Genomic DNA, 56,783 nt, shown 5'->3' with positions numbered 1-56,783 from the left:
GCCTTCGTCGCCGGGGCCGGGGAACATCGAGAACTCCTCGGCGGTGAAGCCGAGCAGGAGCGGCACGTCGGCTCCGGCGTCGCCGGTGGTGAGGGCCTCCGCGGGCGGTACGGGGACGAGGTCGCCGTCCGCGAAGGGGGCGAGGGCCAGCATCGGGGGCAGCCCCGCGCGGTCGGGGCCGTCCTCGGCGAGGCGGTCCTGGAGGGCGAGGAGTTCGTCGTCGCTCAGGTCGCGCAGGGCCTCGGCGGTGGCGGGGAGGCCGGTGCGGGTGGTGAAGAGCCGGGCGGCGGCGCGGGCGGTCTCGGGGCCGTCGGGGCGCAGCACGGCGCCGGAGACGGCGAGGGCTCCGCGGAAGAGGCCGCGGGCGGAGGGGACGCAGAGCAGGGTGAGGACGGCGCCGCCGCCGGCGGACTGGCCGGCGACGGTCACCTTGGCGGGGTCGCCGCCGAAGGCGGCGATGTTGTCGCGGACCCAGGTGAGGGCGGCGATCCAGTCGCGGACGCCGCGGTTGTCCGGGGCGTCCTCCAGGTGCAGGAAGCCCTCGATGCCGAGGCGGTAGCCGACGGAGACGAGGACGACACCGTCGCGGTTGAAGGCGGCGCCGTCGTACCAGGGGCTGGCGGCGGAGCCGGCGACGTAGCCGCCGCCGTGGATCCAGACGAGGACGGGCAGGCCCTCGGCGGGGGCGGTGTCGGGGGTGAAGACGTTGAGGTTGAGGACGCCGGCGCCCGGGACGCTGGGCTCGGGGATGGTGGTGACCTCGGCGAACGGGCGGCGCTGGGCGGTCGGCCCGTAGGCGGTCGCGTCCAGGGGCTCGGTCCACGGCTCGGGCGGCTCGGGGGCGGCGAACCGCAGCGCTCCGACGGGCGGCTCGGCGTAGGGGATGCCGAGGAAGCGGTAGGTGCCGTCTTCGCGGCGCTCGCCGCGGACGGGGCCGCGGGTGGTGGTGACGAGGGGACCGGGAGGGGTCATCGGTCGGCTCCTGGGGGTGCGTGGGCCGGTGCTCGCGGCGGCCGCTGGGCGTGACGGGTACAGCGTCGGGCGCCGACATATTTACGTCAAGGGTTGAAATAAAACTGGTGACACGGTTCACTGACACGAGTCAACGCCGACCGTCGTGGTCCGTCCTGGGGCAGAATCCAGGGGTGCGCCCCCTCCCCGCCCCCGAGTCCCCCGCCGACGTGCGGCGGCACAACCTCGCCCGCGTCCTGCGCCACCTCGCCGACCACGGTCCGGCCTCGCGCGGCGAGGCCGCCGCCGCGACCGGCCTGGCACACGGCTCGCTCACCGCCCTCGCCGCGGACCTCGTCGGCCGCGGCCTCGTCCGCGAGGCCGGGACCGTGGTCGGCGGCGGACGCGGGCGGCCCCGGCAGCACCTGGAGACCGTGCCCGACCGGGTCGTGTCCGTGGCGGTCCGGGTCACCCGCGAACGCCTCCACCTGACCGTCGCCGACCTCGCGGGGCGCCTCGGCCACCGCGCCGACCTGGCCCACACCACGCCCGACGGCGACCCGGGCGCCCTCGCCGACGCCCTCGCCGACGCCGTGCGCGGGACGGCGTCGACCGCCCGCGCCGCACACCCCGGGGCACACCTCGCCGGCACCTTCCTCGCCGTGCCCGGCCCCGTCACCGCCGACGGCCGGATGTTCTCCACCGACTTCGGCTGGCCGGGCCCGGTGGACCTCGGCGCCCTGCTCCGGGAACGGCTCGGCGACGCCGCGGGGCCCGTGGTCCTCGCCAACGACGCCAACCTCGCCGCGCTCGCCGAGTACCGCGCGCTGACGGTCCGGCGCGGCGCCGCACCCCGCTCCCTCGCGTACCTCAAGGCCGACGTGGGCGTCGGCGGCGGTCTCGTCGTCGACGGCCGGATCGAGGCCGGCGGTCACGGCGTCGCCGGCGAGCCCGGACACATGCCGGTCGCCTTCGACGGGCCGCCCTGCGCCTGCGGCGGACGCGGCTGCCTCGCGCTCCACCTCGGCCCCGAGGCCCTGACCGACGCGGCCGGACTCGGCGGGCTGCGTGCCGAGCGGGGCACCGAGGCCGCCGTCGCCGCGCTCGGCCTGGCCCTGGCCGGCGGCGAACCGGCCGCCGTCGCGGCCCTCGACGCCGCCGGAGAGGTGCTGGGCGCGGCGGTCCTCGCGGTGACGAGCCTCCTCGACGTGGACGACGTGGTGCTGGGCGGCTACCTCGCCGACTGGTACCCCTGGCTGGAGCGCGGCCTCGAAGCCCGGCTCGCCGGCCGCAGGATCCTGTCGGCCGGGGCGGCGCCGGTCCCGGTGCCGGTGCCGGGCGTGCTCGGCGCCGACGCCTCCCTGGCCGGGGCGGTGGCACTGGCCCGCGAGACGGTGCTGGCCGACCCGGCCTCCGTACCCCCGCGCTGACTGACGGCCGACCCCACCTCCGCCCCCTCCTCCGGCACACCCCGCGTCGACGGCCGCCACCGGAGGAGGTCCAGCGGGTGCGGGGCGCGGCGGCGCGGGCGCATCATGAAGGCATGACCGACCGGGAATCCTTCCTGACCTGGGTCAGGACCGATCTCCAGACCGCCCAGGAGGCGCTGTACGACGGGGACCCGGCACCCTGCCGGGCGCTGTGGTCGCGGCGCGAGCCCGTGAGCCTGCTGGGTGCCTGGTACAACGCGCTCGGGCGGGAGGACGTCGACTCGGTGCTCACGGCCCTGGCCGGACGCTTCTCCGCCTGTACCTCCTACCGGGTCGAGGTGCTCAGCCACGACGTCGTCGGCGACGCGGCCCACACCGCGTGCTTCGAGCACATCTCCGCCTCGGTGGACGGCGAGGCGCGCGTCTACACCCTGCGGGCCACCCAGACCTACCGCCGCGAGGACGGCGCCTGGAGGGTGACGCACCGGCACGGCGACCTCGTCCAGGCCTGACCCGGCCCGCCGACCGTAGAATCGGCGGTCGGCCGACGGGGAGGCGAGGAAACATGGGGTGGACCGCCAAGGAGGTCGCCGGCGGGGTGCTGCTGATCGGCCCCGGTATCGCTCTCGTCCTGGCCGGGATCGTGTGGAAGGGACGGGCCGTGCGCCCGTTCGCGGCCCGCCGCGCCTGGCGGATGGCCCGGGAGGCCTACCTCCGGGACCTGGAGCGCGCCACGGAGCAGGCGATCGTCGCGGCCCGGCTCGCGGCCGGCGACGGCGAGCCGGGGATCGTCACCGTCGCGGCCGTGGAGCGGCTGCTGCGGGAGCGGTACGGGCACGAGGACGTCGAGCGGGAGCACGCCGCCGCCGCGCTGCGCCGGGGCTTCGAGCGGTACGGCTGCGCGGCGGACTGCGTGACGGACGCCTACGTCTGAGCGTCCGGCACCGGCGTGCCCTGGTGGTGGAAGAGCCGGAGCGTGCCGGCGGCGTCGCGGCGCCAGACCGACGAACGGCGGGCGTGCCGGCCGTCGATGACGGTCTCGTAGGTGAGGTGGACGACTCCGGGGGCGAGGACCGTGCCCGCGAAGGCCGTGGCGACGATGGGCGGGCCGTCCTCGCCGCCGTGCAGCGCGGGCAGGGCGGCGAGCATCTCCTCGTACGTCCAGCGCCGTCCGGAGGCGCCGACCTCGATGAAATCGGGGTCGAACAGGTCCTCGGCGAGGGACCGGGAGAGACGGACGGCGGGGTCGTGCAGGGCGCGCTCGCGCGCGACGGCCTCGGCGATGTCGGGGTGCTGGTCGTGCGTCACGGGCGTGCGGCGGTCGTCCTGGATCATGGCCGCATTCTGCCTGGTCAGGGCCGGCCGGGGCCGCCGGATTTCAGGGTGCGGGCGGTGCGGGCGGCGTGGTGGCGGTCTCGTCGCGTCTGACGGCCTCCTCGCCCTCGGTGTCGAGGTGGGGCAGGATCCGGTCGAGCCACCGCGGGGTCCACCAGGCGTGCTTGCCGAGGAGGGTCAGCACCGCGGGCACCAGCAGGAGCCGTACCACGGTCGCGTCGATGAGGACGCTCGCGGCCAGGCCCAGACCCAGCATCTTCACGACGATGTTGTCGGAGACGATGAAGGCGGCGAAGACGCTGACCATGATCAGGGCGGCGCAGGTGATCACCCTGGCCGTGATCTCCAGGGCGTGGGCGACGCTCGCCTTGGAGTCGCCGGTGCGCAGCCACGCCTCCCGCACGCGGGAGAGCAGGAAGATCTCGTAGTCCATGCTCAGGCCGAAGACGATCGCGAACATCATCATCGGCACATAGCTCTCGATGGGCACTTTCCCGGAGACCCCGAGCGCGGGTCCGCCCCAGCCCCACTGGAAGACGGCGACGACCACGCCGTAGGAGGCGGCGATGGAGAGCACGTTGAGGACGGCGGCCTTGAGGGCGACGAGGAGCCCTCTGAAGACGATGAGGATCACCAGGAAGGCCAGCGCGACGACGACGGCGATGATCAGCGGCAGGCGGCTGGAGACGAGGTCGAGGAAGTCGACCTGGGCGGCGGTGGTGCCGGTGACGTAGGTCTGCGCCTCCGTGCCGGCCACGGCCTGCGGGAGGACGTCCTCGACGAGGTGGTTGGTGAGTTCGGTGGTGCGCTCGTCCTGCGGGGAGGCGACCGAGTAGGCGGTGCCGAAGAGGACGTCGCCGTCGGAGGTCGCCTTGAGCGCCGTGACGGAGGCCGCGTCGGGGACGCCGGTGAGGGCCTTCTGGAGGCTGTCGGCGAGGGCGGCGCGGTCGCCGGAGGGCACGGCGGACTGGTCGACGACGACGGTCAGGGGGCCGTTGGCGCCGGGGCCGAAGGCGGTCGAGATCAGGTCGTAGGCGCGGCGGTCGGTGAAGGACTTCGGGTCGGCGCCGTCGCCGATGTGGCCGAGCTGGATGAAGAGCAGCGGGAAGGCGAGGACGAGCAGCGCGACCACGCCGCCGACGAGGAAGTACCAGGGTCGCCGTTCGACGCGCCGGGCGTAGTTGTGCCAGGTGCCGTGGGCGGTGGCGCCGGGCTCCGCGTCGGTCTCGGCGACCGGCTTGCGCACGTGGTAGCGGTCGATGCGGCGGCCGACGAGCCCGAGCAGGGCCGGGACGAGCGTGAGGGCGGCGAGGACGGCGGTGACGACCGTGAAGGCCGCCGCGAGGCCGAGTTTGCCGATGAAGGTCACGCCGGAGACCCACAGGCCGGAGAGGGCGATGATGACCGTGCAGCCGGAGACGAGGACCGCCCGGCCGCTGGTGGTGGTCGCCAGGCCGGCGGAGTCGGCGGGATCGTGGCCGTCCATGAGGTTCTGCCGGTGGCGCGTGATGAGGAACAGCGCGTAGTCGATGCCGACGCCCAGGCCGATCATGGTGGCGAGGGTCGGGGAGACCGTGCCGAAGGTGAAGGCGGCGGCCGTCAGTCCCAGCAGGGCGAGCCCGCAGATGGCGCCGAGCAGGGCGGTGACCAGCGGCATCACGGCGCCGATGATGCTGCCGAAGCCGATCAGGAGCACCACGATCGCGACGGCGAAGCCGATCGCCTCGCTGGTGCGGTCGTCGGCGGCGGGGCGGGCGAGTTCGCCGAGCGAGCCGCCGTACTCGACGGTCACGCCCGCGTCCCTGAGCGGCTGCACGGCCTCGTCGACACCCGTCAGGTAGTCGTCGCCGAGCGTGGAGGGGGGCACGCTGAAGCGGACCGTGATGTAGGCGGTCTTGCCGTCGGTGGAGAGCGGGCCGGTGTTCGGGGTGGTGGAGGAGGCCGGGGGCGGTGTGGTGCCGGGCGGCGGCAGCGGGTTCTGGGCGCCGATGACGTCGGGCAGCTTCGCGAGCGCGGTGACGGCCGAGTTCACGGCGGACGCCTCGTCGGTGAGCGGCTTCGACGGGTCGTTGAGGACGATCTGGGCGCCGTAGCCGCCGGCCGCCGGGTCGTGGGCCTCCAGGACGCTCAGGCCGCGGGCGGACTGCGAGTCGGGAAGGTCGAAGTCGTCGGAGTACTGGCCTCCGACCGCTCGGTCGGTGATCTGGAGCCCCACCAGAGCGGCCAGCCAGACGGCGACCACGATGACGAAGTGGCGGGCGCACCAGTGCCCGAGCCGGTAGAGGCTGCTCTGCTTGGCGGGGCGGCCCTTCTGGGCCGCGGGCGTTGCTCTCATGGCCTCGCCGTGTCCGGATAGGCGCTTCCCCGAGCCGGCTGCGCTTTCCTCGCTCCCCGTCGGTGTCCTGTTCTCCGTCGGTGTCTTGTTCCCCGTCGGTGTCCTGTTCCCCGTCGGGTGTCCCGTTCTCCGTCGGGTGTCCCGTTCTCCGTCCATGGTGCTCCCGCCGGGCGGGGTCGGCATCTCGTCCCCGGGGCGCATCGGTGCCGGTTCGCGGATAGTGGGGGGATGAAGCGCTATCCGCTCATCGCCGACCACGGTCTGGTCGGGGACCTGCAGACCGTCGCGCTCATCTCGGACGAGGGCGTCGTCGACTGGTTCGCGGCCCCCCGCTTCGACTCGCCGGGGGTGTTCTCCGCGCTCCTCGACCACGACCGGGGCGGCTGGTTCCGGCTCTCCGTCGACGGGCCGGACGTGACGGTCAAGCAGCTGTACTACCCGGACACGGCGATGCTGGTGACCCGGTTCATGTCGCCGGACGGGGTGGGCGAGCTGATGGACTGGATGCCGCCGGACCGGACCGGGCGGCCCACGGACCGGCACACCCTGATGCGGGTGATGCGGTGCACGCGGGGCAGCGTCACGTTCACGCTGGAGTGCCGGCCCAGGTTCGGCTTCGGGCGGACCCCGCACGACACCCGGGTGGACGGGCGGACGGCGTCCTTCCGCTCTGCGGCGATGGCGGGCTTCCTCCAGTCGAACGTGCCGCTGGAGCGGGACGGGCCGAAGGACGTGCGGGGCCGGCTCCAGTTGTCCGAGGGGCAGATGGCCGGGGCCTCGTTCACCGTCGACGGCCCGGAGGCCGAGCCGCCGCCGCTGCCGGACGTGCGGGAGGTGGAGGCGGCGCTGTGGGACGCGGTGGACTTCTGGCAGCGGTGGGTGCGGACCGCGCGGTACCGGGGCCGCTGGCCGGACATGGTGCACCGGTCGGCGATCACGCTGAAGCTGCTGACCTATCTGCCGTCGGGGGCGCCGATCGCCGCGGCGACCCTGGGCCTGCCGGAGCAGGTGGGCGGCGAGCGCAACTGGGACTACCGCTACACCTGGGTGCGGGACGGTTCGCTGGCCGTCCGGGCCCTGCTCGACCTCGGGTTCGTGGAGGAGGCGGCGGCGTTCACGGACTGGCTGACGGCGCGGGTCGCCGAGCGTTCGAGGGGTCCCGGCGGCGGCCGGCCGCTGCAGATCATGTACCGGGTGGACGGGGACCCGTGGCTGCCGGAGGAGGTGTTGTCGGAGTTCGAGGGGTACCGGGGTTCGGCTCCGGTACGGGTGGGGAACGCGGCGGCGGACCAGCTCCAGCTCGACATCTTCGGCGAGGCCCTGTACGCGCTGGCGCAGGGCGGCGGCCTGGACACCCAGCCGACGTACGAGGGCTGGCGGGCGGTGTCGGGGATGCTCGACTGGCTCGCGACGTCGTGGGACGCGCCCGACGAGGGGGTGTGGGAGACCCGTGGCGGGCGGAAGGACTTCACCTTCAGCCGGGTGATGTCCTGGGTGGCCTTCGACCGGGGGCTGCGGCTGGCCGAGGAGTTCGGCCGGCCGGCCGCCCTGGACACCTGGCGGACCGCGCGGGACGAGATCTTCGCTCAGGTGATGCGACGCGGGTGGAGCGAGCGCCAGAAGGCGCTGACGCAGTACTTCGGCGGGGACGTGCTGGACGCGTCGCTGCTGCTCGTCCCCCGGACGGGGCTGCTCAGCCCGACCGACCCGGTGTGGCTGAGCACCCTCGACGCGATCGAGCGCCGCCTGGTCCGCGACAACCTGGTGCACCGCTACGACCCGGCCGCCGCGCCCGACGGACTGCGGGGCGCCGAGGGCACGTTCAGCCTCTGCACCTTCCTCTACGTGGACGCGCTCGCGCGGGCCGGGCGGGTGCGGCAGGCGCGGTTCGCGTTCGAGAAGATGCTCACGTACGCCAACCATGTCGGCCTGTTCGCCGAGGAGATCGGGCCGAGCGGCGAGCAACTGGGCAACTTCCCGCAGGCGTTCACCCATCTCTCGCTGATCATGGCGGCGACGACGCTCGACGAGGCCCTGGACGCGGCCGCCGCCCGGCCGGGGTAGGACGCGGCCTGTTCCCGCCCGGCCGGAGCGGGCACGGGGCTACTCGAAGGCGGCCGCGGCCTCCTCCAGGGCGGCGGCGACGGTCTCGGGCGCGTCGGGTCCCGGGGCGCCGGGCCGGTAGGTGACGGAGCGGATGCCGCCGGTGTGCCGGAAGGAGCGGCGGCGCTCGTACAGCGGCCAGGACACCGGGGACTTGCGGTCGACGCCGACGCTGACGCCCTGGAAGGGGGCCATGCCGATCAGCTGGTGGACGCTGTCGGGCGCGGCCCGTTCCTCGCCGTCGACGGTGACGGTGAAGCGCCAGCGCAGGCCCTCCTCCGCGGTGGCGGCCAGGTGGATGGTGTGGGGGCCGGGTCCGAGGGGGCCGGCGTCGGTCTCGTGGAGGTGTCCGTACTCGTTGTAGGCGAAGGTCAGCCGGCCCTCCTCGACGTAGAGGCTGTAGCCGCCGCCCTGGTCGCCGTGGGAGACGAGGACGCCCTCGCCGGTCTCGTCGAGGAGGACCTCGATCTCGAAGGAGCGCTGGGCGACGAGCCGGGAGGAGCGGTAGCGCTCCAGTTCGGGGGTGCCGGGCAGCAGGGTGAGGGGGCGGGCGAGGCGCTGCTCGGCGGGGTGGCGGCGGGCGAGGGCGCCGCTGTGGTCGGGGAGCGGGAAGACGCCGTTGCGCCAGGCGGCCTCCTCCCAGGCGGCGGCCAGTTCCTTGACGAGGTCGGGGCGTTCGGCGGCGAGGTCGTGGATCTCGGTGGGGTCGGCGCGGATGTCGTACAGCGCCCATTCGGAGTCGTCGTACGGGGTGCCGGGGCGGTGGTGGGTGACGAGTTTGTGGCCGTCGCGGTAGTGGCTGCGGTTGCCGCTCATCTCGCAGTACTGCTCGGGGTGGGTGGAGGCGTGGGCGGGATCGGCGAGGACGGGGCCGAAGCTGGTGCCGTCGGCTTCCTGGACGGGGACGCGGCGGCGGGTGTCCGGGCGGGCGATCCCGGCGAGGTCGAGGAGGGTGGGGGTGATGTCGGTGACGTACTGGTACTGGGTGCGGACGCCGGGGGCGAGCCGTCCCGCGCGGACCCCGTCGGGCCAGGAGAGGACGAAGGGGACGCGGACGCCGCCCGCGTACGTCTGGCCCTTGTAGAGGCGGAAGGGCGTGTTGGAGGCCATGCCCCAGCCGCGCGGGTAGTGGACGAGGCTGCGCGGCCCGCCGATGAGCTCGGGGTCGCGGTCGACGTCCGGGTCCCAGTCGCCGGGGAGGCGCGGGTGGTGGACGAAGCGGCTGAAGTAGGAGCGGGTGCCCTCCCGGCCGCCTTCGCCGGTTCCGCCGTTGTCGGAGGTGAAGACGATGACGGTGTTGTCGAGCTCGCCGAGGGCCGCGAGGGTGTCGGTGAGCCGGCCGAGGTTGTGGTCGATGTTGTCGACGAGGGCGGCGTACACCTCCATGTAGCGGGCGTAGAGCCGCCGCTGCTCCTCGGTGAGCGAGTCCCAGGCGGGGACGTCGTGGCCGGACTCGCTGTTGCGGGCGGGGAGTTCGGTGCCGGGCGGGAAGAGTCCGCGGGCGATCTGCGCGGCGAAGCGGCGCTCGCGCAGGGCGTCCCAGCCGTCGTCGTAGCGGCCCCGGTGGCGGGCGATGTCCTCGGGCTTGGCCTGGAGCGGGCCGTGGACGGCGTTGTGGGCGAGGTAGAGGAGGAAGGGCTTGTCGGGGTCATGGGCGCGCAGCGACTTCACCATGGAGATGGCCTGGTCGGTGATGTCGTCGGTGTAGTAGTAGCCGTCGGGGAACTCGTCGATGTCGAGGGGGCTGTTGTCCCGGACGAGCTGGTGCGGGTGGAAGAGGCTGGTGAGCCCTTCGAGGACGCCGTAGTACTGGTCGAAGCCCTTCTGGAGCGGCCAGTTCGCGCGGTCGTCGGCGGCGTTGGAGGCGGAGTCGCGGACGAGGTGCCACTTGCCGACGGCGTAGGTGGCGTAGCCGGCGTCGTGGAGGAGTTCGGCGAGGGTGGGCACGGAGTCGGCGATCGCCATGCCGTAGCCGGGGAAGCCGGGGTCGAAGTTGGCGACCGTGCCGTAGCCGACGCGGTGCGGGTTGAGGCCGGTGAGGAGGGCGGCGCGGGCGGGCGAGCAGAGCGGCATGGTGTGGTAATTGCCGAGCCGTACGCCGTCCTCGGCGAGCCGGTCAAGGACCGGGGTGGGGATCTCGGAGCCGAAGGGGCCGATGTCGCTGTAGCCCATGTCGTCGACGAGGACGACGACGATGTTGGGCGCCCCGGCGGGCGGGGTCGTGCGGTCCGGCCAGGCGGGCTCGGAGTCGGCGAAGGTGCGGCCGGCCCGGCCGGCGAAGCCCGCGTAGGGGTCGGGGCGGGAAGCGGTGCTCATGCGGGGGCGGGGCCTTCCGTGGTCAGGGAGCGGGCGCAGCGGAAGCCGCCGTGACCGGTCGAGGAGTCGGGGGTGTTGTGGGAGCGGGCGGCGACGCGGTACCGGTTGCAGTACGAGGCGTGGCAGAGGTACGAGCCGCCGCGGATGACGCGCTCGCGGCCGGTGCGGTCCCAGGCGTCGGCGCACCACTCCCAGACGTTGCCGGAGGTGTCGTGGAGGCCGTACCCGTTGGGCGGGTAGGAGGCGACCGGGACGGTGCCGGTACGGCCTCCGGGCCGGTCGGAGCGGTACGGGAAGTCGCCGCGCCAGGTGTTGCAGCGTTCCTCGCCGCCGGGGGCCAGTTCGTCGCCCCAGGGGTAGCGGGCGCCTTCGAGCCCTCCTCTGGCGGCGTACTCCCACTCGGCCTCGGTGGGCAGCCGGAGGCCGGCCCAGGCGCAGTAGGCGAGGGCGTCGCCGTGGCTGATGTGGACGGCGGGGTGGTCGGCGCGCCCTTCGAGGTCGGAGCCGGGGCCTTCGGGGGCGTGCCAGGAGGCGCCCTCGACGCCGAGCCACCACGGGGCGCCGGCGACCTGGCCGAGGACGTGGGTGTCCGCGGCCGGGTGGAGCAGGAGGTGGAAGACGAAGGAGGAGCCGTGCCGTTCGGCGTCGGTGCGGTGGCCGGTGGCGGCGACGAAGGCGGCGAAGCGGGCGTTGGTGACGGCGGTGGTGTCGATGGCGAAGGGCGCGACGGTGACCTCGCGGACCGGGCCCTCGTGGTCGGTCGGGTAGCCCTCGCCGAAGGAGTCGCCCATCCGGAAGGTGCCGCCGGGCAGTTCCGCCATGGGGTGGGGCGGCGGCGCGGTCCGCACGGTCGGTCGCGGGAGCGGTACGACGGCGGGCGGCCGCTCCCCCGAGCAGCCGCGTCCCGGGGTGCAGCAGGTGCTCATACGGCCACCTTCGCGTCGGCCGCGGACGGGGCCGCGGACAGGGACGGGGGCCCGGTCGCGGGGACCGGGACGGGCTCGGGCACCGCGGCCAGCAGGGCGCGGGTGTAGGGGTCGCGGGGGTGCTCGCACAGCACGTCGGCGTCGCCCTCCTCGACGATCCGGCCGTCGTGCATGACGGCGATGCGGTGGCTGACCTGGCGGACGACGGCGAGGTCGTGGGCGATGAAGACCAGGGCGAGGCCGAGGTCGTGCTGGAGGTCGGCGAGGAGTCCGGTGATCTGCGCCTGCACGGACACGTCGAGCGCGGAGACGGGTTCGTCGCAGATGAGGACGGCGGGCTCGGGGGCGAGGGCGCGGGCGATGCCGACCCGCTGGCGCTGGCCGCCGGAGAAGGAGCGGGGCAGCCGGCCGGCGGCGGCGGGGTCGAGCCCGACGCGGCGCAGCAGTTCGGCGACGCGGGCGGGCCGGTCGGCGCCGGTGCCGATGCCGAAGGCGCGCAGTGGCTCGGCGACGATGTCGCCGACGGTCATCCGGGGGTCGAGTGAGGCGTACGGGTCCTGGAAGACCATCTGGACGCGCCGCCGGACCGCCCGCAGTCCCTCCCGGCCGGGGCGGGTGACGTCCTGGCCGTCGAGGAGGACCCGGCCGGCGTCCGCGGGGTGGGCGTGGGCGAGGATCCGGGCGAGGGTCGACTTGCCGGAGCCGGACTCGCCGACGATGCCGAGCGTCTCGCCCGCCCGCAGGGTGAGCGAGACGTCGTCGAGTGCGGTGAGGCGGCGCCGCCGTCCGCCGTACGTCTTGCGCAGGCCCTCGGCGGCGAGGACGACGGGCCCGGGTGCCCGACGGTGGACGGGGGCCGGCGGTGGGGGCGGCGGCAGCGGCACGGTGCGCTCGGCGGCAGGGTGGCAGGCGGCGCGGACGCCGTCGGTGAGCGCGGTGAACTCGGGCGCGGTGGTGCGGCAGCGGTCCTCGGCGAGCGGGCAGCGGGCGGCGAAGGCGCAGCCGGCGACGGGGAGCCTCAGGTCGGGCGGGCTGCCGGGGATGCCGGTGAGGCGGGTACCGGAGGGGGTGGAGAGGCGGGGGACGGCGGCGAGCAGGCCGGCGGTGTACGGGTGGCGGGGGCGGGCCAGGACCTCGGCGGTGGGGCCGTCCTCGACGACGGTCCCGCCGTACATGACGAGGACGCGGGCGCAGGTGCGGGCGACGACGCCGAGGTTGTGGGTGATGAGGACGAGGGCGGTGCCGGTGGTGCGGGTCAGCTCGCCGAGGAGGGTGAGGATCTGGTCCTGGACGGTGGCGTCGAGGGCGGTGGTGGGTTCGTCGGCGAGCAGGACGTCGGGCTCGCCGGCGAGCGCCATGGCGATGAGGACGCGCTGCCGCTGGCCGCCGGAGAACTGGTGCGGGTGGTCGTCGAGGCGCCGTTCCGGGTCGGGGATGCCGACGAGGCGGAGGAGTTCGAGGGTGCGGGCCCGGCGGGCGGCCCTGTCCCGGCCGCCGTGGGCGCGCAGGACCTCGTCGAGGTGGCGGCCGACGGTGAGGACGGGGTTGAGGGCCGTCATCGGGTCCTGGAAGACCATGCCGACGCGGGTGCCGCGGACGGCCCGCAGCTCTTCCTCGCCCGCGGTGGTCAGGTCGGTGCCGTCGAGGCGGACGGAGCCGCCGGTGATCCGGCCGGTGCCGGGGAGCATGCGGAGCAGGGCGAGGGCGGTGGTGGACTTGCCGGAGCCGGACTCGCCGACGACGGCGACGGTCTCGCCGCGGCGGAGGGTGAGGGAGACGCCCCGGACGGCGTGCAGGCCGGCGCCGTCGGGGGTGGTGAAGGTGACCCGCAGGTCGCGGACGTCGAGGAGGGGGGCGGTGGTCATCGGCGGATCTCCCGGTTCAGCGCCTCCGCGACGAGGGAGAGCCCGAGGACGAGCGCGGTCACGGTGACGAGGGGTCCCGCGGCGAAGTGCGGGGCCTGGGCGAGGTGGGGCATGGACTGGCTGAGGACGGCCCCGAGGGTGGGTTCGGGGGGCCGGACGCCGACGCCGAGGAAGCTCATGGCGCCTTCGAGGAAGACGGCGACGGTGAGGGAGACGGCGCACTGCACGACGAGCGGGTCGGCGGCGTTGGGCAGGATGTGGCGGGTGAGGATCCGGCGGCCGGAGGTGCCGCCGACCCGGGCGGCGGTGACGTACTCGCGGCCGCGCTGGGCGAGGATGCCGGTGCGCAGGAGGCGTCCGAAGACGGGGATCTCGGCGAGGGCGATGACGAGGATCACGGGGAGCCGGCCGGGGCCGAGGACGGCGGTGACGGCGAGCGCCAGAATCAGGCCCGGGAAGGCCAGGATCAGGTCGAAGGCGCGCTGGACGACGGTGTCGACGGCCGGGTGCGCGGCGGCGGCGAGGGCGGCCAGGCAGCCGAGGACCGCGCCGAGCGGAACGGCCACGGCGATGATGCCGAGATCGGCGCGGATGCCGTACAGGAGCCGGGAGAGCAGGTCGCGCCCCAGGTCGTCGGTGCCGAGGAGGTGTCCGGAGGTGCCGGCCGGGGCGAGGGTGAGGCCGCTCTGGTCGGTGGGCGAGTGGCCCGCGAGCAGCGGGGCGAGGAGCCCGGCGAGGACGACCAGGCCGACGAGGGCGAGACCGGTGCCGCCGCGGGCGGTGGCGAGGGCGGTGAGGTACGGGTGGCGGGGGCGGCGCGCGGCGGCCGGCGCCGGCGCCGGCGGGGCGAGGGTGGTCATGGCGGCTACTCCCACCTGATCCGGGGGTCGAGCCAGGCATGGACGAGGTCGGACAGGAGCTGGACGAGGACGAAGACGGCGACGAGGAGGAGCAGGAGGTCCTGGACGACGGGGTAGTCGCGGCGGACGAGGGCCTGTTCGGCGAGCTGGCCCAGGCCGGGCCAGGCGAAGATCGCCTCGACCAGGACCGCGCCGCCCAGAAGGTGTCCGGTCTGGATGCCCAGGAGGGTGACGACGGGCGGGAGGGCGTGCGGCAGGGCGTGGCGCCAGAGGATGCGGCGGGGCGCGATGCCGGCGGCGGTCGCGGTCCGGACGTGGTCCTCGGCGAGGGAGCGGAGGAGGCTGTCCTCCAGGTAGCGGCCGAGGACGGCGGCGCTGGGCAGGGCGAGGCAGAGGGCGGGCAGCAGCAGGTACTGGACGCCGAGGTCGGGGGCGGTGAGCAGGGGGATCCGGCCGCCCGGGGGCAGGACGCCGAGGAGGACGGCGAAGAGCAGCACGAGGAGGACGCCGCTGACGTACGGCGGGACGGCGAGGGCCGCGGTGGTGACGGAGCGGACCGTGCCGCGGACCCAGGGACGGCGGGCGGTGGCGCCCGCGATGCCGAGGGTGCCGCCGATGAGGACGGCGAGGAGCAGGGCGCCCAGGGTGAGTTCGACGGTGGCGCCGAGGCCGTCGGTGATGAGGTCGGCGGTCTCGCCGCCGATGACGTAGGAGGGGCCGAGGTCGCCGGTGACCAGTCCGCCGATCCAGTGGAGGTACTGGGCGGGCAGCGGGTCGTCGAGGCCGAGCCGGTCGCGGATGGCGGCCTGGACCTCGGGGCCGGCGTCGGGGCCGGCGAGGACGGCGGCGGGGTCGCCGGGGACGAGCCTCAGGATCCCGAAGGCGAGGACGGAGGCGGCGGCGAGCACGAGGAGGGCGGAGGGGAGTCTCCGCAGCAGGTATCCGCGCACGTCAGCCCGCCAGATAGGCGTGGTCGAGGTTGAGGTAGGAGAACTTGTTGAGGGTGACGCCGTGCAGCTTCTTCGAGGCGACCTGGACGCTGCCGCGGATGGCGAGGTCGATGATGAACGCCTCGTCGAGGAGGACGTCGGTGACGCGCTGCCGCAGGGCGTTGGCCTCGGCGCCCGTGGCGCGGCTTGTCCATGCCTCGCGTACGACCCGGGTGTACTTCTCCGAGCGGAAGCGGGAGGTGTTCTTGGCCGTGTTGAAGGGATAGGCGCTGACGGCGAGCGTGGACGGCTGGACCTGGGCGAAGCTGTGCCCCATGGCCCAGAGGGCGGGCATGGACTGGGAGATGAGCTTCTTCTGGGCGGTGGCCGGGTCGGTGGGTTCCAGGGTGACGTGGACGCCGATCTGCTTGAGGTCATACTGGACGGCCTCGGCGAGCGCGGTCTCGCCGGGCAGGTTGACGTGGAGGAGCGGGAGGTCGAGGCGGCGGTGTCCGGCCGACCTCAGCAGCTCGCGGGCCTTGCCGGGGTCGTGGCGGTAGTGCGTGCGCCCGGCCTCGCTGTAGGCGGGCGAGGACTTGGGCCAGGGCGTGGCGGAGGCGAGGCCGTAGCCGCCGAGGACCTGTTCCAGGATGCGTTCGCGGTCGACGGCCCAGGCGAGGGCCTGGCGGACGGTCTTGTCGTCGAGGGGGGCGACGGTGGTGTTGACGCCGAGGTAGGAGGCGCCGCCGCCGGTGGAGTACTCGCTGACGACGAGGTCGGGGACGCCGGCGACGGTGGCGAGGTTCCGGCCGGGGACGGAGTACGAGAGCTGGGACTGGCCGGTGCGGAGGGAGGAGATGAGGGCGTCGGCCTGCGGGACGACGCGTATCTCGACGCCGTCGAGGTAGGGGCGGTCGGGCAGCCAGTACCGCTCGTGGCGCTTGAGGCTGAGGCCCGAGCCGGGGCGCCAGGCGGTGAGCGCGAAGGGTCCGGTGCCGTTGAGCCTCTTGCCGGTGAAGGCGTCCTCGACGCTGTTCCGATCGGTGATGATCATGAACTCGAAGAGGTCGAAGAGATTGTCGACGGGGTGTGCGAGGGTGAGGACCAGTTCGTGGTCGCCGCGCTTCTCGAAGCCGGTGACGGCTGCGGCGGTGGCCCTCAACTGGGCTGCTCTGACGGGGTTCTGAAGGTTCTTCACCGCGAAGATCACATCGTCGGCGGTGAAGGGGCGGCCGTCGTGGAAGACGACGCCGGTGCGGAGCTTGAGGGTGAGGGCGCGGCCGTCCGGGGCGTACTCCCAGGAGGTGGCCAGCTCGGGCCGGGGTTCGAGCTTGTCGTCGTAGCGGGTGAGGGTGTTGTAGATCAGCCGCTGCTGGAGCGACTGGTTGCTCTGGGCGAAGAGCAGGCTCGGGGTGAAGTCGGAGTTGACGGCCACGGTGAGGGTGCCGCCGCGCCGCGGTCCGGCGGCGTCCCCGGCCGCCGGGGCGGCGGACTCCGAGACGGCCGAGCGGCAGCCGGTCAGCCCCAGGCCCAGGAGCAGGGCGCCGCCGCCGGCGGCACGCAGCGTGGTGCGCCGGGAGGGGGCGGAGGGCGCGGAGGGGTACAGCTCGGTCATCGGTGCCTGCCTGGAGGAGGTCGGACCCGCTCGGCGGAGGATGTTTCTTCCGCTGCGGGAGGAATGAAGGCGGGAGTGCGTGCCGGGACGCGGAGGCGCGGGGTTTCCGGCCGGGGACGCCGGCGGGAGGGAGGCGGTACGGGCCCGGGGCGGCCGGCCGGTCGCGGAGCGGCGGCGGCCGGGGGCGCGAGGCCCGGCTCAGGGGCCGGGCGGTGAGGGGGGCGGCGTCGCGGGCCGCGCCGGAGGGTCAGACGCGGACGGCACAGACCGCGCTGGCGAGTCGACAGAGGTCGACGTGCCTGCGGGAGATGAGGCGCATGTCCGGATTCACGGGAGCAATATGGCAGCGGCTTCGAGACCCGGTCAACCAGTCATTCCCGCATTCTGAGACGACCTCACCCGAGGGCTCCCTCGACCATCAGCTCCTCAAGGGTCTCAAGAGGCCTCCTGAACAGGGGATTCAGCAGAACCGTGCCTGCCGCGACCGGCAGCGTGGCCGGTCCGGCATGTGGACTGACGATCCGTTCGGTGTCGTCGCAGACGTGCGAGAGGTCGATCGCGGCCCCCCGGATCTCCTCCAGGTACTCCGGTTCGAGGACGCTCGCCTGCTCGGTGACGACGACGAGGTCCGGGTTGAGGACGTCCAGGAGCAGGGCGAGCGCGCGGCCCACCGCCCGGGCCCGTTCGCGCAGCAGCCGGTCGGCCCGCCGGTCCCCGGCCGCCGCGGCGTCGACCACGAGCGAGGTGTCGGCCTCGGGCACGATGCCCCGCTGGACGGCGGTCCGCGCGAGGGCCGTGTTGGAGGCGGTCGCCTCCAGGCAGCCCGAACGGCCGCACGGGCAGGGAGCGGTGGAGTCCGGTACGGGCAGGTGGGCGACGTCCCCGGCGGCCCCGCCCGGCCCCTGGTGGACGACCCCGGCCAGACCGACGGCGGCGTCCACGACGTTGCCGACGAAGAGGTGCAGGAGGCTGCGGCGGGCGGCGGGCCGGCCGAAGAGGATCTCCGACTGCGCGATGGCACGGGCGTGGTTGTCCAGCCGGACGGCCGGGCCGCCCAGGGCGTGCGAGAGCTCGGCGGCGAAGGGGCGCCGGCACCAGCCCAGTGCGTCGTGCCGGACGACGACACCGGCGGCCGGATCGACCCGGCCGCCGATCGCGGCCCCCACCCCGAGCAGTGGCCGGCCCGCCGCGTGCCGGTCGAGGAAGGCGCGCAGCTCGGCGCCGACCGCCCCCGGAAGCCCGTCGGGCTCGAAGGGCGCGTGGGGGTGGTGGTGCCGGGCGAGGACCCGGCCGCGCAGGTCCACCAGCGCGAACGTGGAGCCGGGCACACCGAGATGGACCCCGGCGGCGACCGGCCCGCCAGTGGCGCCGATGTGCAGGTCGACGGGGATCCGGGGCCGGCCCACTCCCCCGCTCCCGGCGGGCTCCGGCAGTTCGCGCAGGAGCCCGAGCCGGGTGAGGTCGGTGGCCTGGCGGGAGACGGCGGCCGGGCTCAGACCGGAGAGCCGGGCGACGGCGCTGCGGGAGACCGGGCCGTGGTCGAGGACGGTCCGCAGCACGGTCGCCGCGTTCGCCTCGCGCCGTCCGTCGCCCGCCATCCGGGAGCCCTGGAGCGTACGGGTCATCTCTGCCTCTCTGTTGCGGGGACGTGAATTCCCCCGTGGGCCGCGGAGGAGGGTCGGCCCACCCTCGGCCGCCCCCGCAGCACGGCACCTCCGGGGGATGAAATACCAGGTCAGCGGCGGTCTCTGAGGGAGAGTCGGCGGACCGGGCAGGCGCCGATTCAACCACTGCCTGCGGCGGCGGGGGCAGCGGGCGGGCGCTTGACGCCGCCCCCGGGGCGTTGCCAGTCTCCTGGACATGTTCGCGACCACCTCCTGTCCGGCCGTCACCCCCGCCTGACCCTCGCGACCCTCCTCGGGGCCCGGCCGCCTTCGGCGACGCCGACCCGCGCGGCGCCCTCGGACCCGCGCCCGCTCCGCGACCACCCCTTCCCCGCCCGTCCCGGCGTGCCCGCTGCCCCACCACCGGGGCCTCGCACGCCGACATTACTTCCGCTCCCGAATTAATTCCCTCATTCGACCTCACGAGACCCCACGAGCCCCTCGGGCCCCACGGGCCCGCCTCCGAAAGGAACTCCCCATGACGACCGCGACCACCACCGACCTCACCGTGCAGAAGCTCGGCGGGCGCCTCGGCGCCGTGATCTCCGGTGTCCGCCTCGGCGGCGACCTCGACCCGGACACCGTCGCCGGCGTCCGCGCCGCGCTCCTGGCCCACAAGGTCGTCTTCTTCCGCGACCAGGACCACCTGGACGAGGAGGCCCACGAGGCCTTCGGCCGACTGCTGGGCACGCCGGTCGCGCACCCCACCGTGCCGTCCGCGGACGGGCGTTACTCCTTCCCGATCGACTCCGACTACGGCGGCCGCGCCAACCAGTGGCACACCGACGTCACCTTCGTCCCCGCCTACCCGGCCTTCTCCATCCTGCGGGCGGTCGTCGTCCCGCCGTACGGCGGCAACACGCTGTGGGCCAACACGGCCACCGCGTACGAGAACCTGCCGGAGCCGCTGCGGCGGCTCGCCGACGGCCTGCGGGCCGTCCACTCCAACGCGTACGACTACGCGGCGCTGCGCCCCGACGCCGTGCCCGAGCAGCTCGCCCAGTTCCGGGACGTCTTCGCCTCGACCAAGTTCCTCACCGAGCACCCGGTCGTCCGCGTCCACCCGGAGACCGGCGAACGCACTCTGCTCCTCGGCAACTTCGTCCAGCGGATCAGCGGTCTGACCGGCGCCGACTCCCGCACCCTGCTCCAGCTCTTCCAGGCTCACGTGGAGCGCCCGGAGAACACCGTGCGCTGGCAGTGGCGGACCGGCGACGTGGCGATCTGGGACAACCGCGCCACCCAGCACTACGGCGTGGACGACTCGGGCGAGCACGAGCGCAAGCTGCGCCGGGTCACCATCGACGGCGACGTGCCGGTCGGCGTGGACGGACGCCCGTCGGAGCTTCTCGAGCCCTCGTCCGTCCCGGACCCGTCCTTCGGCATCGCGTCCGGCGCCTCCACGGGCGAGCCGGCCGCCTGACCACCGCAGGGGGTGGCGGCCGCGACGCCGCCACCCTCCGGATCCGCCCGCGCTCAGGAGGACTTGGCGTAGTCCCCGAAGCCGTTCCAGTCGAGCGCCACGCAGGCTTCGTCACCGACGACCCAGGCGTCGTGTCCGGGGGTGACCCGCATGAAGTCCCCGGGACCAAAGTCGGCCTCCTCGCCGCCGCCGTCCATGACGACGTGCATCCGCCCGCTGACCACGTACCCGATGTGCGACGCCTGGCAGCTGTCCGTCCCGGCGATCGGTTTCACGTGCTTGGACCACTGCCAGCCGGGCTCGAACACGGCGCGCCCGACGGCGCCGTCCTCCATGGTGAGCAGATCGAGCCTGCCCTTGCCGCCCTCGAAGGGACGGGTCTCGTCCGCCGCGTCGAAGCTTCTTCGCGTGATGCCGGCCATCGTCTCCGCCTCCCGGCGGTGCGCGGGTCCCCGAGTCCTCTCCCAGCGTACGCCGGACCGGTCGGCCGCTCTTGTTCCCGCTTCACATAAGGAACATATAAGAGCACAATGGGACTGCGGCACTCGTGCCGCGAGCGCGGTCCGACACGCAGCACGCCAGCAAGGAGGCGAGTCACATGGCCGACGTCTCACACCGTCCCGGTGACATCTCGGGACACCCGGACGCGACGGAGATGCGCGACCGCTACGCGCAGATCCTTCAGACCAGAGGAGTGGCGGCGGTCGAGGAGCTCGTGATCCTCGCGGGCGTCTGGATCGCGATCTCCGCGTACACCGTCCACTTCGCCGCCGCCAGGCCGGAGCTGGCCCTCACCAACCTGATCGTCGGCATCGGGCTCGCCGTCCTCGGCCTGTGCATGTCGATGGCTCCCGAGCGCTCCCAGGACCTCAACTTCGTCGTCCTGCTGCTCGGCGCCTGGACGATCATCGCTCCGTGGGTCGTCACCCGGGCCCCCGACACGGGCATGGTGCTCAGCAACGTCATCGCAGGCGCGTGCGTCTGTCTGTTCGCCCTCACCGCGGGCGGACTGCTCATGAGCAAGCGCAGGACGTAGGGCCCCGGCCTCGTACAGGACGGCGGCGGCTCCCTCCGGACCCGCCGCCGTCCGCCGCCCGCCATACGCGCACGCGCCGCTCCGCCCAGTGACGAAGCGGCGCGTTTCGCCGCAGCGCCTTGTGCAGGATGGCGCAGGCCGCCCCGCCCGGCCCCCGCCTAGCCTCGCCGCAACGAGCACGGCATGCGTACGAGGGGCGGAACCACCGTGAACTGGCACATCCACGACTACCGCGAGAACGATCTCGCCGCCGTCGTCCATCTGATCGACACCACGGCCGAGCTGGGCCAGGAGTCCGTCTTCTCCCTCGCCGAGTGCATCGGCGCCCTCACCTCCCGCCAGCCGGCCGTCGTCGCCGTCCACCAGGGCGTACCGATCGGCGCCGCGCTCGCCTGCGTCTCCGGGGAGCGCGCCTGGGTCATGCGGATCGCGATCGCCTCCGCCTGGCGGGGCCGCGGCCTGGCCAGCGCCCTCCTGGTGGAACTGGAGCGCAAGCTGGTGGCCGCCCGGGTCGGGCGGATCGCATACGTCCTGCCGGAGGAGGAACTGCTCGGCGAGGGGCTGCTCAACGCCGGCTACACCCGCCGGCCCGCGGTGGCGTACTTCGAGAAGACCGAGCCCCTGCACGGGCCCGCCGCCGGCGTCCTCGACGACCTCGGCGGCCGGCTGCTCCCGGGCGACCTGTGGGCGAAGGTGGCGGGCATGGAGCGGGAGAAGGACCTGATCGAGCGGCGGGTGGTGCTACCGCTCGCCGAGCCCGAGCGGGCCACCCGGCACGGGGTCCGGCCGCCCCGGGCGATCTGCCTCTTCGGACCGCCCGGCACCGGCAAGACCACCTTCGCCCGGGCGGTCGCCTCCCGGCTCGGCTGGCCCTTCGTCGAGATCCTGCCCTCGCGGCTCGCGGACGGCGGCAACCTCGCGGCGGCGCTGCGCACGGCCTTCGCCGGGATCGCCGAGCTGGAGCGGGTCCTGGTCTTCATCGACGAGGTCGAGGAGATCGCTCCGGTCCGCTCCGAGCCCGCGCAGCCGGGCGGGCTGCACGGCGTCACCAACGAACTCCTCAAGCTGATACCGGGCTTCCGCGAGGGGGACGAGCGGCTCCTGGTGTGCGCGACCAACTCGGTCCGCTCCCTCGACCCGGCCTTCCTGCGCCCGGGCCGCTTCGACTACCTGATCCCGATCGGGACGCCGGACAAGGCCGCCCGGGCCGCGATCTGGGCGCGCTACACGGACGGGCGGCCGGAGGTGGACATCGACGAACTGGTCCTTGCCAGCGACCTGTTCACGCCGGCCGACATCGAGCACGCGGCGCGGGTGGCCGCGCAGTCGTCCTTCGAGCGGGACCTGCTCGCCGTCGGCGGCCGGGGCAGGGACCGGACGGCGCCGGGGGCGAGCACGGCGGACTACCTGGCGGCGATCGCGGCGGCCCGCCCGACGGTGACGCCGGAGCTGGTCGAACAGTTCGCGGCGGACATCACCAGCCACGCCCGGACGTGACCGGCCGAACGCGTCGGCCGTGCCGTGACGGGAACCGCGCGACCGTCCGGACCCGCCGGGCGACCGGCGCCACCGTCCGAATCCGCCGGCCGGTGGCGGACGCGGGCGTCACCGGCCGGCGAGCGCCGCGTCCAGCTCCTCCCGGTCCGGGGGCCGGGCGCCGGACCGCGAGACGGTGACGGCGGCCGCGGCGGCCGCCCTGGCCAGTACCCGGGCGAGGTCGTCGGGGCCGAGCGCGGCGAGCCCGGCCCGGTCCCGGCCGGCGAGGGCGTCGAGGACGGCCGACATGAAGGAGTCGCCGGCGCCGACCGTGTCGACGACCGTGACGGCCGGCGCCCCGGCCGCCACCGTGTGGGCGCGGGTCACCGCCAGCGATCCCGAGCCGCCCCGGGTGACGAGGACGACGGCGGGACCGAGCCTCAGCCAGCGCGCCGCCACCGCCTCCGGCGCCTCGCCCGGGTACAGCCACGCCAGGTCCTCGTCGCTCGCCTTCACCAGATCCGCGAGGGCCACGCACCGCTCGACGCGCTCCACCGCCGTCGCGTGCCCGCCCATCAGCGCGGGCCGCACGTTCGGGTCGTAGCTGACCGTGGCCGTGGGCCGCAACCGCCGGGTGAGGGCGAGCACGGTCGCGGCGCCGGGCTCGGTGACGGCCGCGATGGAGCCGAGGTGCACATGGCGCACCGGTTCCGGCGTCGCGGGCGGCTCACCGGCGGTCAGCGTCCAGGCGATGTCGAAGGCGTACGAGGCATGGCCCCGCGCGTCGAGGGAGACGACGGCCGAAGGGGTGCGCGCGGGGACCCCGCCGACGGCCAGCCGCACGCCGGCGCCGGTGAGGTGGCCGGCGATCAGCCGCCCGGAGGGGTCGTCGGCGAGCTGGGTGAGGAGGGTGGTGTCCCGGCCGAGCCGGGCGAGGCCGTAGGCGACGTTGGCGGGGCTGCCCCCGGGGTGGACGACGTCGGCGGCGCCGGGGTCGCGGACGATGTCGGCGACGCACTCGCCGATCACCAGGAAGGACATGGGGTTCGCAGCTCCTTGGCGTAGGTGTCCCGGAAGCCTGCCTGGCCGCCGAAGACGTCTGGGCAGGACGCGACCGGGCGCGTGGGTCGCGGCCGGGTCGGTTCCGAGCCGGTCCGGTTCGGTTCGGTCCGGTCCGGTCCGGTCCGGTCCGGTCGATGATCCCGTTCCCGTATCTTGTGCGGGACGGTACGGGACCGGCACGGGACCGGTACGGGCGGGCGCGGGGAGGGCGGACGGGGTGGAGACGGTCGGCACCGACGAGGGTCTGGAGGTCCTCGCCTTCGACGGCGGCGACGAGCTGGAGGCGTGGCTCGACGCCCATCACGGCGACACCCCCGGCATCTGGATGCTGCTGGGCCGCAAGGGCGGGGGGCTGCCCTCGCCGACGGCCGACGAGATCCTCGACCTGACGCTGGCGTACGGCTGGATCACCGGCAAGCGCAAGGCCCGCGACGAGCGCTCGTACGTCCAGAAGATCACCCCGCGCCGGCCGCGCAGCCTCTGGTCCCAGGTGAACGTGCGCCAGGTCGAGCAGTTGCTCGCGGACGGCCGGATGCGCGAGCCCGGGCTGGCGGAGGTGCGGGCCGCGCAGGCGGACGGACGGTGGGCCGCCGCGTACCCCTCCCAGAAGGACGCCACGGTCCCGGACGACCTGGCCGCGGCGCTCGCGGACCGCCCCGAGGCGGCCCGGGCCTTCGACGCCCTGAGCAAGACCGACCGCTATCTGGTGATCCTCTCCCTCTGGCAGGCCAGGACCCCGAAGACCCGAGCGGCCCGCCTCGACCGGGCGGTGGACCGGCTGGCAGAGGGCGCCGGAAGCTAGCGCGTCCGGCGGTACAGCACCTGGTGGGCGTCCCACTCCACGAAGGAGTCGGCGTGCTCGAGGCCGACGGCCTCCAGGAGGCGGCGGGAGCGGTGGTTGGCCTCCTGGGTGACGGCGACGACGCTGGGGGCCGTCTCCAGGACGCGGGCGACGACCGCGGCGACCGCCTCGCGGGCGTAACCGCGCCCCCAGTGCTCGGGCAGGAACTGGTACGACACCTCGGTCTCGCCGCCGTGCCCGGCCGGCTCCACCGTGACGAGGCCCAGCAGGACGCCGTCCTCGGCGCGCACCACGGCGTGCCGGCCGGGCGCGCCGACGACCCTCCGCCGCCTGAGGGCGACGACCGACGGGATGACCGGGCCGCCGAGGTGGCGGCGTACCTCCGGGTCGGTCCAGAGGCGGGTCACGGCGGGCAGGTCGGCGGTCCGCACGGGCCGCAGCACCAGCCGCTCGGTGCGGAGCGTGTCCTCGCGCGCCGGCCCGGGGCGGGCGGGGCGCTCCGGGGGACGGGGCGGCGTGGCAGTCATGCCTCCGATCATCCCAGGGCGACGGGTCGCCGGTCACCGGCCGGTCGGGCGCAGCGGCCCCGGGCGGGGGCGTCGCGCGGCGAGGCGGGAGCGTGCCGGGCCCGGAGGGCGCCCGGGGCCCCGAGGGCGTCGACGCCGCCTCGGTCTCGCCTTCGCCGGCCTGCCGCGGGGCCGGAGGCGGCGAGGGGCCGATGGCGGGCCCCGCCCCGCCGAGGCGTCCCGGCCGGGGGATCAGCTCACCAGCAGCGCCCGTACGGTGTCCCAGTCGGCGTCCATCGGCGCGAAGGTCTCCCGTCCCGTGGCCACGTCCTTGTACCCGCTGGAGGTGACGACGCAGACCACCGGCCCGTCCTCGTCGGCCGGGTCCGGGCCGTGGGCACGCAGACCCGCGAGCCCGGCGGCGGCCGACACCTCGCACCAGATGCCCTGGGCCGCCAACTCGTCGCGTGCGTGAGTGAACTGTCGCTCCGTCACCGTGCGGGCCGCACCACCGGTGTCCCGGACGGCCCGCACTCCCCGATAGCCGCTCACCTCGCAGTCGATGGCGTACGCGGCGGTCGGGCCGACGGGCACGCGGGCGGCGGGGCGCCCGGTCCGCAGGGCCTCGGTGAGGGCGCCCGCGGCGGCCGGCTCGACGCCGTACATCCGAGGCACGCTCGCGGTCACCCCCAGCCGGGCCAGTTCCTGGAAGCCCTTCGCGACACCGAACAGCAACTCGCCGTATCCGGTGGGCACATGGACGGCGGCCGGGGCGCGGCCGAGTGCGAGCGCGAGCTCGTACGCGATCGTCTTGTACCCCTCGGGGCCGAAGGGGTGCCCGGTGTGCGCGGAGTCGGTGACGCTGCTGACCGACTGGAAGCCGAGCTCGTCGACGATCCGCCGCATCAGCGGGCGCACCGAGGCGTACGGCACGGTGAGCACGGTCGCGCCGTAGGCCCTGAGGTGGGAGGCGACGGCGGGCGGCGCGTCGGGCGAGGTGAAGACGGCGCAGGGCAGCCCGGCACGGGCGGCGTACGCGGCGGCGGCCGCGCCGTGGTTGCCGGAGGACGAGACGACGATCCCCCTCGCTTCGGAGGCCGCGGCCGCACTCACCGCCACCCGGTTCAGCCGGTCCTTGTGGCTCCACGTCGGGTTGCGCGACTCGTCCTTCACCCACACCCCGTCGGCCAGCTCCACCAGGGGGGTGTTCCCCTCCCCCAGTCCCGGCGCGGCCAGCGGAGGCAGCAGCGGCGCCCACCGCTCCAGACCGTGCGCGGCGGGCCCGTCGAAGAGGCCCGCCGGCACCGCGTCGTAGTCGTAGTCCACCTCCAGCGGGTAGGCGACCTCGCCGGTGGACGTCACCGGGCAGCCCGCCGTGAGCGGCGGCCACAGCGGGTGCCGCACCGACGGGTCGGCGAGCGAACGCTGGGCGCGGGCGAGAGAGGTCACGAGAGGCCATCCTGAAGGTGCGGGAGCGTCACGGCCGGCGGCCGGTCGAGTGCGGGGACGCCCGCCAGGTCGAGGAGTTCGTCGAGGCGGCGGGCCGGCAGGTTCGGGTTGGCCGCCGCGCCCTCCGCCGTCGCGGGGTCGTCGAGCAGCGCCGCCAGGGCGGCCGCGTCCCGCAGGGCCGGAGCGGCCGCCGCCGCGCGGCGCACCCGCTCGTCGGGGTCCGTGAGCAGCCGTGCCGGCGCCTGGTCCAGGCTCGGGTCGGCGGCGGCGAGGGCGCGGACCTCCGGGTCGTCGTGGTCGAGCAGGTGCCGGAGGCCGGTGCGGGGCATCCCCGGCAGGGTCAGGAGGTGCGGGCGCTGCCGGGGGCGCGCGACGAAGGTGGCGAGGACGGTCTCGGGCGGCGCCAGCGGGTGATGGCAGGCGAGCCGGTGCCGCACCTCGGGATCGGGGTCCTCGGCCAGCCGGGCCACCAGCTCGGCGGGAAGGGCGGGGTGGCTCGCGGCGACCCGGCGGAGAACGGCGTGCTCGGACCCGGCGCACGCCTCGTACCAGCTCGCCTCCGGCCCGTCGGACAGCCAGGCGTCCGGCTCGGGGATCGGGCAGTCGCAGTCCACGGCGTGCCATCCGACCACGCTGTCGATGGCCGCGCGCTCGGCCCAGGTCCGGGGCAGCGGGTGGACCACGGCCCGGTTCCGCACCGACTCCTCCGGGTCCTCGGCCAGTTCCGCGAGCAGCGCCGCGTCCACGTCGGCCCTGGCCGCCACGCGTTCCCGCACCTCGGGGTCCGGGTCGCGGGCGAGGCGGACGACGGCGAAGTACGGCGTGTGGCGATTCTGCGCGAGCGACCACAGGTCGCGCCCGGCGGCGAGACACGCCTCGGCCACGGCGTCGGTGACGGGGTGGTTGGTGAGCAGCCCGCGCCGGAAGTGGCCGTTCTCCTCGGGGAGTTCGGCCTCCAGGGCGACCGGGTCCAGGTCCCTGACCCTCCGGGCCGCCGCCGCGCGCACGGCGGGATCCGGATCGGCGAGGAGGGCGGCGCGCCGGGCCGGGCCGAGCCGGCGCCAGCCGGCGTTGTTCACGCCCAAGACCCGCAGCCTGGGATGCGGGTGCTCGGACAGCCCGCGCCAGTAGGACAGCGGGATCTGCCGCGAGGAGATCAGCTCCCCGGCGATCTCGTCCGCCGTCAGCATCCCGTCCTCCCCCGCCTCCTCCGCCGTCAGGAGCGTCTCGATGACGCCGTCCGGCAGGGGCCGCGGCCTGCGCGGCCGTGGCCGGGGACCACTGGCGAGGGAGGCCCGCACGAGGTCGGCGGGGTCGCTCACCAGCCGGCCCCGCTGCGCGGAGTCGACGTGGGGGTTACGGGCGAAGGCGCGGCGCACCGCTCGCTCCGGGTGCGCGACGACCGCGTCGACGACGTCCGCGGGCAGGTCCCTCTCCTCGCAGAGGACCCGCCAGGCCGGCCGTCCGGCCGGGTCGAGCAGGCGGATCAGGACGTCGGACGGGGCGGCCGGATTGGCGGCGATCCCGCGGAGCCAGGACTCGGAGAGAGGGGAGGAGGACATGGGACTTCCTGTCGGGGTGGGGCCTGGGCCCGGTCGGCGGGCGTGCGTACGGCCAGGCAGGGACCCGGTCAGCCGGCGCGCACGACCGGGGCCGGTCTCGGTCAGCGGGTACGCATGCGACCGGGGCCGCCCGCGGTCGGTGGGCGTGCGTACGGCCGGCGCGGACCCGGTCAGCGGGCCTGCGTACGGCCCCGGCGCGGACCCGGTCAGCGGGCGTGCATGCGGCGGCGCAGGGCCTCCAGGGCGCCCGGGCGGCGGCCGGGGACGCGGCGGCGCAGGGCCACCAGCGTGGGGCCGATCGCGCGGGCGCGGGCCGGGTCGGTGATCTGCTCCCACTGGTGGTGGGCGCGGTCCACCGCCCCCTCGACGTCCCGGTCGTCCGGCTGCTGGCGGAGCCCCAGGCGGGCCTCGGCCACCGCGAGCCACAGCTCACAGCTGCGGGCCGGCTCGCCCGCCAGCCGGGCGAGGTCCGCCCGCACCTCCATCCAGTGCACGGCCTCACCCGAGCGCGGCCCGAACCTCCGCAGCGCGTCCCGCTCCCACGCCGCGGCCATCTCCGCCGCCTCCGCGTGCCGGCCCGCCATCGCGGCCGAGAGGATCGCGGGGTGCGGATCGTGCGCGGCCGGCTCCTCCGGCGGGGCCTGCCCGTAGGCGCCCCGGCGCGGATCGACCGCCGCCGGCCCGGCGGCCGGGGCGGGCACGGGCGGGGCCGCCGGAGGCACGACGGGAGGAGCCGGAGGCATCGGGGGGACGGCCTGCGCCGGGACCGGGTTCGGGGAGCCCTTCCCCTTGGCGGGGACCAACTTGATGGTGCCGGGGGAGAGTTCGGACGGATCGGGCCCGATCAGGGCGGGTGCGGGTGCCGGTTCCGGCTCGGAAACGGGTACCGGCTCCGGCTTGGGTACGGCTGCGGGTGCGGGTACCGGTACGCGCTCGGGTACGGGTGTCTCTACAGGCACCGGTACGGGTACGGGTACGGGTACCGATACAGGCTCGGGTGCGGTCACCCGTACCGGCTCGCGTACGGGTTCCGCCGCGGTTTCGTCCCTGGGCTCGGGCCCGGCAGCCGGAGCTGGTACGGACTCGGCCGCCGCGAACCCGGCCGGAAGGGCCGGAGGCCCCGCCGGAACGGGAACGGGAACGGGCACGGGAGCCTGCATCGGCACGGGCACTGGCACGGGCACCACCGGAGCGACGGCCACCGGCGCCGCCACCGCCGCCACCGGCTGCCCGCCCGGCCCGAGGAACAGCGCCTGCGGCGACTGCGTGCGGGCGACCGCCTCCGCGTGCAGGGCCGGGAAGGGGAGGCGGACGCCGGCGCGCCACTGGTCGGCCCAGGCGCGGAGGTAGTCGGGGGTGACCAGCTCGCCCCTGCGCGGGGGCGGGGTGACGCGGGCGTAGAGCGTCGGGGCCGGGCTCAGGCGCAGCGGCTCCGGGCCGGCGCCGAGGCGGGTCCAGGTCTCCGGGTCCGCGACGAGGTCGGCGACGACCGTCGTCGTCCCGGCCGGCCGGGACGCGGCCGCCTCAGCCAGCCAGTGCCAGGGAAGGGCGGTGTAGCGCAGGGCCGCCGAGGTGCTGCGCGCCAGGGCGAGGTGGGGCAGCTGCTGGCGTCGGTCCAGGTGGAGCTGCCCCGCGAGGAAGAGGACGAGCGGGCCGGGGCTCTGGGCGGCGGCGCGCAGCCGGGTGAGGACGGTCTGCGGGTCGACGGGATCGGCGAGTTCGACGAGCGTCGCGGTCGCCGTGCCGGTGAGGACACCGGGCGGGACCGCCGCGAGCGCGGGCAGCACGGAGACCGCGTCCATGGTGCGGCCGCGCCCCGCGGGGGCCGCCGCGAGCAGCACCGCCGTACCGGCCGGGCCCGAAGTCACCGCCGCCGCCTCCCCCGTCTCCGTAGCCACCGCGCCTGCCGCACCGTTCGCCTCGTCGCTCACCACATGTGCACCGTAACCCGTTGTGTCGTGGCCGATAACGGCCGGGCCTCAGGCATATGTCAGAAGCACCACCGGATCGAGTGTTGCCAAACCCCTTACGACCGCTCCGCCCCTGTGCCACAGTCGTCCCCAGGCCCCGTTCCGACACGGGCCGCGCCGCGCCTGTATCGGAGTACGACATGCCGTCCCCTCTGTTCGCGGACCACCCCGCCCAACCGCCGGAGCCGGGTGCCGTGGACGCGCTGATCTCGCAGACGAGCCGTCTGCGCGGAGAGGTCGACGCCGTCCGGCGGGACGCCGCTGCCCACGACGACGATCCGCAGCAGCGCTGGCAGCGCGCGCTCTGCGATCTGGCGATGCATCAACTCGACGAACTGAAGGCGCAGTTCGGTCAGCTCCGCACCGGCGCGCCGGCCACGACACTCACCGCCCCGCCGGCCCCCGCACCGGAGGACGCCGCACCCGGGTCCGAGGAGGACACCGTCTTCGACGGGTCCTTCACCAGCGACGCCGGCGCCGCCTACGGCGAGGCCCCCGCGCGCACCGGTTCGCTCCTCACCCGGGTCGGCAGCGCCGAGTGGAACCTGCTGACGGACGAGGTGAGCTGGTCCGACGAGCTCTTCCAGATCTTCGGCCGCGCGCGCGAACTCGGCCCCATGTCGCTCGACGACATGCCGACGGTGGTCTTCTCCGAGGACCAGTCCCGACTCCAGGCGATGGTGACGGACTGCCTGATCGACGGGAAGCCGATCGACGGCGAGTTCCGGATCGTCCGCTCCGACGCCAAGGTCCGCACCGTGCACATGACCGGCGAGCCGGTCCTCGACGCCGACGGCTTCACGGCCTCCATGTGGGCCGTCCTGCGGGACGTCAGCGAGCTGCGGCGCAGCGAGCGGGCCGTCCGCGAGAGCCGGGACAGCCTGGAGCGGAGCCGGCAGATCGAGCGCACCGAGCGCCGGGTCGCGGTCGAGCTCCAGGAGGCGGTGCTCCCGCCCTGGCGCGGCTCGCTCCGCTTCGCGCACGGCGGTCCGGCCCCGCTCGACGTCGCCGGGCACTACTTCCCGGCCGCCTCCACCGGCCTGATCGGCGGCGACTGGTACGACGCCCTCGCCCTGCCGGCGGGCGACGCGCTGCTCACCGTCGGCGACCTCACCGGCCACGGCGTGGCCGCGACCTCCTCGATGGCGATGCTGCTCGGCGCCCTCCGCGGCATGGCCGTGGCCGGGATCCGGCCCGGCGCCCTGATGGGACACCTCAACCAGCTCCTGGAGAGCTCGGGACAGCCCGCGCTGGGCAGCGCGATGTGCTGCCGCTACGACCCCGTGGCGCAGACCCTCACCTGGGCGCAGGCCGGCCATCCCGCCCCGCTGCTGTTCCGCGACGGGACGGGACGTCCGCTGCGCCGCCCGGAGGGCGTCCTCCTCGGAGCGACGCCGGCGGTCGCGTACGGGGAGACCGAGACCCGGCTCCACCCGGGCGACGTGCTGGTGCTCCACACCGACGGACTGACCCGGGGTGTGAACGCCCTCGACGACACCGGTGTCGCACGGCTGCTCGCCCTGGCCCCCCGGCTCGCGGAGGCACGGGACGCGCAGGACTGCCTGCGGTCGGTCCTGGAGGAGTTCGGCGAGGAAGCCCGCGGGGACGACGCCTGCGTGATGGTCGTCCGCGTCGGCTCCTGAGGCCGTGCCGACTCCAGAGGCCGCTTCGGTGCCTGAGGCCGCTTCGGTTCCCGAGGGCACGGCTCCGGCGGCCGCGCCGCCTTCTGAGGCCGGTCGTACCGCCTGCCGGCGGCCCGCCGGCTCTCAGGCCAGGCCCGATCGCGGGGACTCCGGCGAGCGCGGCAGCTCGACCTCCAGCTCGGCCCGCAGGTCCTCGATCTTCGAGTAGCCCGCGTACTGGCCGGTGAGCCGGTACATCTCGCGCAGCCGGTGCCAGGTCCGGTGCGAGGAGGTCTCGCCCATGGAGATCAGCGCCAGCCGGGCGTAGCGGTCCGCCTGCTCCGGGTCGTCGGCGATGAAGCACGCCGACGCCATCGAGATGTGGTCGAAGAGCTTCGACCGATTGTGCCCGTCGCGCCGCAGGTCCAGGGCGAGCCTGGCGTGGCGCTGCGCGGTGACCGCCGCCGAAGGGTCGTGCTCGGCGAGGGTGCGGTAGGCGAGGGCCTGCATGCCGTGCATGTCGGCCTCGTCGAAGGTCTGCATCCAGTTCGGCGTCCTGTCCTGCCGGTCGGAGACGAACAGGTCCTCCGCCTCGCCGAGGGTGCGGCGCATCGCCTGGCCGTGTCCCATCGACGCCTGCGCCCACGCCTCGATGGTGTGGAACATCGCCTGGGTGCGCGGCAACAGGCGTTCGCCCGCACCGGACTTGGCGAGCTGCATCAGGTCCAGGGCGTCGTCGGGGCGGCCCAGGTGGACCATCTGGCGGGCGGCGCGGGAGAGCGCCTCGCCGGCCCGGGGCCGGTCGCCGCTCTCGCGGGCCGCGTGGGCGGCGATGACGAAGTAGCGCTGTGCGGTGGGTTCGAGGCCCACGTCGTGGGACATCCAGCCCGCCAGGACCGCGAGGTTGGCCGCGACGCCCCACAGGCGGCGCTGGAGGTGCTCGGCGTGGCGGTAGGCCAGCATGCCGCCGACCTCGTTCAGCTGGCCCACCACGGCCTTGCGCTGGAGGCCGCCGCCCCGGGAGGCGTCCCAGGCGCGGAAGACCTCCACGGAGCGCTCCAGCGCCTCGATCTCCTCCGACCCGATGGGGGCGGCCTCGTAGCGGTCGTACCCGGCGGGGTCGGCGTGGAGGGGATCGGCGGCCCGGGAGGCCGCTGCGGGGCGGGAGGGCTCGGTGCGGAGCCAGTCGTGCAGGGAGCTGTTGAGTGCGGATCCGGCGGTGAGCGCGATACCCGCGCCCATCAGGCCGCGTCGGTTGAGCATGAGGTCCATTCCCGTGAATTCGGTGAGGACCGCAGCCGTACGGTCGGGAGCCCACGGCATTCCGTCAGGGTTGTCGTCGTTGTTCCTGACGTCCTGCCGCGTTCCGGCACGCCCGCGTCGTACGAACCCGAGGTCCTCGATGGTCACGACACGGCCGAGTCGCTCGGTGAACAGGGCGGCCAGCACCCGGGGAACGGGATCGCGGGGGGTCTCCCCCCGGTCGATCCAGCGCCGCACCCGCGAGGTGTCGGTCGACAGCTGGGGGTGGCCCATGGCCGCCGCCTGCCGGTTGACCAGTCTCGCGAGTTCGCCCTTGGACCAGCCGGCGAGGCCGAAGAGGTCCGCCAGGCGGGTGTTGGTCTGTCCTGTCACGTCTAAGCCCCCAGGTTCTCGGCTGAGTTGACAGTAGCCCGCTGTCATAGGGCTGGCGACTATTCGCCAGGGTTCGCCAGGGTGCGCTCGGTGTTCCGCTACCCGGGCGCGGGTGTGATGTAGGTATGCGCCACCCCGCCCCGTCGACCGGCCCTCATTTTCCCCAGGGTGCGGACCGGGGGCGGGCGGGGGCGACGCACGCGATACGTCGGCACACGAAGGGATCTGTCACCTCCATGTACACAGCATCGTCCTCCGTGTCCGCCCCGCCCCGGCCGCAGACCCGGCTGGCTCCGGCCGGCGGACCGTACCTCGCCCCCGCGCCGCGGGGCGCCCGGACGCGGTCCTGGGCGGCCGGGACGGGCACCGTGCCCGGCGCCCAGGTCAGCGGCCGGATCGACCTCTCCGGCCCGCAAGGGGCGCAGCTGAAGGTGGCCATCGCCTCGGTGCAGCGGATCTGCCCGGAGTTCAACCCGGTGCAGGTGCTGCGACGCAGCGGCCGGTCCGTCCTCATCGTCGGGACGACCGGACGGACCACGGCGGTGGCGAAGTGTTTACTGGACCACTCCCCGGCATGGGTCGAGCGGTTCCGCCACGAAATAGCGTCCTACCGTTCCTTCGTCCGGCACCGCCCCCCGGTGCGCGCGCCGCGGCTGATCGCCGCGGACCCGGACAACTGCGTGCTGGTGATCGAGCGGATGCCCGGACGGGCCGCCGCCCTCTCGCGCCACCCCGTGGAGGCCCCGCCGCGGGCCGACGTGCGGACGGTGCTGGGGGCGATCGCCCGGCTGAACGCCTGGCGTCCGCCCGCGGGGACCTTCGACGCGCCGCTGGACTACGGCGCGCGGATCGCCCGCTACCACGAGCTGGGTCTCTTCACCGACCGGGACCGTGACGACCTGCAGAAGCTGCTGCACGGCCTCGCCCACGCGGGCGGCCGGCAGGGGATGGGCCAGTTCTGTCACGGTGACGCCCTGCTCTCCAACGTCCTCCTCTCCCCCGCCGGTCCGGTGCTGGTCGACTGGGAGCACGCCGGCTGGTACCTGCCCGGCTACGACCTGGCGACGCTCTGGGCGGTGCTCGGCGACGCGCCGCTGGCCCGCCGCCAGATCAGCCAGATGGCACAGCAGCAGGGCCCGGCAGCCCGGGACGCCTTCCTGGTGAACCTGATGATCGTGCTGACCCGGGAGATCCGGACGTACGAGACGGCCGTGCAGCGGACCATCAAGGAGGCCCCGCCGGCCGGGACGGTGGCGGTGCCGTCGGGAGCGCTGGCTTCCGGGGAGGAACAGCGGCTGCTGCTGAGGCGGCTGCACGACGACTGCGCCATGGCACGGCGGGCCGTGCGCGCGGCGGTCGGGACGCGCTGACGTCCCGGCCGCGAGACGGGGGTGTGCGCCGCGCACCCGGTGCCGACACACCGGGAGTGCGGCGCTTCGCCGTCTCCGGGGCCCACATTGGTCGAGACCACCGACGCGTGGCCGGTGGGCGGGCCGTCACGGCGAAAGTCGGCGCGTTCGGCCCGCGAAGCCGCCCTGACGTGGGAACTCGCCTTCGGCGAGGGGTGATTGACGGATCGTCCGGGAGCCGCTACCCCTGTACGGGTTCGGTCCGCACGCCCCCGTGTCACCCCCCACCCCTGGAGGCTGCCTTGCTCCGATCCGCGTCCCGAGGACGTGCGCTCTCCGTCGCCGCGTCCGCGGCCCTGCTTCTGCCGCTGTTGTCGGGCGCGCCGCCGGCCGGGGCGGGCGCGCCGGTGCCGGACTCGCTCCAGCGCCAGTTCACGGCGGCGGCCGAACGCCACGGTGTGCCGCGGAGCGTGCTGCTCGCGGTCTCGTACCTCCAGTCCCGGTGGGACGGCCACGCCGGCGCGCCCAGCGTGACCGGCGGCTACGGGCCGATGCACCTGACCGACACGGCGACGGCGCTGGCCCGCTCGGTGCCGCACCACTCGGCGGAGGGCGAGGACGCCCGCGGCGACGCCTCCCGGCCGGTGCGCACCGGGGCCGAGGCGGCGCTCCCCGCGCCGGAGCAGCTGCCGGACCGGCTGCGGACCCTGGAGCGGGCGTCGGCGCTCTCCGGGATCCCGGCGGAGGAGCTGCGGACGTCGACGGCCGCGAACATCGAGGGTGGCGCGGCGCTGCTCGCGGCGGCGCAGCGGGAGGCCGGTCTGGCGCCGAGCGCCGACCCGGCCGACTGGTACGGGGCGGTGGCGCGGTACTCGGGCGCCGACGACGCGGCCACGGCGGCGGCGTACGCGAACGACGTCTTCGAGGTGATCAGGTCCGGCGAGGAGCGGGTCACGGACAGCGGGCAGCGGGTCGCGCTGCCGGCCGCACCGGACGTCGTGCCGGAGACGGGCCAGGTGGCGGCGCTCGGGCTGCGGGCGCCGGAGCGGGGTCCGGTGGAGTGCCCGAGGACGGTGGCCTGCGAGTGGATCCCGGCGCCGTACGAGGAGTTCGGCGAGGGCGACTACGGCAACCACGACAAGGCGGACCGGCCGGTCTCGCAGTCGATCGACTACATCGTCGTGCACGACACCGAGGCGACCTGGGACGTCACCCTGAAGCTCGTGCAGGATCCGACGTACGTCTCCTGGCAGTACTCGCTGCGCTCCTCCGACGGGCACGTCGCCCAGCACCTGCCGCTCAAGGACGTCGGCTGGCACGCGGGGAACTGGTACGTGAACGCGAAGTCCGTGGGCCTGGAGCACGAGGGCTTCCTGACCGCCCCGGACTCCTGGTACACGGAGGCGATGTACCGCAGTTCGGCGCGGCTCGTGCGGTACCTGGCACAGCGGTACGACATCCCCCTCGACCGGCAGCACGTGATCGGGCACGACAACGTGCCGGGGACCGTGACGTCGACGATCCGCGGCATGCACACCGACCCGGGGCCGTACTGGGACTGGGCACACTACTTCCGGCTGCTCGGCCGGCCGCTGACGCCGGGCGCGGGGCCTCGGGCGGGCGTGGTGACGATCCGGCCCGCCTACGGGGAGAACCGGCCGGTCTACACGGGGTGCGCGACGGCCGGGGAGGCGTGCGCGCCGCACGGCAGCGGTGCCGTGCGTCTGCACACCGGGCCGAGCGCCGACGCGCCGCTGGTGAGGGACATCGGGCTGCGGCCGGGTGGGGAGGACTCCACGACCGGGGTCAACGACACCGGGGCGCGGGCGTCGACGGGGCAGACATACGCGGTGGCGGAGCGCCGGGGCGACTGGACGGCGATCTGGTACCTCGGCCAGAAGGCGTGGTTCCACGACCCGAAGGCGGCGCCGGCGTCCGTGGGGGCGCGGGGGCTCGTGCTCACGCCGCGCGAGGGGCTCGCCGAGGTGCCGGTCTACGGGCGCGCGTATCCGGAGGCGTCGGCGTACCCGGCGGGGGTGCCGGTGCAGGCGGTGTCGCCGCTGCCGTACCGGCTGCTCGCGGGGCAGAGGTACGTGGTCGGGCACAAGACGCCCGGGGAGTACTACTACGCACCGGTGTTCGACAGCAGCAAGCACACGGTCGTGCGCGGCCAGGAGGAGTACTACCAGATCCAGTTCGGCCATCGCATCGCCTTCGTGAAGGCCGCTGACGTGCGGGTTTCCCGGGGCTGAGCCGCGCTGGCCGAAAGGCGTGGGGTGGCACCGGAGTGACCGACCGGCACCACCCTTACCTCTGCTCATATGACTATTCCTGACGGCGAGTCCGGGGACCGGGGCGGGGGTAAGGCTGGGCCGGAACAGCCCCCTTCCACCGGAAAGGCCCGTCCGCACATGCCTCAGCCCTTCGTCATGCCGGATTTCTATGTCCCGTATCCGGCGCGCCTCAACCCCCATGTGGAGGCCGCCCGGACGCACACCCGGGACTGGGCCCGCGCGATGGGGATGCTGGAGGGCTCCGGAGTCTGGGACACGGCCGACCTCGACGCGCACGACTACGCGCTGCTCTGCGCCTACACCCACCCGGACTGCGACGAGGACGCGCTGAACCTCGTCACCGACTGGTACACCTGGGTCTTCTTCTTCGACGACCACTTCCTTGAGGTGTTCAAGCGCACCCAGGACAGGGCCGGCAGCAAGGAGTACCTCGACCGGCTGCCGCACTTCATGCCGGCCGACCCCGCGCAGGCCGTGCCCGAGCCGGCCAACCCTGTGGAGGCCGGCCTCGCCGACCTCTGGCGGCGTACCGTCCCCGCCATGTCCGACGGCTGGCGGCACCGCTTCGCCGAGGCCACCGAAGCCCTCCTGAACGAGTCCCTGTGGGAGCTCGACAACATCAACGACGGCCGGATCGCCAACCCCCTCGAATACATCGAGATGCGCCGCAAGGTCGGCGGCGCCCCCTGGTCCGCCGGGCTCGTGGAGTACGCGGCCGGGGCCGAGGTCCCCGACCGGGTCGCCGCCGCGCGGCCGCTGCGGGTGCTCCGCGACGCCTTCTCCGACGCCGTCCACCTGCGCAACGACCTCTTCTCGTACCAGCGCGAGGTCGAGGACGAGGGCGAGAACAGCAACGGCGTGCTCGTCCTGGAGCACTTCCTCGGCTGCTCCACCCAGGAGGCGGCCGACGCCGTCAACGACCTGCTGACCTCGCGGATCCAGCAGTTCGAGAACACCGCCCTGACCGAGGTGCCCGCCCTCGCCGTCCAGGAGGGCCTCACCCCGCTGGAGTGCGCGGCGATCGGCGCGTACACCAAGGGGCTCCAGGACTGGCAGTCCGGCGGCCACGAGTGGCACATGCGCTCCAGCCGGTACATGAACGAGGGCATGGTCGACGCCGCCGGCCCCGCGGCCCCCGCCGGCACGCCGGCCCTGGGGACCGGGGTCCTCGACATCCGCACCCTGCTCGGCGGCCGGGCCGCCGAGGCGCGGACGCGGAGCCTCACCCACACGCCCCACCGGCCCGTCGGCCACTCGCCGCTGCCCGACTTCGACCTCCCGTACCCCCTCACCGTCAACCCGCACCACCTGGAGGCCAAGCGCCGCTCCGAGGAGTGGGCCGAGGCCATGGGGCTGCTCGACGACATCTGGGACCGGGCGCTGATGGACGGCTTCGACCTCGCGCTCTGCTCGGCCGGCATCGACCCCGACGCCACCGTGGAGGAGCTGGAGCTCAGCGCCCTCTGGCTGACCTGGGGCACCTACGCCGACGACTACTACCCGATGGTCTTCGGCCGGAAGCGCGACCTGGCGGGAGCCAGGGCGCAGACCGCGCGCCTGAAGGCGTGCCTGCCGGTGGACGAACCCGCCACCGCTCCGGACTTCGCCGGGAACGCGCTGGAGCGCTCGCTCGCCGACGTGTGGGCCCGCACCGCGGGACCGATGGGGCGCGAGGCACGGGCCGAGCTGTGGACCGCGCTCGACGCGATGCTGGAGAGCTGGATGTGGGAGCTCCACAACCAGGCGCAGCACCGGGTCCCGGACCCCGTCGACTACGTCGAGATGCGGCGCAGCACCTTCGGTTCCGAACTCACCATGCTGATGGGCCGGCTCCGCGCGTCGGACGTGCTCCCGGCGGCGCTGCACCGCTCGGGCACCGTCCGCGCTCTGGAGAACGCGGTGGCGGACTACGGGGCGCTCGTCAACGACCTCTTCTCGTACCAGAAGGAGGTCGAGGTCGAGGGCGAGCTGCACAACGGCGTGCTCGTCCTGGAGAAGTTCTTCGACGTCGACCGGGACACCGCCGCGGGGATGGTGCATGAGCTGATGCGCGGTCGGCTGCGCCAGTTCGAGCATCTGAAGCAGCGGGAAGTCCCCCTGATGTACGCCCACTTCGAGCTGGACGCCGAGGGCAGGGCCGCCTTCGACGCGAGGCTGCGGGAGCTGGAGGACTGGCTCGCGGGCGTCCTGCACTGGCACCGGAGCGTCCGCCGGTACGGCCCCGGCGACGTGTACGCGGGCGCCGGGACCCCGCTGCTCCGGGAGCGTGCCGGGGAGCCGGCCCCGGTGCCCGACTGGACGGTGCCGCAGGGTCTCGGCACCACGGCGGCGCGCGTCGCGAGCGCCTTCGCCGGCGTCCCGTCCTGACTCTCGGGCCACACGCGGAAGGGCCGCCCCGGGGCGGCCCTTCGGTGGTCGGTCAGGAGGAGTGGCGGCCGCGGAGCTCGTCGAGCTCGCGGCGCTCGCGCTTGGTGGGGCGGCCCGCGCCGCGGTCGCGGACGGCGGCGAGGGCGACGTGCTCGCGCGGCGGCGGGGGCGGACTGTTGTCCACGTACGCCTCGGCGGCCACCGGCGGGCCGACCCGCTTGGTCAGCACCTCCTTGACCTCCACGATCCGCTCGCGGCCGGCGACGTAGACCCTGACCTCGTCACCGGGCTTCACGGACTGGGCGGGCTTGGCCCGCTCGCCGTTGACCTTGACGTGTCCGGCCCGGCAGGCCGCGGCGGCCTGCGAGCGGGTCTTGGTGAGCCGGACCGCCCAGATCCAGGCGTCGACGCGCGCGCTCATCGGCCCCCGCCTCCGCTCAGCCCTGCTGGAACAGCTCGGCGGGCAGCGGCTTCAGCAGCGCGTACAGGTCGTCGGTGATCGGCCGGTCCCAACTGGCGATCGTCACGAGGACGTTGTCGCTGCGGTCGAACTGGACGCAGGAGATGCGGCTCTCGGAGAGCTTGAGGCGGCGCACGATGAGGAGGTTGTCGCCCTGCATGACGGGGACGTCCTCGGTGTCGAGCACCTCGACCGGCTCGTCGTTCTCGAGGGCGGCGAGGAGCTGGGCCACCTCGAAGGGGATCTGGCCCTCGGCGAGCTCCCGGGCCGGGGAGCCCTCGGGGAGGTTGCCGATGATCATCGCGGGGCCGCGGCCGCCGAAGAGGTCGTAGCGCAGGAAGACGCCCTGGCAGGAACCGTCGGGAGCGGGCAGCAGACCGGCGCCGAGATTGCCGGGCCAGTCCCCCGGGTCCATGGCCAGGACGTCGAAGTCCGGGCCAGCGGGAGTGGCGCTGCGGCGGCGGAGGAAGGACATACGGCCATGGTACGTGCCCGGGCGCGCGGTGCGGTCCCGGGCTCCGTCCTTCCGGCACCGGCCCGGCGGGCGGGCGGACTCAGTCCGCCGGATCCGCCGCCTCGGGCTCCCGCCGGTCCGCTTCCGGCTCGCCGGTGTCGCCCAGGGCGTGGGCGAGGCCGGAGCGGTCGGTGCCCAGCTTGCGGTAGACGGCGGAGAGCAGCCGGGCTGCGGTCGTGGGGTCGACACCGAGGGCGGTGGCCGGGTCGAGGCCGCGGACGGTCGCCCGGGCCGCGGAGCGCTCACGGGCGGTGAGCGAGTTGCCGTCGGCGGTGTGCAGGGCGCGCGGGCGCAGGCCGGCGGCGGCCAGCTCGGCGCGGGCCTCCTCGACGAGGCCGTCGGCTCCGCAGTCCTGGGCGGTCTCCAGGCCCCGGTACAGGTGCTCGGCGGCTTCGGCGTGGCGCTCGGTGCGGCGGAGCGCCGCGCCGAGGGCGACGAGCGAGCGGGCCAGCTCGTACGCGGCCGGGGACTGGTCCAGCCAGTCGACGGACTCCTCCAGGAGCTTGATCCGCTCGGCCCCCTCGGAGACCTCCGCGGTCACCCGGAGCGCCTGTCCGATCGCGGAGGGCGCGCCGTACTGGCGGGCTCGGGCGACGGCGTCCTGGGCGGTGGCGAGCGCCTTGGCCGGGGAGCCGGTGGCCGCCTCGGAGAGGGCGAGGAGGAGCTGCCAGGGGCTGCACGAGGGGTTGCGCTTGCCGCGCGGCTCCAGCCGGCGGCCGATGTCGGCGAGCGCCGCGGCGGCCTCCTCGGCGCGGCCGGTGGCGAGGAGCAGCTCGGCGTGGACGGTCTCGCAGTCGGGGATGGTGACCGTGGCGGGGAAGGGCTCGCCGAAGTCGTGCTCCCGGGCGACCCGCTCGGCCTCCTCCGTACGGCCGCGGGCGAGCAGGACCTCGATCATGACGCCGGTGGCGTACCAGAGGGCGGGGGTGCGGGGGCCGACGCGCTCGGCGAGGCGGAGGCCCGCGCGGGCGAAGTCCTCGGCCTCCATCAGCCGGCCGCGGCGGAAGCGGATGTAGCCGAGGAGGGTGTACGCGAACGAGAGGTGGGCGCCGCGCCAGCCCTGCTTCTCGAACTCGGCGGTGCCGGCGGCGAAGAGCTCCTCGGCGCGGCCGGGCCGGTCGGCGTAGAGGTGGGTGAGGGCCACGAGGACCGGGACCTCGAAGCCGCGGCTCTCGTCGGCCCAGCTGAGACCGCCTTCGAGGGCGCGCTCGGCGTGGCGGAGGGCGAGGGTGGCGGGCTCGGCGCGCAGGGTGGCGTCCCAGGCACGGAGGCCGATGATGTAGCGCTCGGTGAGGTCGCGGCCGGCGAGCCGGTCGGCGAGGGTCGCGAGACGGCGGGAGCGGGCCGGTGACTCCGGTTCGTCGGAGCGGAGCGCGTCCCACATGAACCGCTCGGCCTGCATGCGCAGGCGGCTGCGGGGGTCGGTGGTCTGGCGGGTCTCGTGTTCGAGCAGCTCGGACGCCTCGACGAGGCGGTCGCTGTGGGCGAGGACCTGGGAGAGGCGGTAGACGATGCCGTGCCGCAGGGCCTGGTCGGAGATGGGCTCCTCCAGGGCGGCGCGCAGCTGGTTGACCGTGGTGGCGGGCTCGGTGAGGAGCGAGGCGGAGCTGAGCTCGAAGAGGACGGCGGCCCGCTCGTCGGCGGTGGGAGGCTCGCGCAGGGCGCGGGCCAGATGGCGGCGGGCCGCGTCGGGGGCGCCGGCGCGGAGGTTCTCGCGGGCGGCGGCGCGCAGCTGGGTGACGACCCAGGAGTCGCCCTCGGGGTGGGTCTCCAGGAGGTGGCGGGCCGCGGCGGCGGGGCCCAGTCCGGCGTCGATGACGCACCAGGCGGCCTGGCCGTGGAAGGCGACGCGGATCGCGTCGGGGATGGCGCGGTAGATCGTGCTCGCGATGAGCGGGTGGACGAATTCCAGGGGGCCGTCGGTGGTGCCGGTGTCGGCGAGGACGCGGGCCTCGCGGAGCCGTTCGGCGCAGTCGGCGACGGCCTCGTCGCCGAGTCCGGCGAGGGCGCCCGCGAGCGAGGGGGAGATCTCGGTGCCGAGGACGGCGCAGGCCCAGGCGAGCCGCATGGTGGCGGTGCCGAGGCGTTCGAGGCGGCTGACGAGACCGCTGCCCTTGAGGGCGGCGGCGAGGTCGCGGAGTTCGTGGGCGCCGTCGCCGGTGGGATCGAGGCCCCGGTCGCGGACCTTGGCGGCGAGTTCGACGGTCTCGAAGGGGTTGCCGGAGGTGACCTTCCAGAAGTCGTGACAGAAGGCGTCGTCGGCGTGGGCACCGATCCGGTCCCGGACGAGTCGGGCGACGGCCTCGGCGGTGAGCGGGGCGAGGCCGTGCGGGCGCTGCCCGGACCGGTGGCCGGTGAATTCGGCTCCCTCGTCGGGGAGTTCGTCGGGCCGGTAGGCGACGACGAGGAGCATGGGGAGGTCCTCGGCGCGCGGGGCGAAGGAGGCCAGCCAGCCCAGGGACTCGGGGTCGGCCCAGTGGGCGTCGTCGAGGACGACGACGAGCGGGGCGCGGCGGACGGCGAGGTGGGTGAGGACCCAGTCGAGACCGTCGCGCAGGCCCTGGGGGTCGGGCGGGGAGCCGGCGGTGGCGGCCCGCAGGCCGAGGGCGGGACCGACGATGTCGTACCAGGAGCCGAGCCGTTCGCGGAGTTCGGCGTCGGAGGCGTGGGCGAGCTGGGGCTGGAGGAGCTGGCGGGCGACGTGGAAGGCGACGCGCTGCTCCTGGTCGCCGCCGCGGGCGGAGAGGACGGTGCAGCCGCGGGCGCCGGCACGGCGGCGGATCTCGGCGAGGAGGGTGGTCTTGCCGAGCCCGGCGGGCGCGGCGTAGACGAGGACGCCCCCGCGCGCGGCGGGCGCCTCCGGGCGCTGCGCGTCGGCGGAGCCGGTACGGCCGCGGAGGGGGATGACGCGGGGGTCGCGCGGGGCGGGGACGCGCTCGGGCGGTGACGGGAGTTCGGCCGCGAGGCCGGCGAGCAGGTCGAGGGCCTCCTCGGCGGCGTCGAGCGCCGCCTCGCGTTCGAAGAGGCCGAAGCCCTGGCGGGCCGCCCTGCCGTCCTGTCGTGCCACGTTCCACCCCCACACAGGGGGCGCACGCCCGGCGCACGGTCCGGGCGCCGGGGCGATCACCCCACGAAAGGTCCAGCGTACGCCCGAACGCTCCTCGTGTAACGGCATTCTCCCAAGCAGTTCGGGTGGTCTTCGGAGGCCTGACGGACGGCGGGAGGGGCAGGTCGCGACGTGTTCGACGGACAGATGTGCGGAGTCGGGGAAGGGTCACGCGGGGCGTGTCGTCCTTGACCGGGTGCCCCGCGAATACTCCCATATGACGGACGGTCAGTTCATGATCGTCATAGGGTCCTGACAAGGGGATGAGCCGGACATGAGACCTCCCATTTCCCGCGCGCGGTCCTGGGCCGCCCGGTCGGCGTGCTCCCTCGCCCTGTGCGCCACCGTGCTGACGGCGCTGCCTTCCTCGGTGCCGGCCGCCGCGGAGTCGGAGCCGCCGGCCCCGAAGGCTCCGGCGGCCGCGGGCGCGGCCGGGGCCGCCGCCGCGGCGGCGCTCTCGGTGGACGCGGCGCGGGCCGCGCTGGTGCGGCTGCTGCCCCGGCACGCGGGCCAGTTCGAGCTGACGCTGGTGCCGGCGACGGCCGCCGGCGACCGGTTCTCGGTCTCGGGTTCGACGGGCCGGATCGTCGTCACGGGCACCACCCCGGCGGTCCTGCTGCGCGGGGTGCACTGGTACCTCTCCTACACCGCGGGCGTGGACCTCGGCTCGCCCGGCGACAGCCTCGCGGCGCTCCCGGCCCGGCTGCCCGGCCCGGGCGGCACGGTCACCCGATCGGCCTCGGTGCCGCACCGGTTCGCGCTCAACGACACGGACGACGGCTACTCGGGGGCGTACCGGGACTGGGCCTCGTACGAGCGGCAGATCGACCTCCTCGCGCTGCACGGGGTGAACGAGGTCTTCGTCCAGATGGGCGCGGAGGCCGCCTACCACGCGGCCTTCCAGGAGTTCGGCTACTCGAGCGCGGAGCTGCGCGAGTGGATCCCGGGGCCGGCGCACCAGCCGTGGTGGCTGATGCAGAACATGTCGGCCTTCGGCGGGCCGGTGAGCGAGCAGCTGATCGCCCGCAGGGCGGCGCTGGGCAAGCGGATCGTGGACCGGCTGCGCGAGCTGGGCATGACGCCGGTGCTGCCGGGGTACTTCGGCACGGTGCCGCCCGGTTTCACGGAGCGCAATCCGGAGGGCCGGGTGGTGCCGCAGGGCCGGTGGATCGGTTTCACCCGGCCGGACTGGCTCGATCCGCGCGGGGCCCTCTTCCCCCGCGTCGCCTCGGCGTTCTACCGGCACCAGGCGCGGCTGCTCGGCACCACCTCGATGTACAAGATGGACCTGCTGCACGAGGGCGGCAACCCGGGTGACGTGCCGGTCGGGGAGGCGGCCTCGCGGGTGATGAGGACCCTGGACGACGCGCGGCCGGGGGCGACCTGGGTCCTGCTCGGCTGGCAGCGCAACCCGAAGCCCGAGCTGCTCGCGGGCGTGGACACCTCACGGCTCCTCGTGGTGGACGGGCTCTCCGACCGGTACGACAACCTGGACCGGGAGACGTCCTGGCCGGGGACCCCGTACGCCTTCGGCACCATCCCCAACTTCGGCGGGCACACCACGATCGGCGCCAACACCTCGGTGTGGACGGACCGGTTCGAGGCGTGGCGGACGAAGGCGGGCAGCACGCTGAAGGGCATCGCCTTCCTCCCGGAGGCCACCTCCGCCAATCCGGTGACCTTCACCCTCTTCACCGAACTGGCCTGGCGGGACGCGCCGGTGAACCACGCCGACTGGTTCGCGCAGTACGCGTCCCGCCGCTACGGAGCGGCCGATCCGCACGCGGCCAAGGCGTGGGAGTGGCTGCGGAAGGGCCCGTACGGCACCGCGTCGAACGGCTGGAGCGAGTCCCAGGACAGCCTCTTCACCGCCCGCCCGAGCCTGACCGTGCGGACCGCGGCCTCGTGGGGGCCGAAGGAGATGCGGTACGAGGCGGCGACCGTGGAGCAGGCGCTGACCGAGCTGCTCCAGGTCGCTCCGGCGGTGCGGTCCACCGACGCGTACCGCTACGACCTGGTGGACACGGCCCGGCAGGCGCTCACCAACCGCAGCCGGGTGCTGCTCCCCCTGATCAAGACGGCGTACGAGGCGAAGGACCTGGCCGGCTTCCGGGCGCGGGCCGCGGAGTGGCGGCAGTCGATGAAGCTGCTCGACGAGGTGCTCGCCACCGACCGGCGGTTCCTGCTCGGGCCGTGGCTGGAGGGCGCCCGCGCGTGGGGGCGCTCGGACGCGGAGCGGGCCACCCTGGAGTTCGACGCCCGCTCGCTCATCACGACGTGGGGGCACCGGGCGGGCAGCGAGGCCGGGCTGCACGACTACGCCAACCGGGAGTGGTCGGGGCTGGTGTCGGACTTCTACGCGCCCCGCTGGTCGACCTACCTGGACTCGCTGGAGACCTCGCTGGTCACCGGGCAGGCGCCCGCCGCGATCGACTGGTTCTCCTGGGAGAACGCCTGGAACCTGCGACGGGAGTCCTACCCGGTGACCCCCAAGGGCGATCCGGTGGCGCTGGCGACGCGGGTGCGCGACAGCCTGGGCGCCTGAGGGACGGTCAGGCCGGCGGCTCGCTGCCCACCAGCCACATGGAGAAGAACTGGGCGCCGCCGCCATAGGCGTGGCCCATGGCCCGGCGGGCGCCGTCCACCTGGTGCTCGCCGGCCTCGCCGCGCACCTGGAGGGCGGCCTCCGCGAAGCGGATCATGCCGGAGGCGCCGATCGGGTTGGTGGAGAGGACGCCTCCGGAGGGGTTGACCGGCAGGTCGCCGTCGAGTTCGGTGACGCCGGCCTCGGTGAGCTTCCACCCCTCGCCCTCGGCGGCGAAGCCGAGGTTCTCCAGCCACATCGGCTCGTACCAGGAGAACGGCACGTACATCTCGACGGCGTCGATCTGCCGGCGGGGGTCGGTGACCCCGGCCTGCCGGTAGACGTCGGCGGCGCAGTCGCTGCCCGCCCGGGGCGAGACGAAGTCCTTGCCCGCGAAGAGCGTCGGCTCGCTGCGCATGGCTCCGCCCTGCACCCAGGCGGCGGGGCGGGGCGCCCGGCCGGCGCCGGCCCGGTCGGTGAGGACCATGGCGCAGGCGCCGTCGGAGGACGGGCAGGTCTCCGAGTAGCGGATCGGGTCCCACAGCATCGGGGACGCCCGCACCTTCTCCAGGGTGATGTCGTGCTCGTGGAGGTGGGCGTAGGGGTTCTTCAGCGCGTTGCGGCGGTCCTTGTACGCGACGAGGGAGCCGATCGCGTCGGGGGCTCCGGTGCGGCGCATGTAGGCGCGGACGTGCGGGGCGAAGAAGCCGCCGGCGCCTGCGAGCAGCGGCTGCTGGAACGGGACCGGCAGCGACAGGCCCCACATCGCGTTCGACTCCGACTGCTTCTCGAACGCGAGGGTGAGGACGGTCCGGTGGACGCGGGCGGCGACCAGGTTGGCGGCGACGAGGGCGGTGGAGCCGCCGACGGAGCCGGCCGTGTGGACGCGGAGCATGGGCTTGCCGACGGCGCCCAGGGCGTCGGCGAGGTACAGCTCCGGCATCATGACGCCCTCGAAGAAGTCGGGCGCCTTGCCGATCACGACGGCGTCGATGTCCGCCCAGGTCAGCTCGGCGTCGGCGAGGGCCCGCACGGCGGCCTCGCGGACCAGCCCGGCGAGGGACACGTCGTGCCGGGCGGCGACGTGCTTGGTCTGGCCGACGCCGACGATCGCGACGGGTTCCTTGCTCATCGGGGGTCTCCTTCCAGGACGGCGACCAGGTTCTGCTGGAGGCAGGGCCCGGAGGTGGCGTGGGCGAGGGCCCGGTCGGAGTCCCCCCGGTGGATGCGGGCGGCGGCCTCGCCGAGGCGGAGAAGTCCGGCGGCCATGACGGGGTTGGCGGCGAGCGCGCCGCCGGACGGGTTGATCCGGACGTCCTCGCCGAGGCCGAGCGCCTTGGCGAGGACGACCTCCTGCGAGGTGAAGGGGGCGTGCAGCTCGGCGGTGTCCACGGGCCGTTCGAAGGCTCCGGCGCGCTCGGCGGCGAGCCGGGTGGACGGGGAGTCGGTGAGGTCGCGGACGCCGAGGGAGTGCGCCTCGATGCGGTGGTCCATGCCGCGGATCCAGGCGGGCCGGGCGCACAGCTCGCGCGCGAGGTCGCCGGCGGCGAGGATCACGGCGGCGGCGCCGTCGCCGATGGGCGGGCAGTCTCCGGTGCGCAGCGGCGCCACGACGTGGTCGCCCTGCGGGCGGGCTCCGGTGACCTGGGCGTACGGGTTCGCGGTGGCGGCGGCGCGGCGGCGGGCGGCGATCTCGGCGAGGGCCGCCTCGTCGGTGTCTCCCGCGTCGACGAGGGCCTGGGCCTGGAGGGCGGCGAGGGCGACGGAGTCGGGCCAGAGCGGGGCGAGGTAGTACGGGTCGAGCTGGCGGGTCAGCACATCGCGGACGGAGCCGGGCGAGGACTTGCCGTAGGAGTAGACGAGGGCGGTGTCGGCCTCGCCGGTGAGGAGCTTGACCCATGCCTCGTAGAGGGCCCAGGCGCCGTCCATCTCCACGTGGGACTCGGAGATCGGCGGCCAGGCGCCGACGCCGTCGAGCGCCATGGTGAAGGAGAAGGCGCGACCGGCGAGGTAGTCGGAGGAGCCCGAGCAGGTGAAGCCGATGTCGGAGGTCTTCAGGCCGGTCCGGCGCAGGACCTCGTGGAGGACGGGCATCACCATCTCGACCTCGGAGAGGTCGTCGGTGCGGCGCCGGTGGTCGCTCTGGGCGAAGGCGACGATGGCCACCTCCCGGCCGGGGGCGCTCATAGCAGCTCCTTGTACGTGTCGTAGTCCGCGTCCGGTTCGCCGGTGGGGCGGTAGTGGTCGGGGTAGCGGCCGTCCTCGCTCCACACCGGTTCGACGCGCAGGCCCATCCGGACCTGGTCGTAGGGGATGCCGCCGATCCGGCCGTGGAGAGCGAGGCCGGCGCCGTCGAGGGCGATGTGGGCGTAGACGTAGGGGACCTCGATGTCGAGGTTCTTCGCCTTGATGTTGACGATGCAGAAGGTGGTGACGGTGCCGCGCGGTCCGACCTCGACCCGGTCGGTGGTGGCGACTCCGCAGGTGGGGCAGGCGCCACGGGGCGGTACGTACACCTTGGCGCAGGAGGGGCAGCGCTCGCCGACCGTGCGGCGCTCGGAGAGGGCCTGGAGGTAGCGGGTCTGGGCGCGGCCGGGGCTGTAGGTGTAGTCCAGGCGCGCCTCGGCCACGATGCCGGTGACGGGCTCGGCGAACTCGCCCGTGTGCGGGGTGGGTTCGGCGCCGCCGGGCTCTCCCTCGTACGGCTCGAAGCAGGCGATGTCGGTGATGGCGCCGGTGCGGTCGGCGGCCCAGCGGATCCGGACGCGCATGCCGGTGCGGACGGCGTCGGGGCCGGGGGCGTCGAGGGCGTGGAGGAGGGCGGTGTCGGCGCCGTCGAGGCGGACGAGGACCCAGGCGAAGGGGGTGGCGAGCGGCTGGCCCCGGCGCGGCTCGGGGTTCCAGGCCCAGGTGGTGACGGTGCCGGTGGCTTCGACCTGGACGAGTTCGCGCAGTTCGGCGGCGGTCTCGGGGTCGTACTCCACGGGCGGGACGAGGATCCGTCCGGCCTCGGTGCGGACGCCGAGGACGGTGCGCTCGCGCAGTCCGGTGAGGAAGGCCGACTGGACGGGGCCGAGGGAGCGGGTGAAGGGGAACTCGACGACGAGGGGGGCGCGGAGGATTTCGGGTGGTGAGGGTGTCGTGGTCACGGGCGGGCCTTCCTGTGCGGGGGCGGGTGGGGCGTGAGAGGCGCGGACGGGGCCCGGGTGGTGCCCTCGGCCCCGGGCGGGGGGATCGTCACTCCCGGCGGAACACCGCCGGCCGCTTCTCCGCGAAGGCTTTCGCCCCCTCCTTCGCGTCGGCGGTGTCGAAGATCGGCCACCCCCGCTTCAGCTCGGCGGCGAGCCCTTCCGTCTCCGTCATCTCGCCCGTCTCGTAGACGGACGCCTTCACCGCCTCGACGGCCAGCGGCCCGCAGGCGTTGACGCGTTCGGCGAGTTCGAGGGCGGTGTCGAGGGCGGTGCCGTCCGGGACGACGCGGCCGACGAGTCCGATGCGGGCGGCCTCCTCCGCGGTGTAGGGGCGGCCGGTGAGGAGCATTTCGAGGGCGTGGGTGCGCGGGATCTGGCGGGGCAGCCGGACGGTGGAGCCGCCGATCGGGAAGAGGCCGCGCCGGACCTCGAAGAGGCCGAAGGTGGCGGAGGCGCCGGCGACCCGGATGTCGGTGCCCTGGAGGATCTCGGTGCCGCCGGCCACACAGGCGCCCTCGACGGCGGCGATGACGGGCTTGCGGGGGCGGTGGTGGCGGAGCATCGCCTTCCAGTGCAGGTCGGGGTCGGCTTTGAGCCGGTCGCGGTAGGCGTCCCCGGCCATGCCCTTCCCGGCGAGGGCCTTGAGGTCCATCCCGGCGCAGAAGGCGCCGCCCGCTCCGGTGAGGACGATCGAGCGCACGCTGTCGTCGGCGTCCGCCTCGATCCAGCCGTCGTGAAGGCCGACGAGCATCGGCAGAGAGAGGGCGTTCTTCGCCTCGGGACGGTTCAGGGTGAGGACGAGCGTGGCGCCTTCGCGCCGCATGGTGAGGTGTTCGGTGCCGGCCATGGGCATCTCCCGTCTCCAGTTCTGGAACAGGTTGCAGTAGTGGCGGAGGCAGTTCAATAGTTTTCTGACACCCAGTCAGATTCTTTGACGCGCCCCCTTCCCACCTGTGCGCGTCGGTGCTCTGATGACCGCCCGAGTCCGAACGCGCCGGGGTCAGGAGGAACGGTGGAGTACAACCTTGCCGACCTGTTCGAATCGGTCGTGGACGTGGTGCCGGAGCGGGAGGCGCTGGTCTACGTCGACCACCCGGGGACGGGCGCCGAGCGGCGGCTGACGTACGCCGAACTCGACTCCGCGGCCAACCGGTTGGCCCACCACCTGCTCGACGCGGGGGTCCGGCCGGGCGAACACCTGGGCCTCCACCTGTACAACGGCGTCGAGTACCTCCAGACCGTGCTCGCCTGCCTGAAGGCCCGGATCGTGCCGGTGAACGTCAATTACCGGTACGTGGAAGAAGAGTTGGTCTACCTCTACCGGGACTCCGACCTCACTGCCCTCGTGTACGACGCGGAGTTCACGGACCGCGTCGCGGCGGCCCTGCCGCGGACCGGGCGACTGCGGCACCTCGTGCGGGTGGGGACCCCGCCCGAGGGAGCCCCCGCCCTCGACGCCGTACCGCTGGAGGAGGCGGAGGCCGCGGCGTCCTCCGCGCGCGGCTTCGCCCCCCGGTCCGGCGACGACCTGTTCATCATCTACACCGGCGGCACCACCGGCATGCCCAAGGGCGTCCTGTGGCGCCAGGAGGACCTCTTCTTCGCCGGCCTCTTCGGCGGCGACCCCTCCGGCGAGCCCGTCAAGCGTCCCGAGGAACTGGCCGAGCGGGTGGCCGCCGGCGGCGACGGGATCACCTTCTTCCCCGCACCGCCGCTCATGCACGGCACCTCCACGCTCACCACCTTCATCGCCTTCAACTACGGCCAGCGGGTGGTCCTGCACCGCAAGTACGTGCCCGAGGAGGTGCTGCGGACCCTGGAGAAGGAGAAGGTGTCCAGCATCTCCCTCGTCGGGGACGCCATGCTGCGCCCGCTGATCGACGCGCTCGCCGGTCCGCTCCGAGACACCGACCTGTCCGCCCTGTTCAGCCTCTCCTCCTCCGGCGCGATCATGTCGGAGACCGTACGGGCGCAGCTGCGCGAGCTGATGCCGAACGTCCTGCTGCTGAACAACTTCGGCTCCACGGAATCCGGTTCGAACGGCCGGGCCACCGACGACTCCGGCCCCGAGAAGGGCTTCCGGCTGCACGTCAACGAACGCACCCGGGTCGTGGACCCGGCCACCCGGGAGGAGGTCGCCGTCGGCGAGATCGGCCGCCTCGCGCAGCGCGGACACGTACCGCTCGGCTACTACAACGACCCCGCGAAGACCGCCGAGACCTTCTTCGAGCGGGACGGCCTGCGCTGGGTGCTCCTCGGCGACATGGCCACGGTCGACGAGGACGGCGTGGTGACCGTCCTCGGCCGGGGCTCGCAGTGCATCAACACGGGCGGCGAGAAGGTCTACCCGGAGGAGGTCGAGCAGGCCCTCAAGTCCCACCCCGACGTCTACGACGCCCTGGTCGCCGGGGTGCCGGACGCGAAGTGGGGCAACCACGTGGCCGCCGTCGTCCAGCAGCGCGAGGGCACGGACCCCCTCGACCTGGCCGCCGTCCAGGACCACTGCCGCCGCCACCTCGCCGGCTACAAGGTCCCCCGCCAGCTCGTCCTCGCCGACCGCATCCAGCGCTCCCCCAGCGGCAAGGCCGACTACCGCTGGGCGAAGTCGGTGGCGACGGAGGCGGACGCGGCGCGAGGCGACACGGGCTGACGGACGGGGGTCCGGCGCCGGGTGGGACGCGGCCGGCGCCGAACTCCCGGGGCGCCGGGCCGGCGGCCGTGGCCGGGGGGCTCGGAGGGGGGCGGGGTACGGTGGGACGATCGTCCACGAGCCGCGAAGGAACCGTTTCACCGTGCCCGACACCCGGGAAGCCGCGCTGCGCGGCGACTGCGCGCAGTGCTTCGGTCTGTGCTGTGTGGCCCTGCCGTTCGCCAAGTCGGCGGACTTCGCCGTGGGCAAGTCCGCCGGCGACCCCTGCCGCAACCTCCAGGACGACTTCCGGTGCGGGATCCACACACGGCTGCGCCCGAGCGGCTTCCAGGGATGCACGGTGTACGACTGCTTCGGCGCCGGACAACAGGTCTCCCAGGTGACCTTCGGCGGGGTGTCCTGGCGGGAGGCGCCGGAGACCGCACGGCAGATGTACGAGGTCTTTCCGGTGGTCCGGCAGCTCCACGAACTGCTGCGCTATCTGACCGAGGCCCTGGAGCGGCCCGCCGCGCGCCGGATCCACGAGGAGGTGCGGGCCGCCCTGGCCCGGGTCGAGGGGCTGACCGCGCTGCCCGCCGACGAGCTGGAGAAGCTGGACGTCGCCCCCGTCCGGGCCGAGATCAACCCGCTGCTGCTGCGGACCAGCGAACTGGTCCGCGCCACGGCCGGCGGCAAGCCGCGCGGTCGCCGGGGCGCCGACCTCGTCGGGAAGCGGCTGCGGGGCGCGAAGCTCCGGGGCACCGATCTGCGCGGGGCCCTGCTGATCGCGGCCGACCTCACCGGCGCGGACCTCACCCTCACCGACCTGATCGGCGCCGACCTGCGTGACGCCGACCTCTCCGGCGCCACCCTGACCGACGCCCTCTTCCTCACCCAGCCCCAGCTGAACTCGGCCCGCGGCGACGCCAGGACCGTCCTCCCGGACGGCTTCGACCGCCCGGCGCACTGGCCGGCCTGAGAGGCGGCCGGGCCGGGCCGTCGGGAACGGGCAAGATCCCGGGCGCAACCTTTCCCCGCCACCCGTGGTCTGATCATCCGACGGGGACTCCATGAGGGGACCCGCCCCGACCTCTCGCCACACCGTGCCGCCCCGGAGACCCAGCATGAGCGACACCACCACTCCCACGCCCGCCCCCTCCCCCTCCCCCGAGGCGCTGAACGAACTGCTCGACGCCGAGCGGACGCGGGCAGTCCAGGCGATCACCCCGCCATGGCCGCACTTCCTGCTGAACGTGGTGTGCGCCGCCGCCGTGTGGCTCCCCGACACCTTCACCGCGCGGACCGTGGCGGTGCTGTCGATCGCGGCGCCCAGTGCCTGGATCCTGCTGCGGCAGAAGGCGCTGGTCCGCGAGGGCACGGTCTACGCCTTCGGGGACCCGGGCGACGGACCCGCCGACCCCGTGCTCACCGGGCACGTCGCGTCGCGCATGCTCGCCGTCGGCAACGTCGTCGTCGCCGCCGTCCTCGTGGCGGTGGTGCTCTTCGTGCCGCTCGGCTTCCTGCGCTTCGCCCTGCCGGCGCTGTGCCTGTGGGGCGCGGTCGACATGGTCCGCCAGTCCCGGGACCGGCGCCGGGCCGCCGCGGTCGTCGAGCGGGCCCAGGGCGAGCCCTGGTACCCGGCGTACCGGAAGAGGATCGACGCGCGCCGGGCCGTCCTGGGCTGAGCCCCCGCCCGGCGGGCCCCGGCCCCTCACCACTCCCGGGTGGCGATCAGCTCCTCGTGGTCCGCGTCGGCGAAGCCGTACGCGCCGGCGACGAAGCGGAAGTCCTCGCCTATCTGCTCCCGCGCCGTGGTCTCGATCTCGCTGCCCGCCGCCTCGAACTCCGCCTCCAGGGCGTTGAACTCCTCCGTCGCCGCGTGCGTGAGGACGTACAGCGCCGGCAGGTCGGCCGGGCGGTCGGTCTCGATGCGCTCGCAGAGCCGGAGCAGGATCTCGCGGCCCTTGTCGACGACGTGGTCGGGGAAGTACCCGTCCTCGTACAGCTCGCGCAGGAACGCGTACTCCCCCACCTTCGCGTTCGTGATCGTCATGCCCGCTCCCTCCCCGGGAGGACCCCGTGCGTGCTCCCTCCTCCCGATGATGCCCCGGGGCACTGACAACGCCCCTCGGGTGACCCACCGGACCCCGGCGGCGTCGCTCAGGCGTGGACGTACGGCGTGGTCGTGGTGAGCGGGACGAAGCCCAGGCGCTGGAGGATGGGGCGGCTGGTGGGGGCCGCGTCGACCTGGACGTAGCGGTGTCCACGGGTGGCCGCGACGCGGGCACGGTGGGCGACCAGGGCACGGTAGAGGCCGCGGCCGCGCCACTCCTCGACGGTCCCGCCGCCCCAGAGGCCGGCGAAGTCGGTTCCCGGGCACAGCTCCAGGCGGGCCGCGCTGACGGGCACCCCGCCGGCGAGGGCGAGGACGGCGGTGACGGTGCCGGGATCGGCGGCCATCCGGTCCAGGAGGCGGCGGCCGAGGTCGGAGCTGTCGGTGCCGAAGGCCCGTTCGTGGACCTCGACGACCTGGCGGACACCTTCGGCGTCGGTGACCTCGCGGAGCTCGACCCCGGCCGGCAGCGGCACCGCCCCGGCCTGCGCGTCCGACTCGGCGGCCATGAGGGTCTCCGGCTCCTCGGGGGTGAAGCCCGCCGCCACGAGCCGTGCGCCGAGGTCGGCCGGGCCGTCGTGGGCGTACAGCTTCCATTCGAAGGGCACGCCCTCCGCGCGGTAGTGGGCGAGCTGTTCGGCGATGGCCGCGTCGGCGGTGTGCTCGTCGAGACCGGACCAGAGGACGCCGTTCCAGGCGTGGGCGGGGCCGGTCTGGCGGACGACGGCGCCGGAGCGTTCGACGCGGCAGTCCGGCCCGTCGGGGCGCGCCTCCCGCCGCAGCTGCCGGTCGTAGAGGTCGAGGAGGCGGTGGTCCCGGAGGGCGTGTGCGTGGTTCATCCGGGCCATTGAAGGGCGGCGCCCGGGGACGGGCAACGCCTTTTCCGGCCGCCGCGGGGGCCTTCGGGGGAAAGGTGGCGCCGGGACCTTGCCAAACCCCTCCCCGGGAACGTTTTACTGGCTCCCACACGTATCTACCGAATGATCGGTCGTCCGATTTCCCTGGGCGGCCTCCGGGCGAGTGCGGAGGAGTGGCGGCGCATGAAGGAACTGCTGGACGGCGGCGAACGGCTCGGGCGCGAGGAGCTGGCGGCGCTCCAGCTGGAGCGGCTGCGGAGCACGCTGCGGCACGTCTACGCGCACGTGGAGTTCCACCGGCGAGCCTTCGACGCGGCCGGGGTCCACCCCGACGACTGCCGCTCCCTGGCCGACCTGGCCCGTTTCCCCTTCACCACCAAGGCGGACCTGCGCGACCACTACCCCTTCGGGATGTTCGCCGTCGACCGGTCGCGGGTCCGCCGCGTGCACGCCTCCAGCGGCACCACCGGCCTGCCCACGGTCGTCGGCTACACCGAGGGCGACCTGGACGTGTGGGCGGACGTCGTCGCGCGCTCGCTGCGCGCGGCCGGCGCCCGCCCCGGCGACCGGGTCCACGTGGCGTACGGCTACGGCCTGTTCACCGGTGGCCTCGGCGCGCACTACGGCGCCGAACGGCTGGGCTGCACGGTGATCCCCGCCTCCGGCGGCATGACCGCCCGCCAGGTGCGACTGATCCAGGACTTCGAGCCCGAGATCATCATGGTGACGCCCAGTTACATGCTGACGCTCATCGACGAGTTCGAGCGACAGGGCGTGGACCCCCGCTCGACCTCCCTCAAGGTGGGTGTCTTCGGCGCCGAGCCGTGGACGGAGGCGATGCGCGCGGAGATCGAGGAGCGGTTCGCGATCGACGCGGTCGACATATACGGGTTGTCGGAGGTGATGGGCCCGGGCGTGGCGCAGGAGTGCGTCGAAACCAAGGACGGACTCCACATCTGGGAGGACCACTTCTACCCGGAGGTCGTCGACCCGATCACGGGCGAGGTGCTGCCGGACGGCGAGGAGGGCGAGCTGGTCTTCACCTCGCTCACCAAGGAGGCCATGCCGGTGATCCGCTACCGCACGCGGGACCTGACCCGGCTCCTCCCGGGCACCGCGCGGCCCGCGTTCCGGCGGATGGAGAAGGTCACCGGGCGCAGCGACGACATGATCATCCTGCGTGGGGTGAACCTCTTCCCGACCCAGGTCGAGGAGATCGTGCTGCGGACGCCCGCCGTGGCCCCGCACTTCCAGCTGCGGCTGACCCGGGAGGGCCGGCTCGACGCGCTGACAGTGCGGGCGGAGGCCCGGGCCGACGCGACGTCCGGGGAGCGCGCGGAGGCGGCGCGGGCGATCGAGCGGGCGGTGAAAGACGGCATCGGCGTCTCGGTCGCGGTCGAAGTGGTGGACCCGGAGACGCTGGAACGGTCGGTGGGCAAGCTCAAGCGGATCGTCGACCTGCGGGACCGGTGATCCGCGGGGAGGGCGACACAGTACCCACCTTTTAGTGGGTACTTGTCGCCCTCCGGCGCTGCGGGAGAAGGTGGAGACGTCCACGAGGACGGCGCCGCAGGGGTCCGGAGGGAGGAGTCAGGAGGCGGCGCGCAGCTCGGCCAGCCGGTCGAGGTGGTCGTGTCCCCAGTCCGAGAGCGGAGCCAGCAGCAGCGAGAGCGCGAGACCGTACTCGGTCAGCGAGTAGACGGTCTTGGGCGGCACGACCTCGTGCGTCTCACGGTGCACGAGCCCGTCGTCCTCCATCTCGCGCAGGGCCTGGGTCAGCACCTTCTCGCTGATCCCCGTCACCTTCCGGCGCAGTTCGCCGGGCCGGTGCGGCCCTGATTCGAGCATCCAGAGCAGCGTGGGCTTCCACTTGCCGTCGACCACCGAGATCGCCGCGGCAACGCCGCAGACCGAGCCCTCGTCCAGGCGGATGCGCGCCATCGTCCCTCTCCGTCCCGTCACCCTCGTGCGTCCGTGTGCCGTCCGTCCGCGGCTGTCCGCCGCGCCCGGCACACCCACCCTAATCCGCATTCTCTGCACAGGAGTTCACGCATGTCCGGCAACCAGCCGTCCCCGCAGCCGTCCGACCGGGTGTCCACCCCCCGCCCGCCCGCCGTCACCGTCCTGGGTCTCGGCCCGATGGGCCGCGCCCTGGCCGGCGCGTTCCTCGCGGCGGGCGTCCGCACCACGGTGTGGAACCGTACTCCGGGCCGGGAGGGCGACCTCGTCGAGCGGGGCGCGGTCCTGGCGGCGAGCGCCGCCGAGGCGGTCGCGGCGAGCCCGCTGACCGTGATCTGCCTGGTCAACTACGACGCCACGGACGCGGTGCTGCGCCAGGACGCGGTGGAGGCCGCGCTCAAGGGCCGTACCCTCGTCAACCTCTCCGCCGACGTCCCCGAGCGGTCCCGTGACACCGGCCGCTGGGCGGAGGCGCGCGGCGTCGCCTA

The 56,783-nt window shown here is 74.5% G+C and carries 46 protein-coding genes (2 of these 46 cut by a window edge); 18 read left to right on the top strand and 28 right to left on the bottom strand.

From position 1 onward, the window contains the following. Nucleotides 1-972: the 5' portion of a carboxylesterase/lipase family protein gene (locus ACFYT9_RS25170; protein ID WP_389167450.1), read on the bottom strand. Its footprint begins 480 nt before the window's first position; 972 of the gene's 1,452 nt are visible here — the first part of the coding sequence; the start codon lies at nt 970-972; its stop codon lies off the left edge, out of view. 173 nt (nt 973-1,145) lie between these two features. On the opposite strand from ACFYT9_RS25170, the gene ACFYT9_RS25165 reads away from it, so the two are divergent. From ACFYT9_RS25165 to ACFYT9_RS25155, 3 genes are all read left to right on the top strand, one after another. Next, nucleotides 1,146-2,381 carry an ROK family protein gene (locus ACFYT9_RS25165; protein WP_389167447.1) on the top strand — a complete coding sequence of 412 codons (1,236 nt, stop codon included), beginning with the start codon at nt 1,146-1,148 and terminating at the stop codon, nt 2,379-2,381. 113 nt (nt 2,382-2,494) lie between these two features. Further along, a complete protein-coding gene (locus ACFYT9_RS25160; protein WP_389167445.1) occupies nt 2,495-2,893 on the top strand; it encodes a nuclear transport factor 2 family protein in 399 nt (132 codons plus the stop codon). Between the two features lie 53 nt (nt 2,894-2,946). After that, nucleotides 2,947-3,315 (top strand): hypothetical protein, encoded by a 369-nt coding sequence (locus tag ACFYT9_RS25155; protein WP_387279160.1) that lies wholly within the window; start codon nt 2,947-2,949, stop codon nt 3,313-3,315. On the opposite strand, the gene ACFYT9_RS25150 is transcribed toward ACFYT9_RS25155, so the two are convergent. Further along, complete coding sequence (locus ACFYT9_RS25150; protein ID WP_376598530.1) at nt 3,306-3,716, bottom strand: DUF4440 domain-containing protein; 411 nt, start codon at nt 3,714-3,716, stop codon at nt 3,306-3,308. The genes ACFYT9_RS25155 and ACFYT9_RS25150 overlap by 10 nt on opposite strands. 43 nt (nt 3,717-3,759) lie before the next feature. After that, nucleotides 3,760-6,051 (bottom strand): MMPL family transporter, encoded by a 2,292-nt coding sequence (locus ACFYT9_RS25145; RefSeq protein WP_389167442.1) that lies wholly within the window; start codon nt 6,049-6,051, stop codon nt 3,760-3,762. Between the two features lie 228 nt (nt 6,052-6,279). Between ACFYT9_RS25145 and ACFYT9_RS25140 the strand changes: the two genes are divergently transcribed. Further along, on the top strand, nt 6,280-8,115 hold the full coding sequence (locus ACFYT9_RS25140; RefSeq protein ID WP_376598534.1) for a glycoside hydrolase family 15 protein: 1,836 nt from the start codon (nt 6,280-6,282) through the stop codon (nt 8,113-8,115). Nucleotides 8,116-8,154: 39 nt separating this feature from the next. Here ACFYT9_RS25140 and ACFYT9_RS25135 read toward each other — a convergent pair whose 3' ends face one another. From ACFYT9_RS25135 to ACFYT9_RS25100, 8 genes are all read right to left on the bottom strand, one after another. Further along, entirely contained in the window at nt 8,155-10,470 is a 2,316-nt protein-coding gene (locus ACFYT9_RS25135) for an arylsulfatase (RefSeq protein WP_389167439.1), read from the bottom strand. Further along, nucleotides 10,467-11,396: a formylglycine-generating enzyme family protein gene (locus ACFYT9_RS25130; protein ID WP_376598538.1), complete on the bottom strand. Its 930-nt coding sequence runs from the start codon at nt 11,394-11,396 to the stop codon at nt 10,467-10,469. The genes ACFYT9_RS25135 and ACFYT9_RS25130 overlap by 4 nt, the downstream gene beginning before the upstream one ends. After that, nucleotides 11,393-13,261 (bottom strand): ABC transporter ATP-binding protein, encoded by a 1,869-nt coding sequence (locus ACFYT9_RS25125; protein WP_389167436.1) that lies wholly within the window; start codon nt 13,259-13,261, stop codon nt 11,393-11,395. The genes ACFYT9_RS25130 and ACFYT9_RS25125 overlap by 4 nt, the downstream gene beginning before the upstream one ends. Then, nucleotides 13,258-14,121, bottom strand: coding sequence for an ABC transporter permease (locus ACFYT9_RS25120; RefSeq protein ID WP_389167433.1), 864 nt, complete (start codon nt 14,119-14,121; stop codon nt 13,258-13,260). Before ACFYT9_RS25120 ends, ACFYT9_RS25125 begins: the two co-directional genes overlap by 4 nt. A gap of 5 nt (nt 14,122-14,126) precedes the next feature. Next, nucleotides 14,127-15,071 carry an ABC transporter permease gene (locus ACFYT9_RS25115; RefSeq protein ID WP_389167431.1) on the bottom strand — a complete coding sequence of 315 codons (945 nt, stop codon included), beginning with the start codon at nt 15,069-15,071 and terminating at the stop codon, nt 14,127-14,129. Nucleotide 15,072: 1 nt separating this feature from the next. Next, nucleotides 15,073-16,665 carry an ABC transporter substrate-binding protein gene (locus ACFYT9_RS25110; RefSeq protein ID WP_389167428.1) on the bottom strand — a complete coding sequence of 531 codons (1,593 nt, stop codon included), beginning with the start codon at nt 16,663-16,665 and terminating at the stop codon, nt 15,073-15,075. Nucleotides 16,666-16,912: 247 nt separating this feature from the next. Continuing rightward, nucleotides 16,913-16,984, bottom strand: coding sequence for a putative leader peptide (locus tag ACFYT9_RS25105; protein ID WP_359521833.1), 72 nt, complete (start codon nt 16,982-16,984; stop codon nt 16,913-16,915). 76 nt (nt 16,985-17,060) lie between these two features. Continuing rightward, entirely contained in the window at nt 17,061-18,290 is a 1,230-nt protein-coding gene (locus ACFYT9_RS25100) for an ROK family protein (protein WP_389167426.1), read from the bottom strand. A gap of 517 nt (nt 18,291-18,807) precedes the next feature. On the opposite strand from ACFYT9_RS25100, the gene ACFYT9_RS25095 reads away from it, so the two are divergent. Then, nucleotides 18,808-19,752, top strand: a complete 945-nt coding sequence (locus tag ACFYT9_RS25095) for a TauD/TfdA dioxygenase family protein (protein ID WP_376605907.1) — start codon at nt 18,808-18,810, stop codon at nt 19,750-19,752. 53 nt (nt 19,753-19,805) lie between these two features. Here ACFYT9_RS25095 and ACFYT9_RS25090 read toward each other — a convergent pair whose 3' ends face one another. Continuing rightward, nucleotides 19,806-20,174, bottom strand: a complete 369-nt coding sequence (locus ACFYT9_RS25090; protein ID WP_376605906.1) for a cupin domain-containing protein — start codon at nt 20,172-20,174, stop codon at nt 19,806-19,808. 176 nt (nt 20,175-20,350) lie between these two features. Between ACFYT9_RS25090 and ACFYT9_RS25085 the strand changes: the two genes are divergently transcribed. Further along, a complete protein-coding gene (locus tag ACFYT9_RS25085; RefSeq protein ID WP_389167422.1) occupies nt 20,351-20,788 on the top strand; it encodes an SPW repeat protein in 438 nt (145 codons plus the stop codon). Nucleotides 20,789-20,995: 207 nt separating this feature from the next. After that, nucleotides 20,996-22,285, top strand: coding sequence for an ATP-binding protein (locus tag ACFYT9_RS25080; protein ID WP_389167576.1), 1,290 nt, complete (start codon nt 20,996-20,998; stop codon nt 22,283-22,285). A 108-nt stretch (nt 22,286-22,393) separates the two neighbouring features. On the opposite strand, the gene ACFYT9_RS25075 is transcribed toward ACFYT9_RS25080, so the two are convergent. Beyond that, nucleotides 22,394-23,305, bottom strand: a complete 912-nt coding sequence (locus tag ACFYT9_RS25075; RefSeq protein ID WP_389167420.1) for a carbohydrate kinase — start codon at nt 23,303-23,305, stop codon at nt 22,394-22,396. 238 nt (nt 23,306-23,543) lie between these two features. Between ACFYT9_RS25075 and ACFYT9_RS25070 the strand changes: the two genes are divergently transcribed. Next, nucleotides 23,544-24,128 carry a YdeI family protein gene (locus ACFYT9_RS25070; protein ID WP_389167417.1) on the top strand — a complete coding sequence of 195 codons (585 nt, stop codon included), beginning with the start codon at nt 23,544-23,546 and terminating at the stop codon, nt 24,126-24,128. On the opposite strand, the gene ACFYT9_RS25065 is transcribed toward ACFYT9_RS25070, so the two are convergent. From ACFYT9_RS25065 to ACFYT9_RS25050, 4 genes are all read right to left on the bottom strand, one after another. Next, nucleotides 24,125-24,655, bottom strand: a complete 531-nt coding sequence (locus tag ACFYT9_RS25065; protein ID WP_387279300.1) for a GNAT family N-acetyltransferase — start codon at nt 24,653-24,655, stop codon at nt 24,125-24,127. The two genes, ACFYT9_RS25070 and ACFYT9_RS25065, sit on opposite strands and share 4 nt — an antisense overlap. A gap of 231 nt (nt 24,656-24,886) precedes the next feature. Then, nucleotides 24,887-26,083, bottom strand: coding sequence for a pyridoxal-phosphate dependent enzyme (locus ACFYT9_RS25060; protein ID WP_389167414.1), 1,197 nt, complete (start codon nt 26,081-26,083; stop codon nt 24,887-24,889). Then, nucleotides 26,080-27,645: a hypothetical protein gene (locus ACFYT9_RS25055; RefSeq protein ID WP_389167411.1), complete on the bottom strand. Its 1,566-nt coding sequence runs from the start codon at nt 27,643-27,645 to the stop codon at nt 26,080-26,082. Before ACFYT9_RS25055 ends, ACFYT9_RS25060 begins: the two co-directional genes overlap by 4 nt. A 206-nt stretch (nt 27,646-27,851) precedes the next feature. Then, complete coding sequence (locus tag ACFYT9_RS25050) at nt 27,852-29,543, bottom strand: hypothetical protein (RefSeq protein ID WP_389167408.1); 1,692 nt, start codon at nt 29,541-29,543, stop codon at nt 27,852-27,854. A 212-nt stretch (nt 29,544-29,755) separates the two neighbouring features. On the opposite strand from ACFYT9_RS25050, the gene ACFYT9_RS25045 reads away from it, so the two are divergent. Then, the gene (locus tag ACFYT9_RS25045; RefSeq protein ID WP_389167406.1) at nt 29,756-31,258 is read left to right on the top strand and encodes a PP2C family protein-serine/threonine phosphatase; all 1,503 of its coding nucleotides are present in this window, start codon (nt 29,756-29,758) and stop codon (nt 31,256-31,258) included. A 123-nt stretch (nt 31,259-31,381) separates the two neighbouring features. On the opposite strand, the gene ACFYT9_RS25040 is transcribed toward ACFYT9_RS25045, so the two are convergent. Then, entirely contained in the window at nt 31,382-32,872 is a 1,491-nt protein-coding gene (locus ACFYT9_RS25040) for a hypothetical protein (RefSeq protein ID WP_389167403.1), read from the bottom strand. A 236-nt stretch (nt 32,873-33,108) separates the two neighbouring features. Here ACFYT9_RS25040 and ACFYT9_RS25035 point away from each other — a divergent pair, with 236 nt between their 5' ends. From ACFYT9_RS25035 to ACFYT9_RS25025, 3 genes are all read left to right on the top strand, one after another. Continuing rightward, entirely contained in the window at nt 33,109-34,242 is a 1,134-nt protein-coding gene (locus ACFYT9_RS25035; RefSeq protein WP_389167400.1) for an aminoglycoside phosphotransferase family protein, read from the top strand. A 281-nt stretch (nt 34,243-34,523) separates the two neighbouring features. Next, entirely contained in the window at nt 34,524-36,473 is a 1,950-nt protein-coding gene (locus ACFYT9_RS25030; RefSeq protein WP_389167397.1) for an N-acetylmuramoyl-L-alanine amidase, read from the top strand. Nucleotides 36,474-36,632: 159 nt separating this feature from the next. Continuing rightward, complete coding sequence (locus ACFYT9_RS25025; RefSeq protein WP_389167394.1) at nt 36,633-38,882, top strand: germacradienol/geosmin synthase; 2,250 nt, start codon at nt 36,633-36,635, stop codon at nt 38,880-38,882. A 52-nt stretch (nt 38,883-38,934) separates the two neighbouring features. On the opposite strand, the gene ACFYT9_RS25020 is transcribed toward ACFYT9_RS25025, so the two are convergent. The 3 genes from ACFYT9_RS25020 to ACFYT9_RS25010 form a co-directional block, all read right to left on the bottom strand. Beyond that, the gene (locus tag ACFYT9_RS25020) at nt 38,935-39,303 is read right to left on the bottom strand and encodes an RNA-binding S4 domain-containing protein (protein WP_376605602.1); all 369 of its coding nucleotides are present in this window, start codon (nt 39,301-39,303) and stop codon (nt 38,935-38,937) included. A gap of 16 nt (nt 39,304-39,319) precedes the next feature. Next, nucleotides 39,320-39,817: a hypothetical protein gene (locus ACFYT9_RS25015; protein WP_030494979.1), complete on the bottom strand. Its 498-nt coding sequence runs from the start codon at nt 39,815-39,817 to the stop codon at nt 39,320-39,322. A 79-nt stretch (nt 39,818-39,896) separates the two neighbouring features. Continuing rightward, nucleotides 39,897-42,923, bottom strand: a complete 3,027-nt coding sequence (locus ACFYT9_RS25010; RefSeq protein WP_389167391.1) for an ATP-binding protein — start codon at nt 42,921-42,923, stop codon at nt 39,897-39,899. A gap of 313 nt (nt 42,924-43,236) precedes the next feature. Between ACFYT9_RS25010 and ACFYT9_RS25005 the strand changes: the two genes are divergently transcribed. Next, on the top strand, nt 43,237-45,507 hold the full coding sequence (locus ACFYT9_RS25005; RefSeq protein WP_389167389.1) for an alpha-N-acetylglucosaminidase: 2,271 nt from the start codon (nt 43,237-43,239) through the stop codon (nt 45,505-45,507). Nucleotides 45,508-45,514: 7 nt separating this feature from the next. Here ACFYT9_RS25005 and ACFYT9_RS25000 read toward each other — a convergent pair whose 3' ends face one another. From ACFYT9_RS25000 to ACFYT9_RS24985, 4 genes are all read right to left on the bottom strand, one after another. Further along, the gene (locus ACFYT9_RS25000; protein ID WP_389167387.1) at nt 45,515-46,678 is read right to left on the bottom strand and encodes a thiolase domain-containing protein; all 1,164 of its coding nucleotides are present in this window, start codon (nt 46,676-46,678) and stop codon (nt 45,515-45,517) included. After that, complete coding sequence (locus ACFYT9_RS24995; protein ID WP_389167384.1) at nt 46,675-47,733, bottom strand: thiolase domain-containing protein; 1,059 nt, start codon at nt 47,731-47,733, stop codon at nt 46,675-46,677. Before ACFYT9_RS24995 ends, ACFYT9_RS25000 begins: the two co-directional genes overlap by 4 nt. Continuing rightward, nucleotides 47,730-48,695 (bottom strand): Zn-ribbon domain-containing OB-fold protein, encoded by a 966-nt coding sequence (locus ACFYT9_RS24990; RefSeq protein ID WP_389167383.1) that lies wholly within the window; start codon nt 48,693-48,695, stop codon nt 47,730-47,732. Before ACFYT9_RS24990 ends, ACFYT9_RS24995 begins: the two co-directional genes overlap by 4 nt. A gap of 88 nt (nt 48,696-48,783) precedes the next feature. Continuing rightward, nucleotides 48,784-49,584, bottom strand: coding sequence for a crotonase/enoyl-CoA hydratase family protein (locus ACFYT9_RS24985; RefSeq protein ID WP_389167380.1), 801 nt, complete (start codon nt 49,582-49,584; stop codon nt 48,784-48,786). A 165-nt stretch (nt 49,585-49,749) separates the two neighbouring features. Between ACFYT9_RS24985 and ACFYT9_RS24980 the strand changes: the two genes are divergently transcribed. The 3 genes from ACFYT9_RS24980 to ACFYT9_RS24970 all read left to right on the top strand — a co-directional run bounded on the left by ACFYT9_RS24980 (nt 49,750) and on the right by ACFYT9_RS24970 (nt 53,051). Next, a complete protein-coding gene (locus tag ACFYT9_RS24980) occupies nt 49,750-51,387 on the top strand; it encodes an acyl-CoA synthetase (RefSeq protein WP_389167377.1) in 1,638 nt (545 codons plus the stop codon). A gap of 142 nt (nt 51,388-51,529) precedes the next feature. Further along, nucleotides 51,530-52,345 (top strand): pentapeptide repeat-containing protein, encoded by an 816-nt coding sequence (locus ACFYT9_RS24975; RefSeq protein WP_389167375.1) that lies wholly within the window; start codon nt 51,530-51,532, stop codon nt 52,343-52,345. Between the two features lie 145 nt (nt 52,346-52,490). Next, a complete protein-coding gene (locus ACFYT9_RS24970; RefSeq protein ID WP_389167372.1) occupies nt 52,491-53,051 on the top strand; it encodes a hypothetical protein in 561 nt (186 codons plus the stop codon). A gap of 26 nt (nt 53,052-53,077) precedes the next feature. On the opposite strand, the gene ACFYT9_RS24965 is transcribed toward ACFYT9_RS24970, so the two are convergent. Both ACFYT9_RS24965 and ACFYT9_RS24960 read right to left on the bottom strand, forming a co-directional pair. Next, the gene (locus ACFYT9_RS24965) at nt 53,078-53,419 is read right to left on the bottom strand and encodes a DUF5713 family protein (RefSeq protein WP_389167370.1); all 342 of its coding nucleotides are present in this window, start codon (nt 53,417-53,419) and stop codon (nt 53,078-53,080) included. Between the two features lie 107 nt (nt 53,420-53,526). Further along, the gene (locus ACFYT9_RS24960) at nt 53,527-54,318 is read right to left on the bottom strand and encodes a GNAT family N-acetyltransferase (RefSeq protein WP_389167367.1); all 792 of its coding nucleotides are present in this window, start codon (nt 54,316-54,318) and stop codon (nt 53,527-53,529) included. A gap of 201 nt (nt 54,319-54,519) precedes the next feature. Here ACFYT9_RS24960 and paaK point away from each other — a divergent pair, with 201 nt between their 5' ends. After that, nucleotides 54,520-55,809, top strand: a complete 1,290-nt coding sequence (paaK, locus tag ACFYT9_RS24955) for a phenylacetate--CoA ligase PaaK (protein WP_389167365.1) — start codon at nt 54,520-54,522, stop codon at nt 55,807-55,809. A gap of 117 nt (nt 55,810-55,926) precedes the next feature. Here paaK and ACFYT9_RS24950 read toward each other — a convergent pair whose 3' ends face one another. Beyond that, nucleotides 55,927-56,277, bottom strand: a complete 351-nt coding sequence (locus ACFYT9_RS24950) for a winged helix-turn-helix transcriptional regulator (protein WP_376599024.1) — start codon at nt 56,275-56,277, stop codon at nt 55,927-55,929. A 111-nt stretch (nt 56,278-56,388) separates the two neighbouring features. Here ACFYT9_RS24950 and ACFYT9_RS24945 point away from each other — a divergent pair, with 111 nt between their 5' ends. Then, nucleotides 56,389-56,783, top strand: partial view of an NAD(P)-dependent oxidoreductase gene (locus tag ACFYT9_RS24945; RefSeq protein ID WP_389167362.1) — the beginning only. 550 nt of this gene lie beyond the right edge of the window; the window shows 395 of its 945 coding nt (coding positions 1-395); it begins with the start codon at nt 56,389-56,391; the stop codon falls past the right edge of the window.

The sequence above is a fragment of the Streptomyces sp. NPDC004435 genome (assembly GCF_042873895.1).
Taxonomy (GTDB): Bacteria; Actinomycetota; Actinomycetes; order Streptomycetales; family Streptomycetaceae; genus Streptomyces.
This window is presented reverse-complemented; position numbering and strand designations above follow the sequence as displayed.

Excerpts from the sequence above, each read along its gene's own strand:
- ACFYT9_RS25160 (WP_389167445.1), top strand. The coding sequence starts at position 2,495 with ATGACCGACCGGGAATCCTTCCTGACCTGGGTCAGGACCGATCTCCAG.
- ACFYT9_RS24995 (WP_389167384.1), bottom strand. The coding sequence starts at position 47,733 with ATGAGCGCCCCCGGCCGGGAGGTGGCCATCGTCGCCTTCGCCCAGAGC.
- ACFYT9_RS25110 (WP_389167428.1), bottom strand. The coding sequence starts at position 16,665 with ATGACCGAGCTGTACCCCTCCGCGCCCTCCGCCCCCTCCCGGCGCACC.
- ACFYT9_RS25090 (WP_376605906.1), bottom strand. The coding sequence starts at position 20,174 with ATGGCCGGCATCACGCGAAGAAGCTTCGACGCGGCGGACGAGACCCGT.
- ACFYT9_RS25035 (WP_389167400.1), top strand. The coding sequence starts at position 33,109 with ATGTACACAGCATCGTCCTCCGTGTCCGCCCCGCCCCGGCCGCAGACC.
- ACFYT9_RS25145 (WP_389167442.1), bottom strand. The coding sequence starts at position 6,051 with ATGAGAGCAACGCCCGCGGCCCAGAAGGGCCGCCCCGCCAAGCAGAGC.
- ACFYT9_RS25135 (WP_389167439.1), bottom strand. The coding sequence starts at position 10,470 with ATGAGCACCGCTTCCCGCCCCGACCCCTACGCGGGCTTCGCCGGCCGG.
- ACFYT9_RS25140 (WP_376598534.1), top strand. The coding sequence starts at position 6,280 with ATGAAGCGCTATCCGCTCATCGCCGACCACGGTCTGGTCGGGGACCTG.
- ACFYT9_RS25020 (WP_376605602.1), bottom strand. The coding sequence starts at position 39,303 with ATGAGCGCGCGCGTCGACGCCTGGATCTGGGCGGTCCGGCTCACCAAG.
- ACFYT9_RS24960 (WP_389167367.1), bottom strand. The coding sequence starts at position 54,318 with ATGAACCACGCACACGCCCTCCGGGACCACCGCCTCCTCGACCTCTAC.
- paaK (WP_389167365.1), top strand. The coding sequence starts at position 54,520 with ATGAAGGAACTGCTGGACGGCGGCGAACGGCTCGGGCGCGAGGAGCTG.
- ACFYT9_RS25150 (WP_376598530.1), bottom strand. The coding sequence starts at position 3,716 with ATGATCCAGGACGACCGCCGCACGCCCGTGACGCACGACCAGCACCCC.
- ACFYT9_RS25075 (WP_389167420.1), bottom strand. The coding sequence starts at position 23,305 with ATGTCCTTCCTGGTGATCGGCGAGTGCGTCGCCGACATCGTCCGCGAC.
- ACFYT9_RS25095 (WP_376605907.1), top strand. The coding sequence starts at position 18,808 with ATGACGACCGCGACCACCACCGACCTCACCGTGCAGAAGCTCGGCGGG.
- ACFYT9_RS25100 (WP_389167426.1), bottom strand. The coding sequence starts at position 18,290 with ATGACCCGTACGCTCCAGGGCTCCCGGATGGCGGGCGACGGACGGCGC.
- ACFYT9_RS25015 (WP_030494979.1), bottom strand. The coding sequence starts at position 39,817 with ATGTCCTTCCTCCGCCGCCGCAGCGCCACTCCCGCTGGCCCGGACTTC.
- ACFYT9_RS24985 (WP_389167380.1), bottom strand. The coding sequence starts at position 49,584 with ATGGCCGGCACCGAACACCTCACCATGCGGCGCGAAGGCGCCACGCTC.
- ACFYT9_RS24965 (WP_389167370.1), bottom strand. The coding sequence starts at position 53,419 with ATGACGATCACGAACGCGAAGGTGGGGGAGTACGCGTTCCTGCGCGAG.
- ACFYT9_RS25125 (WP_389167436.1), bottom strand. The coding sequence starts at position 13,261 with ATGACCACCGCCCCCCTCCTCGACGTCCGCGACCTGCGGGTCACCTTC.
- ACFYT9_RS25130 (WP_376598538.1), bottom strand. The coding sequence starts at position 11,396 with ATGAGCACCTGCTGCACCCCGGGACGCGGCTGCTCGGGGGAGCGGCCG.
- ACFYT9_RS25085 (WP_389167422.1), top strand. The coding sequence starts at position 20,351 with ATGGCCGACGTCTCACACCGTCCCGGTGACATCTCGGGACACCCGGAC.
- ACFYT9_RS25155 (WP_387279160.1), top strand. The coding sequence starts at position 2,947 with ATGGGGTGGACCGCCAAGGAGGTCGCCGGCGGGGTGCTGCTGATCGGC.
- ACFYT9_RS24970 (WP_389167372.1), top strand. The coding sequence starts at position 52,491 with ATGAGCGACACCACCACTCCCACGCCCGCCCCCTCCCCCTCCCCCGAG.
- ACFYT9_RS25005 (WP_389167389.1), top strand. The coding sequence starts at position 43,237 with ATGAGACCTCCCATTTCCCGCGCGCGGTCCTGGGCCGCCCGGTCGGCG.
- ACFYT9_RS25025 (WP_389167394.1), top strand. The coding sequence starts at position 36,633 with ATGCCTCAGCCCTTCGTCATGCCGGATTTCTATGTCCCGTATCCGGCG.
- ACFYT9_RS25120 (WP_389167433.1), bottom strand. The coding sequence starts at position 14,121 with ATGACCACCCTCGCCCCGCCGGCGCCGGCGCCGGCCGCCGCGCGCCGC.
- ACFYT9_RS25045 (WP_389167406.1), top strand. The coding sequence starts at position 29,756 with ATGCCGTCCCCTCTGTTCGCGGACCACCCCGCCCAACCGCCGGAGCCG.
- ACFYT9_RS25055 (WP_389167411.1), bottom strand. The coding sequence starts at position 27,645 with ATGTCCTCCTCCCCTCTCTCCGAGTCCTGGCTCCGCGGGATCGCCGCC.
- ACFYT9_RS24950 (WP_376599024.1), bottom strand. The coding sequence starts at position 56,277 with ATGGCGCGCATCCGCCTGGACGAGGGCTCGGTCTGCGGCGTTGCCGCG.
- ACFYT9_RS25000 (WP_389167387.1), bottom strand. The coding sequence starts at position 46,678 with ATGAGCAAGGAACCCGTCGCGATCGTCGGCGTCGGCCAGACCAAGCAC.
- ACFYT9_RS25065 (WP_387279300.1), bottom strand. The coding sequence starts at position 24,655 with ATGACTGCCACGCCGCCCCGTCCCCCGGAGCGCCCCGCCCGCCCCGGG.